Source organism: Rhizobium sp. P1_E6 (assembly GCF_056405875.1).
Window position 1 is genome coordinate 55,553 of sequence record NZ_JBFUBG010000010.1, and the last position, 54,963, is coordinate 110,515.

Sequence of the window (54,963 nt, forward strand, 5' to 3'; positions counted from 1 at the left end):
TGCGCCCGCATCCGTCAGCTTGTCGGCATGCGAGGGGTAGGTGTGCGAGCCGCCGGTAAAGCCGATGACCCGCATGCCGGCAGCACGGGCTGCATGAACGCCGTGGGTGGAATCTTCGACGACGACTGTCTTGGAAGGCGAAACGCCCATCTGGCTTGCGCCGTGCAGGAAGATATCCGGCTTCGGCTTGGCGCGGTCGGGGCCGAGATCCTTGGCGGAGAAGATGTTCGGCGCAAAGAGCTTCTTCAGGCCGACCTTGCCCAGCATCATGTCGAGCCGCTGGCTTGAGGAGTTCGAGCAGATGCAGCGCTGCATCGACAAGCGGCTGACGGCGAATTCGACGCCGGGAATGGCCTGGACTTCCTGCTCAAGCCGGATGTCCAGAAGCTTTTGCGACTTGTCGAGCAAGGATGCCGAGATCGGAATGCTGGCTTCCCGTTCGATCTGGAAGAGGATGTCTTGCCAGGTGAGACCTGCAAAGCGCTCGTTCATTTCCTCGACGCTGATCGGATAGCCTGCTTCCGTCAGCAGCTTGGATTCAACATCCGCTGCAATGATTTCGGAATCGACCAGAACGCCGTCGCAGTCGAAGATGATGAGGTCGAAGCCGTCCATATACTCATACCTTATTCGGGGATAAGGCGGCTTTACACGATGGCCGCCGAAAGCTCAACCGGTAGCGGGGCATGGCTGGAATGCGCGGTGCGGGCAGCTTTGCGGGGAATGGCTTTCGTGCCACCTCGACAAGCCCTGCAGGGCTCGTTACTTGATGACAATGAGCAGGGAACCCGAAGACACCATCGCCGCGCGTATTGCCCGCGTGCTTGCAGAGCGCATCGTGCATGGTGAACTCGCGCCCGGCGCCCGTCTCCGGCAGGACCATATTGCCGAGGAATTCGAGACCAGCCATGTGCCGGTGCGCGAGGCGTTTCGCCGGCTCGAAGCGCAAGGGCTGGCGATCAGTGAGCCGCGCCGTGGCGTGCGCGTCGCCTCCTTCGATCTCGCAGAGGTACGCGAAGTGGYGGAAATGCGCGCTGCCCTCGAAGTGCTCGCCCTGAAGCATGCCGTCCGCCATCTGACGCCCGCCATCCTCGATGCCGCGGAAGAGGCGACACGCGAGGGCGATGCCGCCGCCGATGTCCATGCCTGGGAAGAGGCGAACCGCCGCTTCCATCGCCTCATCCTCACCCCTTGCGCCATGCCGCGCCTGCTCGCCGCGATCGACGACCTGCATGCGGCAAGCGCCCGCTTCCTCTTCTCCGCCTGGCGTTCGGGCTGGGAAAAACGCACCGATCATGACCACCGCGCCATTCTTGCGGCACTTCGCCAGGGCAAGGCGGAGGAGGCCGCTGCCATTCTCCAGAAGCATGTGCAGTGGATCGGACGTGCTCCGCAGCCCGCCCAAAAGGCCGGTGAGCGGGAAGCTTTTGCCATAGTCGGCTGAATTTCAAGAAATTATAGATAATTTCAGAAGGCGTGAAATGTCCTGATTTTCAGGAATTTCGGCGTGTATTTATGTTGCTTATAATCCGATTGCATTCAAATTCCATGCATCCTCTCTTGCGTCGCGCAAAAATCTCCGCCATCAAATAGATGAGAATCAAAAATTATCTATAATTTTGAAAAGGAGAATTTCATGTCCGTCTCTGACCAGCCCCGTCACCTGGCATTCGATCCGCTGCGCCTCTCCGCACGGTCGCTAGCGGTCAAATATCTCTTCGTTCTGGCCGGCACGCTGGTGTTGGCGCTTGCCTCGCAGATAGCGGTGCCGATGGTGCCGGTGCCGATCACCATGCAGACATTCGCCGTCACCATGATCGGCGCGCTCTATGGCTGGCGCCTCGGCACGCTTACCGTTCTCGCTTGGCTCGGCGAAGCCATGCTTGGCGCACCGGTACTCGCAAACGGCTCAGGCGGCCTTGCGCCCTTTGCCGGCCCGACGGCCGGTTATCTCGTTGCCTTTCCGCTGATGGCGCTGATGGTCGGCTGGCTCGCCGAACGCGGCTGGACGGGCGACAAGATTATCAGAAGCTTCACCGCCCACTTTGCCGCAAACATCTTCTGCCTTGCGCTCGGTGGCCTCTATCTCGGTTCGCTGATCGGTGCCGAAAAAGGCTGGCTGCTCGGCGTCGCGCCCTTCATCCTCGGCGGCGTGCTGAAGTCTGCACTTGCTGCGGCGGTGCTCAAGGGCATCCGCATTTATGGCGGCCGGGCAGAGCTGCATTGACCGTCAGGCTGCGCGCCCATCATCTGCTCTGCATGCTGACATTTGTCGGTGAAGGCTACACTCCGGCCTTCACCGCCAACTACCGCCGCATCGCAGAGCGTCTCTCGGCCGGAGAGGAGATCGAAATCGTCTCCGGCCCCGATGATATCTGTGCTCCCTTGTTGTCCGGGGCTTCGGCGCATTGCTTGCTGCCCGGTCCGAAGACCAGGGACGAAGCTGCCGCCGAAGCTGTGGGCAGGCTGTTGGGCATGCGGGTAGATGAGGGCGCTCGCCTCATTCCCGATAAGGCCCTGCTGAAAAGACTACGCCGCGGTTTCGCTGCCGATACCATCCGCAATGCCTGCGAGGATTGCGAATGGAGCGAACTCTGCAGCACGGTCGCACATGGTCATTTCCGGAATGTGCTGGTAGCGCCTTGCTAGGTTTCCAGCGGAAACAATTTCAGAAACTGCCGCTCGCCTTCGGTGGAGAACATCACCGACCGGCTTTCCGGCATTCGCCGTGCCCAGCCCTTTTCCATGAAATTCGCGAGCAATGCCTTGCCGAGGCTGCCGGCGAGGTGGGCGCGGCGTTCGCTCCAGTCGAGGCAGGAGCGGCAGAGCGGCCGGCGCGAGGATTTGAGGCTGCCGACATCGATGCCGATACATTGCAGATCGCTCTCGCCCTTGGCCGTCACTGCGAGCCCGTCGCCGATGGCATCGATCGATCCCGTCGCAACCAGGCTGTCCAGCATGCGCACGCCAAAATCGCCGGCGAGGTGGTCGTAGCAGATGCGCGCCTTGCGCAACGCCGGGTCCTTCGGGCCGGGCTGGTGGCGCAGATGCCCTCGGCTAGCGGCAAGGCCCATCATGCTTTCGATCAGCCGGGCCACCGCCTCGTCGGCAAGGGTGAAATAGCGGTGGCGTCCCTGCTTGCGCTGGGCAAGCAGACCGCCGGATTCGAGCTTCGAGAGATGTGAGCTTGCCGTCTGCAGCGTGATGCCGCCGGCGGCCGCAAGCTCTGTTGCGGTCAGCGCGCGGCCACCGGTCAGGGCCGCCAGCATGTTGGCGCGGGCCGGATCACCGATGAGCGCACCGATCTGCGCAATGTCAGGTCCTTCCTTCATACTTCGATCGTAACCGAAGCATCTCCGTACCGCAATGTGCGAAAACGCCTCTCACACGAGAGGAGAAAACCGATGATCACCTGCTTCATCCGCTACGAGATCGATCCCTTCAGAAAAGACGCCTTTGCCGAATATGCCCGCAATTGGGGCCAGGCGATCCCGCGAAACGGTGCGGACCTGGTCGGCTATTTCGGCCCGCATGAGGGTTCGGCGACGACCGCCTATGGCGTCTACAACATTGAAAATCTGGCAGCCTACGAGGCCTATCGCGCACGGCTTGCCGCCGATCCGCTCGGCCGGGAGAACTACGAATTCGCCCGTCGCGAGCGCTTCATTCTGAAAGAGGACCGCATCTTCCTGAAGAATGTCTCGGCCCCGCATGCCAGCCTGGTGCTGGCATGATCGCCGTCATCTTCGAAGTCATCACCTATGTCGGTGAGCGCCACAGATATCTGGACCTTGCCGGCGAACTCAGATCCGAGCTTGAAAAGATCGATGGCTTCATTTCCATAGAGCGTTTCGAGAGCCTGACGATGCGTGGCAAGATCCTCTCGCTCTCCTTCTTCCGAGACGAAGAGGCGGTGCGCGAGTGGCGCAACCTAGAAGCCCATCGGGCAGCGCAAAAGGCTGGCCGCGGCGGCATTTTCGCCGATTATCGCCTGCGCATCGGCCATGTTGTCAGGGACTATGGCATGGTCGAGCGTGCCGAGGCCCCCGATGATAGCAGGCAGGTCCACATGCCCCATGCGGCGGAGTGAAATTGGGGTGGGCGCGGTCATGCGTCCGCCTCTCATTGATACGCCAAGCGGAATATTTTCCCGAAATCGGCCACCGCTTCAGGCTTTGGTAACCAACTTGCGTAACCATAACGGACAGTTAAGCGTAAAGCGTATGGGTGAGTATCTACATGGCGTCTGTTTATCCGCTTGCCGACCTCAAGACTTCCGTCAAGCCGGGCTCTTGGGTCGACACGATCATCAAGGGTGATTGCGTTGCAGCCCTTGAGGCTCTTCCGAGCCAGTCCGTTGACGTCATCTTTGCCGATCCGCCCTACAATCTCCAGCTCGGCGGCACGCTGCACCGGCCGGACCAGTCGTTGGTCGACGCCGTCGATGACGAGTGGGACCAGTTCGCCTCCTTCGAGGCCTATGACGCTTTCACCCGCGCCTGGCTCCTTGCCTGCCGCCGCGTGCTGAAGCCGACGGGCACGATCTGGGTCATCGGCTCCTATCACAACATCTTCCGCGTCGGTGCCACGCTGCAGGATCTGAACTTCTGGATCTTGAACGACATCGTCTGGCGCAAGACCAACCCGATGCCGAATTTCAAGGGCCGCCGTTTCCAGAACGCCCATGAGACGATGATCTGGGCAAGCCCGAACGCCAAGGCCAAGGGATACACCTTCAACTACGATGCCATGAAGGCCGCCAATGACGACGTGCAGATGCGCTCCGACTGGCTGTTCCCGATCTGCAGTGGCAACGAGCGCCTGAAGGGCGAGGATGGCAAGAAGGCCCATCCGACCCAGAAGCCGGAAGCGCTGCTTGCCCGCGTCATCATGGCTTCCTCCAAGCCCGGCGATATCATCCTCGATCCCTTCTTTGGTTCGGGAACGACCGGCGCCGTCGCCAAGCGCCTTGGCCGGCACTTCGTCGGCATCGAGCGCGAGCAGGACTATATCGATGCGGCCTCTGCCCGCATCGCCGCCGTCGAGCCGCTCGGCAAGGCGGAACTGACTGTCATGACCGGCAAGAAGGCCGAAGCCCGCGTCGCCTTCAACGTGCTGGTCGAAAGCGGCCTCATCAAGCCCGGCCAAGTGCTGACGGATGCCAAGCGGCGCTACAGTGCTGTGGTGCGCGCCGATGGCACTGTCGCCTCGGGCGGCGAAGCCGGCTCCATTCATCGCCTCGGCGCGAAAGTGCAGGGCCTTGATGCATGCAACGGATGGACCTTCTGGCACTTCGACGACGGGCAATCCCTGCGCCCGATCGACGAATTGCGGTCCGTCATCCGCAGTGATCTCGCAAAGGTGGGCTGAGCAGCACCTTGCAAGGTTGATACTAACCCTTCTTCCGGTTTGTACCTCCAGTTACGGAAGAAGAAAAAGAAGCCCGGAGTCGAAGGACCCCGGGCTTCTTGTTTCAGAACTGGAACTCTTCTTCAGAACTCCTGATAGTCAGTCACATCGACCCGCGTGACCTTGCCGTCTTCGTTGAAGGTGATTGTTTCCTCGCCCTCGCGGATCAGCGGCTTTCCGGTCTGGCTGTGCGTCGCCCGGACGGACCACACGGCACGGCCGGAGAGCGGCGTCAGCCTCTCGACCAGCGAATTTTCGGCTGTCTGATCCGGATAATCATCGAAGTAGCGGCGGAATGCGGCCATGATCTCGGCCCGGCCGGCAAGGCTGCCGACGCCGTTGGAGACATAGGTCGCATCCTCGGCGAACCAGTTTTCGATTTCAGGAAAATCGAGATCGTTGATCGCGGCGTGGAAGCGGTCGATGGCCGTTGCGGGGTCGAAGCTCATGGCTCATGCCTTCAGTCCGTAGGTGGCGAGATCGGCGCGCAATTTGTCGGCGCCGCTAAAGAGCACGGCATTCCAGCCGGCAGCCTTGGCACCTTCGATATTGGCAGGTGCATCATCGATGAAGATCGTCGCGGCCGGATCGAGGCCGAAGCTCTTCACATGCGTTTCGTAGATCGCGATATCCGGCTTGATGAGGCCGACATCCCCGGAAACGGTCACGCCACGGGGTTTCCTAAGGAAGGCGAAGCGCTCCTGCGCCTCGCGGAACGTATCAGAGGCGAAGTTCGTGAGCATCGTCACGTCCCGGCCTTCATCGATGAAGCCTTCCATGATCGCGACGCTGTCTTCATAGGCATGCGGCACCATCTCGTGCCAATGCTTGCGGAAGCCGCGGATATGCTCTTCGCGGGTCGGATGCTGCTCGATCAGCAATGCTTCGGCATCCGCCCAGGTGCGGCCGCGGTCCTGCTCGACGTTCCAGTCGTGGGTGCAGACATTGGCAAAAAACCAGTTGCGCTCGGCCTCATCGGGAATGAGGCGGCTGAAGGGAAGAAGCGGATCGTAATGAATAAGAACTTTGCCGATATCGAAAACGATATGCTTGATGTCGTTTGCCATAATCATCCCTTGGCTGTTTTGAACGCGAGAGGAATAGCCGCTGCGATCGCTTTTTTCATGATAGTCGGGAGCGCCTGAGCTTCAAGATTTGTAACCGGCTCCCACCATCCGTCATTGATTTGAACGCGGTCGGCAATCGCCGCGCGGAAGATCGAAAGCCTGAGTTCGAAATGGGTGAAGACGTGCGTCACGGTGCCCGAACTTTGCCAGTCAGCATTGAAAGGAGCCGCTTCCGTTGACGTCTCTCCGTCCTGCCGCGCAGTCCACGCCGTCGTCGGAATTTCCGTCATGCCGCCCAGCAGGCCGCTTTCGATGCGCCGTCGCAGCAGGATATCACCATCGGAAGTGACTGCGACGAAGGCCGCACCGCGTCGGACCGGTTTTTCCTTTTTGGCGGCCTTGACCGGAAACTGCTCGGGATCATGCAGCCGCAGAGCCTCGCACGATCCGTTGAAGGGACAGAGCGAGCAGGCCGGGCGCTTCGGCGTGCAGATCGTCGCGCCGAGATCCATCATCGCCTGGGCGAAATCGCCAGGCCGATCGGCCGGCGTCAGCAGCGCCACCTTCTGACGCATCAGCGGCTTGCCTGCCGGAAGCGGTGTGGCGATGGCATAGAGCCGTGAGATCACCCGTTCCACATTGCCGTCCATCACGGCCGCCTGCCGGTTGAAGGCGATTGCCGCGACCGCCGCCGCGGTATAATCGCCGATGCCGGGCAGGGCTTTCAGCCCCTCTTCGGTATCAGGAAAGATGCCGCCATGCTGGCTCACAACGGCCTCGGCGCATTTCTTCAGATTGCGCGCCCGCGCGTAGTAGCCAAGCCCCGCCCAGGCGGCCATCACCTCTTCACCAGGCGCTTTTGCGAGATCGGTCACTGTCGGCCACTTCATCAGGAAATTGGCAAAGTAGGGCTTTACCGCCTGCACTGTCGTCTGCTGCAGCATCACTTCGGACAGCCAGACGCGATAGGGATTCGCCTTGATGCCGCGTTTGGCCATGGGCGGCGAAACCCGCCACGGCAGGTCGCGATGATGGCGGTCATACCATTCGAKGAGAGAGGAGGCGGTCGGCGCGTCCAGTGTATGTATCGTCATTATTTGCCGCGATCGGGGGAAGTGCTCTATACTTGGCGAAGCAGTGCGGCGCGATCAAGCCGGTAGCCTCGAATGGCCGCCATTTACCAAGGTTTCGATGAGTTATCCACGCAAAGGTGAAAAGCAGATTTCCGAGCTGACGAACGGCATCATCGATCCCGTTCTCGCTCGTCGTGCCGGCATCAACAGCGCGCTTCTCGGCTCATGGGACGAAATCGCCGGCGAGGATTTCGCCGATTGTACCCGGCCGGAAAAGATCGCCTGGGCGCGCGGCGGTGATGACGGCAGCTTCCGACCCGGTGTGCTGACCGTTGCCTGCGAAGGCGCGCGCGCCCTTTTCCTCACCCACGCGCAAGGCGAACTCATCCAGCGCATCAATAGCTTCTTCGGCTTCGCCGCCGTCCAGCAGATCCGCATCGTCCAGAAGCCGGTCTACCAGCAGGTCAAACGCTCTCGCCCACCCCCGCCGCTGAAGGGCGAAGCCGCCCGCAAGCTGGAAGGCATGATGCAGGGCATAGAGGACGACAAACTGCGCCAGGCGATCGCCCGCCTCGGTACGGCGGTATTGGGCAAGCGCGGCAAATAGGTTTCGTGCCAGGAATCTGATCCTGCGCGTCGGCAATCGCTGCGATGTGTACCGATAACGCGAAATCTTGCACCCTTTTGACTGTTCGTCTTTCGCAGGTCACAATTCTTTGAAGAAAGTTGGCGAAGCGTGCCTTGTTCGCGGCTTCTGGCCGTTATATCGCACAAGCAGCTGCCACACTTGTTTATGGGGAAACCATGCGCATCTCTGAAATGCAACTGACGAAACGCCAGCTTCTGGGCGGTGTCGCCGCCGCAACCGCATCCATGGCGGTATACGGTACGGCGCAGGCGCAGGCAGCCCCAGAAATCCCGAAGCCGGATGGCGATGTGGACATGGCCAAGGTCATGACCCCGGGAACGCTGCCGGAAATGGCGCTCGGCAAGACCGATGCCCCGGTCAAGATCGTCGAATATATGTCGATGACCTGCCCGCACTGCGCCCACTTCCACAACACCACCTTCGATACCATCAAGCAGAAATACGTCGACACCGGCAAGGTGGAGTTCGTCCTGCGCGAATTCCCCTTCGATCCGCGCGCTGCTGCCGCCTTCATGCTCGCTCGCTGCAACCCGCAGAAGCCTGAAGAGCTCGCAACGCCGGAGCAGTATTTCCCGATGGTCGCCATGCTTTTCAAGCAGCAACAGGTCTGGGCTGCCGCCGATGACGGCCGCGGCGCATTGCTGCAAATGTCGAAGCTTGCCGGATTTACTGAGGATAGCTTCACGAAGTGCTTGACGAACCAGAAACTGCTGGATGAAGTGAACGCCACGCGGGAACGCGGTTCCAAGGACTTCGGCGTCAATGCCACGCCGACGTTCCTCATCAATGGCAAGCGCTACTCTGGAGACATGCCGGTTGACACCTTGTCGGCCCTCATCGACAGCCTCCTCTGATCCGTACCGTTTTGCGAAGGCGGGCGACGGCGAAAGCCGTGCGCCCGCTTTTTCGTCTGATGAGGCGGTGGCATGAAGTTCAACAAGCTTCGCCTTGTCGGCTTCAAATCCTTCGTCGAACCGACCGAATTCATCATCGAGCGCGGCCTGACGGGTGTCGTCGGGCCGAACGGCTGCGGCAAGTCCAATCTCGTCGAAGCCCTGCGTTGGGTCATGGGCGAGAATTCCTACAAGAATATGCGCGCGTCGGGCATGGACGACGTCATCTTCTCCGGCTCGGGAAACCGGCCGGCGCGCAACACAGCGGAAGTCGCGCTTTATCTCGATAACGGTGAGCGCACTGCGCCCGCTGCCTTCAACGACAGCGATGAAATCCAGGTCACACGTCGCATCGAGCGTGAGCAGGGGTCGATCTATCGCATCAACGGTAGGGAAAGCCGTGCCAAGGATGTGCAGCTTCTCTTCGCCGATGCCTCCACTGGCGCGCGCTCTCCCTCCATGGTCGGGCAAGGGCGTATCGGCGAGTTGATAGCCGCAAAGCCGCAGGCCCGCCGGCAGCTCTTGGAAGAGGCGGCCGGTATCTCCGGCCTGCATTCCCGCCGCCACGAGGCCGAGCTTCGCCTGCGCGCCGCCGAAAGCAATCTGGAGCGGCTGGATGACGTCACCTCGCAGCTCGAAAACCAGATCGAGAGCCTGAAGCGTCAGGCCCGTCAAGCAAACCGCTTCAAAACGCTCTCTGCCGATATCCGCGCCCGGGAGGCGATGCTGCTGCATATCCGCTGGGTGCAGGCGAAGGAGGCCGAAGGCGAAGCCGATAGCGCGCTCAACCAGGCAACCGTCGTCGTCGCCGAAAAGGCGCAGAACCAGATGGAAGCGGCGAAGAACCAGGGCATTGCCAGCCTGAAACTGCCCGAGCTGCGCGAGGGCGAGGCGCGGGCGGCCGCAGCGCTCCAACGCCTGCAGATCGCCCGAAGCCAGCTCGAGGAGGATGCCAATCGCATCCTGCGCCGCCGTGACGAGCTTACTCGCCGTCTGGCGCAGCTTTCCGAAGACATCAGGCGCGAGGAACGGCTCGTCGCCGACAATGCCGCCATCCTCGCGAGACTCGATGCCGAAGAGGCCGATATCGCTGACATCCTCGCCGATTCCGGCCGTCATGCCGAAGAGACACGGCAGGCTTTCGAAGAGGCGGCCGTAAAGCTTGCCGACAGCGAACGCGTCTTCACCAGCCTGACGGCAGAGCGCGCTGAAGCCGCTGCCGGCCGCAATCAGCTGGAGCGCGCCATCCGTGATCTTGCCGAGCGCAAGCTGCGACTTGAGCGCCAGATGGACGAAGCAAACCGCGAACTTGCCGGCGTCGAGCAGAAGATCGCCACATTGCCGGATCCGGACGAGAAGCGCGCTGTGGTCGAGGCGGGCGAGATTGCCGTCGCCGAAGCTGAGGCTACGATCCAGTCCGTCGAGCAGGCGCTCGCAACTGCGCGCCAGACGGAAGCGCTCTCCCGCGCGCCAGTCGAACAGGCACGCAGCAAGCTCAATGCGCTGGAAACGGAAGCCCGTACTATCCAGCGTATGCTGGCCGGCGCTGCAGCAGGCGAATTTCCGCCGGTTGCCGAGGAGCTGAAGGTCGATCGCGGTTTCGAGACGGCGCTCGGTGCCGCACTCGGAGATGATCTCGAATCCCCGCTCGATCCGAATGCGCCCGCCCACTGGTCGGAAAACGGCGATGGCTCCGATGATCCGGCTCTTCCTGCCGGCGCCGCGCCCCTGCTGAACCACGTCCGCGCCCCCGCTGCGCTGATCCGTCGGCTGCGCCAGATCGGTCTGGTCATCGACGCCGACGCGCAGCGTCTGGTGAAGGAACTCAAGGCCGGCCAGCGCTTGGTGACCAAGGAAGGCGCTGTCTATCGCTGGGATGGCCATATCGCAGGCGCAGATGCGCCGAGTGCCGCGGCTTTGCGCCTTGCCCAGAAGAATCGCCTTGCCGAGCTGGAGGGCGAGGCGGAGCTTGCCCGCGACGTTCTGAGCGAGGCCGAGGAGCGCCTTGCCGCCGCCACCGATACCATCCGCGAGGAGGAGCGCAGGCTGACGGAGGCCCGCGACATGAACCGTCTGTCCGCCCGTCATCTGGCCGAGGCGCGAGAGGCGCTCGCCGCCGCAGAACGTGCCTCGGGCGATCTGATTCGCCGCCGCGATGTCGTCGCCGAAGCCGTCAGCCAGTTACAGGCGCAGCTCGAGGACGTCGCCGTTCAGGACGAGAACGCCCGCATCGAGCTGGAGGATGCGCCTGACCTGACCGTGCTCGACGAGCGGCTGCGTTTCCAGCAGGCCGAGGTCGCGACGGATCGCGGCGCGCTTGCTGAAGCCCGTGCCCGTCACGAGAGCCTGAACCGGGAGAACGACGCCCGTCAGCGCCGCATCGTCGCCATCGCCCAGGAGCGCGAGACATGGCGTCAGCGGGCCGCCAGCGCCGAGGATCACATCGCAACGCTGCGCGAGCGCGAAGAGGAGGCCCGCGAGGAAGCCGCCGAACTCGAGATGGCGCCGGACGAATTCGACGACAAGCGCCGCGCTTTGCTGACGGAGTTGCAGAAGGCCGAGGAAGCTCGCCGCCATGCCGCCGATCTCTTGGCGCAGGCCGAACTTCTGCAGCGCGATGCCGACCACAAGGCAGCGACCGCGCTCTCCGAACTTGCCGAAAGCCGCGAGCGCCGCGGCCGCGCCGAGGAGCGCCTCGTCTCCGCCCGCGAGAGGCGGCAGGAAAGCGAGCAGCGTATCCGCGAGGCGCTGAACGTGGCCCCGCACGAGGCGCTGCGCCTTGCCGGCCGGCCGGGACTGCAGACCTTGCCCGATCCGCACGAGGTCGAGCGCGAGGTGGAGCGGCTGCGGATAGAGCGCGAGCGACTGGGTGCCGTGAACCTGCGGGCCGACGAGGAGCAGAAAGAACTCACCGAGAAGCTGGAGACACTCATCAAGGAGCGCGACGACGTCATCGATGCCATCCGCAAGCTGCGCGGCGCGATCCAGAGCCTCAACCGCGAGGGTCGCGAACGCCTGATCGCTGCCTTCGATGTCGTCAATGCGCAGTTCCAGCGCCTCTTCACGCACCTTTTCGGCGGCGGCACGGCGGAGCTGCAGCTGATCGAATCCGATGATCCGCTGGAAGCCGGCCTCGAAATTCTTGCCCGCCCGCCGGGCAAGAAGCCGCAGACCATGACGCTGCTGTCAGGCGGCGAACAGGCGCTGACGGCAATGGCGCTGATCTTTGCCGTCTTCCTCACCAATCCTGCCCCGATTTGTGTGCTGGACGAGGTGGACGCGCCGCTCGACGACCACAATGTCGAGCGTTACTGCAATCTGATGGACGAGATGGCGGCTTCCACCGAGACCCGATTCGTCATCATTACCCACAATCCCATCACCATGGCGCGCATGAATCGCCTCTTTGGTGTCACGATGGCTGAGCAGGGTGTTTCCCAGCTTGTCTCGGTCGATTTGCAGACTGCAGAGCGTCTCCGTGAGACGGCTTGAGGCGGCATTTTAATTAAAGACCAAAAAAGGTCACCTCCACATCGGCTGCGTACCCCATTTGGGTGATGCTCTTTTGCGCGCATTGCATTAGAAGTTGTTTTAGCGCAACCGCGTCATTGCGGATAAGTAGCAATCGATCGTTGCGCTCAGTGGAATTTGCAATGCTGCCTTCGGATTGGGGTGGGGGACCGAAGGCCTCAAGGCATTAAATGGACCCCCCGTCCGGTTTTCCTGGCCGGACGGAAACAAGGCTTTGCGGGACAGTTGTTGCAGTCCCGCAAAGCTTTTTTTTATGCGCCTTTTTGCGCCCCGCCATTTTCAATCGTTTGATTCTGCACCCTGTCAGGGGATTTATTGTGCGACGCAACATTTCGCCGCATTTGTCGATTTTCATTTCAACACCAAGGGATTAAGCTGGTCCCCGAAATGGTGTTGGGGGAAAGATGACCAAGTGGGTCTATACGTTCGGCAATGGACAGGCTGAGGGCCGGGCGCGAGACAAGGAGGTTCTTGGCGGCAAGGGCGCCAATCTCGCAGAAATGTGCAGCCTTGGTCTCCCGGTTCCTCCTGGCCTGACCATCGTCAGTGAAGCCTGCACCACCTATTACAAGAACGGCCGCAAGATCGATCCTGACCTGAAACAGCAGGTTCTCGCAGGCATTGCCGGCATCGAGGAGATCACCGGCCATCGTTTCGGCTCGGGCAAACGGCCCCTTCTACTTTCCGTGCGGTCGGGCGCGCGCGTTTCCATGCCGGGCATGATGGATACGGTGCTCAATCTCGGCCTGAACGATGAGACGGTGCAGGCGCTCGGCCACGATGCCGGCGACGCACGCTTCGCCTGGGATAGTTATCGCCGCTTTATCCAGATGTATGCCGACGTCGTCATGGGTCTCGGCAATGACCTCTTCGAGGAAATCCTCGAGGATGAGAAGGGTCGCCTGGGCCACGAGTTTGATACCGAACTCAACGCTTCCGAATGGCAGCATGTCGTTTCGCTCTACAAGGCGCTGATCGAGGAAGAGCTGGATGAGGCTTTCCCGCAGGATCCGGCGGTCCAGCTCTGGGGTGCCGTCGGCGCGGTGTTTTCGAGCTGGATGAGCGCACGCGCCGTTACCTACCGCCAGCTTCACAATATTCCGGAAGCCTGGGGCACGGCGGTCAATATCCAGGCCATGGTCTTCGGTAACCTCGGCAATGCATCGGCCACGGGTGTCGCCTTCACCCGCAATCCCTCGACCGGGCAGAAGCTGCTTTACGGCGAATTCCTCGTCAATGCACAGGGCGAGGACGTCGTCGCCGGCATCCGCACGCCGCAGAGCATCACCGAAGAAGGGCGCATCGCCTCAGGCTCCGAAAAGCCCTCGATGGAAAAGCTGATGCCGGAGGCCTTTGCCGAGTTCGGTCGTATCTGCGACGAGCTCGAAGCCCATTACCGCGATATGCAGGACATCGAATTCACCATCGAGCGCGGCAAGCTCTGGATGTTGCAGACACGCTCCGGCAAACGCTCGACACGCGCGGCAATGAAGATTGCCGTCGACATGGTCGACGAGCGCGTGATTACCGAGAAAGAGGCCGTGCTGCGCATCGAGCCATCGTCACTCGACCAGCTCCTGCATCCGACCATCGATCCGCGCGTCAGCCGCCAGGTGATCGGCACCGGTCTGCCTGCCTCGCCAGGGGCTGCCACCGGCGAGATCGTCTTCACGGCGGAAGAGGCGGTCGAGGCGGAAGCCGAGGGACGCAAGGTTATCCTGCTGCGCGTCGAGACCAGCCCGGAAGACATTCACGGCATGCATGCCGCCGAGGGCATCCTGACGACGCGCGGCGGCATGACCAGCCATGCAGCTGTCGTTGCCCGCGGCATGGGCATTCCTTGCGTCGTCGGCGCCGGCACCATGCGCATCGATGCCCGCAACGAGCGTCTGATCGGTATCGGCGTCACGTTGAAGAAGGGCGACGTCATCACCATCGATGGTTCGGCCGGCCAGGTGCTGAAGGGCGAGGTGCCGATGATCCAGCCGGAACTGTCAGGTGATTTCGGCCGCATCATGGGCTGGGCAGACCGCGCGCGGCGCATGACTGTGCGCACCAATGCCGACACGCCGGCCGATGCCCGCGCCGCCCGCTCCTTCGGCGCCGAGGGCATTGGGCTTTGCCGCACCGAGCACATGTTTTTCGAGGGCGAGCGCATCCATGCCATGCGCGAGATGATCCTTGCCGAAGACGAGAAGGGCAGGCGGGGAGCGCTCGACAAGCTGCTTCCCATGCAACGGAGCGATTTCACCGGCCTGTTCACCGTCATGCACGGCCTGCCGGTGACGATCCGCCTGCTCGATCCGCCGCTGCACGAATTCCTGCCGAAGACGGACGAGGAGATTGCCGAAGTCGCTTATGCCATGGGCATGGAGCCTGTAGCACTTCGCCAGCGCGTCGATGCGCTGCACGAGTTCAATCCCATGCTCGGCCATCGCGGTTGCCGCCTTGCCATCTCCTATCCTGAAATTGTCGAGATGCAGGCTCGCGCCATCTTCGAAGCGGCCGTCGCGGCAGCGCAGGAAACCGGCGCCGCCGTCGTTCCCGAAATCATGGTGCCGCTTGTCGGCCTGCGTTCCGAACTGGATTATGTGAAGGCGAAGATCGATGCCGTGGCGCAAGACGTCATGTTGGAGGCCAAAATGCGCATCGACTATCTGGTTGGCACGATGATCGAACTGCCGCGCGCAGCACTGCGCGCCCATGTCATTGCCGAAGTGGCCGAATTCTTTTCCTTCGGCACCAACGATTTGACGCAGACCACCTTCGGCATTTCACGCGACGATGCTTCGGCTTTCATCCCAACCTACCAGCGCAAGGGCATCATCGAGCATGATCCCTTCATATCCTTGGATTTCGACGGGGTTGGCGAGCTGATTCGTATCGCTGCCGAGCGCGGCCGGCGCACGCGCAATGACATGAAGCTCGGCATCTGCGGCGAGCATGGCGGCGATCCTGCCTCGATCCATTTCTGCGAGACGATCGGCCTCGACTATGTCTCCTGTTCGCCCTTCCGCGTGCCGATCGCCCGGCTCGCAGCAGCGCAGGCCGTCATCTCTGGCGCTCAGTGACGATAGCGATAATAGCGCGGGTAAACGTAGGGACCGTTCAGATTATAGGCCATGTCGGCCATCACCCAATCGCTGTCGTAGCGAGCCTGGGCGCGGCGGTCTAGATCGATGCGCTGCAGGCACGTGGCAAACCCGTCTGTCCCGCGCTTGAAGCCGTAGCCGAAGCAGGTCTGCTCGTCACGTGCCCGCCGCTCCTCGGGCGTTAGCGTCTGACAGGCGGCCAGAGCTGCGGCCAGAACAGCAAGAAGCGGCAGGACATATGGGCGCATCGGTCGATTCCTTGGAGCATGAACGTCCGGCCAAGAAAGTCCATCTGCCTGGCGTCGTCAACCTGACTATATCAGGCCGCGCCTGCCGGGTCGCCTATCGGCAGCAGCGCCGGATCCAGCGGCGGGTCCTGCGGGTTCTTGGTATCGCTCGGATCCTGTGCCGGCGTCAGCGGCGGCTTTTCCCGACTGCGGTCGGGAATGCCCGGCGTCGGTTGCGGGCCAAGTGGCGACTCTGCACCGGGAGTGGGAATGGGGTCTCTATTCGGCATGATTTGCCTCCTTCGTTAGAGAAGGAACGGCAGGAAGCATGCTTGGTTCCACTTTCGCCGCCATGCGTTCCTATGTAAGAGCAAAGACAGCAGCACTGGAAAGAGCACCATGGCGATACGCGATCGATTCTCGAAGAAACTTACCTGCCCGCAATGCGGCAACAGCGGCTTTGCCGAAGCCTCCGAGATCGACGACGCCAAGCGCAAAACCCCCGACTTCAAGGTGGATCAACTGCCGCGAGGCTTCTTCGTGCAGCGGCCTTCGGTCCATCCGGAAACATTCATGCTGAAATGCGAATGCGGCCGCAAGTTTCCCTTCCGCTCGCTGGCGGAGGCTGCAGCCGGCCGTGACTGACGCCTAGATTCGCTCCAGCACCTCGATGAAGGCATCGGCAAAACGCACCAGATGCTCCGTATCCGCGTCGGGCGCCTGCATGCGGATTTCCGCACCGTTCTGGTCGAGCAGGGCAAGAACCACGCGCATCTTATTGTCCGATGTCGGGATGCGCAGAACCGCGATGCGCCGGCAATCCTCGATGAGGCCCGCCGCCGGCAGGTCGAAGAGAAATTCGCCACGGGTTTCGGTCGCCGCCTTGCGCACCGCCTCGCAGAAGCCGGCTTCGCCGTCAGCATAGCCTTCCAGCGAAAGTTCGAGCTCGAGCAGTTCCAGCGGTAGCAGCGGCTCGGCGCGGTCGATGCCGCCAAGCGAGGAAGCCCGCGGCCTTTCCATCGTCTCGGATGAGATCATCTGTCTCTCCTGTTTCGTGGGAAATACATGAGACCCCGGCAGAATGGCCTTTTTACGGCATATCAGCAACGGCTTATGGAGATCGCGTGCTCTTTGATTTGGCCTTTGAAGTGGATTGCTTCGGCAATGCTCAGACAAGAGTTTCAATTTAGACGAATCTTGCACTAGAAAAGTCGATGGTGGCAGATGTGTTCAAAAGCTGCCGCCGACCAACCGGTAAATTTAATGGCCATCCGCTTCGATCGTCCCATTTCCAGCGCCGCCCGCTTCTCGCGGCACTTCGGGGCGTTTGCACTTGTACTGTCCGTGGCGGTGCTGATCGCCCATCGTTTCGGCGGACTGGCGACACCCTATCTCATCCTGGTGCTGCTGGTTTCCGTTGGATGCGCGATCCTTGCCACCCTGCTGGCTGCGATCGGCCTGCGCAGCCTCTGGATGACGGGTGCCGAAGGCGGGCTGAATGCGCTGGCTGCACTGATCTACGCCGCCTTTCCGCTGGGCATCGGCGCCTTCGCCGCCGAGCGCTATTTCACCCTGCCGGCGATCTATGACGTGACGACGGATACAACCGCCGCACCCGACTGGMTGTCGCTGCCGCAGGCCGACCAGATCTGGCTGCCGCGCGATCCCGTGATTACCCCCGGCGACCGCGAGAGGCAGCTTGCCGCCTATCCTGAACTCACCGGCCGCCGTTACGACGGTGCACTCGACCGCGTTCTCGAGGCGGTCAAGAAGGTTGCCAAGCAGAACGGCATCACCATCACCAAAAGCGAAGGCGATACGACGCCCGGCCGTGAACTGGAGGACAGACCCGTTCCCGCTCAGCCGGAAAGCGGTGTGGCCGACTCACCCGACGTCATCCCCGTGCCGACGCCGCGGCCCTATGAGGATAGTGTTGCAAAGCTGATCCGCGGCGCCAATGGCGTGATGCTGCAGGGCACGACCCGCACCCTCATCCTCGGCCTGCGTTTCGACTTCATCATCCGTCTGCGGGAAGAAGCTGAAACCACCTTCGTCGACGTCCGCGTCGCCTCGCGCTACGGCCAGCACGACCTTGGCTTCAGCGCCGAGGTGGCCGAGCAATATCTTGCCGCCCTCGATTCAGAACTATTGGGGATTGCGGGAGGGTGAGGCCCGGTGCTGCGGAGCAGCAGCAATCGATCCAGTGAATCGATTGCAGGGCCGAACGCCCTGAGCCATGCGAGGAGCGGGATACGGTGAGGCATATTAAAACGCCCTTGCCGCAGTCAATTGCGCTGGCACCTGATCCTTGATGAAGCGCCGTGTAAACCATCAGCCTACCCCAAAAACCGCTCCCGCACCTCAGCCGTCGGCACCATGCAACTCTCCCGCCGCCCTGCAATCCTCAACCGGTTCCGCGCAACCACTCCATAAGCCGTATCCACAATCCGCCGCGGCACGATCCGCAGCACTCCGGCCAGGGCCCACGGCATTGCGAGCCCCTCCAGCATGCGGAGCGTCGCATCTGATTTGTAATAGGCGCGGCCCGTGTCGATGAGCAGGTTAGTCTCGTAGTTCCGCGTCTCCAGCCCGTAATGCCGATAGAGCGCCTCGCCGAGCGGCGTCTGGGCGACGATGAAGCGATAGCGTTTCCCGGTATCCCGCTTCAGCAGGAACTGCACCCAGCCGGAGCAGAAGACGCATTCGCCATCGAAGAGAATAAGCGGCTTATCGTCCGCAAAAGCGGGCACGGACGGGTCGTCGCGATAGCTGTAATCCGCACGCGCCGCCACCGTCAGCCTCCCGCCAGTCGATAATGGGCAAAGAGGGAAGGTGGCCCGTCGGCGCTGACCTCGCCGCGCTCCATAAGGTCCTCGATATGCGCCAGCACCGAAAGTGCCGCAGCACCATGCAGCCGCCTATCGGTATCGCGGTACATCACCTTCACCATCTCTGGAATGATGCTGTCCCCCATTCGGATACGCTCGATGATGGAGCGCTCCCGCAGGCGTCTGTGGGTCTTTAGGCCGCGCAGGAAGGGCGCCGGCGACGTCACTGGCCCGCCATGGCCAGGCAGCAGCAGGCTATCGCCACGGGCGATCAACTTGTCGAGCGAGGCCATATAGTCCGCCATGGAGCCATCGGGGGGTGCAACGATCGTCGTTGCCCAGGCCATCACATGGTCGGCTGAAAACAGGATGCCACGGTCCTCAAGCGCAAACGCCGCATGATTGGCGGTGTGGCCCGGGGTCAGCACGCCCGTCAGCGCCCAGCCATCGCCGCAAATCGTCTCCCCGTCGCGGATGGCAATATCAGGCACGAAATCCATGTCTGAGCTTTCCGCAAAAGGATTGATCTCGCCGTCGCGCAGCGGCCGCGACGGGTGGTGCGGGCCTTCGCCGACCGTCAGCGCTCCCGTTTCCTCTTTCAGCCGCCTTGCGAGCGGCGAGTGGTCCCGATGGGTGTGACTGACGAAGATATGCGTCACCTGCCGGCCGGCAAGCGCTGCCATCAGGGCTTCGAAATGCGCCTCGTCCTCCGGTCCCGGATCGATGACGGCGACAGACGAATCCCCGACGATATAGCTGTTCGTGCCGCGGAAGGTAAAAGGGCTCGGATTATTCGCCGTCAGGCGCTGGATGCCGGTTTTGACCGGAACAGCCCGTCCGTAAGCCGGATCGAAGGAAAGATCGAAGTTCGCGCCGGACATGTCTATTTATATTCGATCTCGATGAAGGACATCGGCTGGTCGCCGGCATTGACGACATTGTGCTCGGTGCCCGCCTCGCGGCGATAGGCAGCGCCCTTGGCGATATCCACCCTGCGGCTTCCCTCGGCATCCTCGATGAGGAACTGGCAGTCGGTCATCGGCACGACGACGTAATCAAGCCCGTGCGTATGAACGCCGGTATCGGCTCCCGGCTCGAAATCCCACTGGGTGATGCGCACGGCGGCATCGTCGAGGATGAGTGTCGCGAGCGCTGGCGGACGGGCGCGATATTGGCTCAACGGTAGCTCCATTGGCTGTGTCGATCCCCAAAGTCCTACCATGCCGGGCATGGCCGCGCATACAAATATGACGTCGCAGTAAACTTAGTGATTGTGAGGCAGACAGACCTTTGCTAATCAGGCGACGTTTTGGCGAAGCGACATTCGCTTCAGCTCTGGTGGGGCGTAGCCAAGCGGTAAGGCAGCGGTTTTTGGTACCGCCATCCCCTGGTTCGAATCCAGGCGCCCCAGCCAATCTATATTTCTACAATGATTTCATATGGTTAGTGTATGTTAGAACTTTCTAACCGTAACAATAATCCGATCCATGAAAGCGTATCACCGAGGGGTTGAATGAGAATTGTGCTTCTTGCTCTGGGCATCATGGCTTCAATATCTTCGATGGCGCACACCGCCGAGCCGGATCACTGGCAGAAAATGTATCTGAGCTGCCTCTCGGCAGATGTGGTTGTTAACGCTCATCGCTCGTGTATTCCGCCCGGTGATTTGTTTGTCGCCGCTGAGAGTGAGTGCAAAGGTAGTTTGCGTCTTGCTGATCAAGAGATCGAAATGCGACACGCCTTGGACGCTGCTAAAGGACGGGCAGCGCTACAAGCTTGGAAGTCCGAAGTGGAGGAACATCGGAAGGGAGTCATCGCGATGGCGGTTGAAGTCCAGATTAACAAGCGCCATTGCCCTTGAAGCAGAACGGGGGCGGGGCTCAATCCGGTTTAGAATTGCCAGAAATATCGTGAAGAAAAAGGTCGGAGTGGATAGATCCGGGATTGAACCCTTCATTGATAAAGGAGACAATTTCCACTTTTTGTAACACGGTGACGGTCGACGTTCTGTCGGGTTGAGCTTTCATCCCGAAGCTTCGCGTAGCGCAACCGCGAACCTGCAGAAATGAATTTTCTGCTACTCTTCAATCACATGATTCGGAGTTGCAGATGAAGATTGAAGCATTTCAAGGACTGGTGGTCTCTCGGGCGCTTTTCGATCAAGTCGACGTGCTTGTGTATGCGGACAACAAATACTCGTCGTCCGCGGCTCTGGTGATCCTACAAGATGCATTCKAACTGATACTTAAATGTGCGCTCATAGAGTTGGGGCATGATGAGAAAAAAAATATTGAAAATGCATCGTTCGACGAGCTCATCGCCGACTTGAAAAAGGCTGGCGTCGAAGTTCCTAAAACTGGAACCTTGAAGGCGATGAATAAGGAGCGAGTGAGCGTTAAACATTACGGACAGATTGCTGAACATGACACCGTGAAGAATTTCGTGTCGGCGACGATATTGGCGACTGAGAAAATCATGTCATCAGTATTTAAAACTGAGCTCTCTCAGGTTTTTCCAGGGGGCCAGCTAGTCAACGAGGAAATACGCGAGTTCATAGCAGAAGCGCTTAAGTATATTTCTGAAAAAGATGGATTCAATGCTTTGATTGCGATTCGGAAGGCAATATTCGTCGCTATCGAAGAAGATTATGACATTAGTGCATTTGCGGATCCAAAACAGGATCCAAATGATTGGAACATTTTGCTTAAGAGTCGCGGCAGCAGCGCGCCTTGGCACGCACGAAACTTTGGTTTTGTTGAAAAGAACGTTCGTGAACCTTTCGATTACATCCAATTGAACTACGAAAAGCTTCGAATGGACTTGATGGAGTGGGGAGTGAATACGCAGGACTTCTGGAATGTCTGGCGACTTACGCCGAGGGTCTACCGGAAAGAAGGCGAAAAATTTTTCCTCTATGAGACGCTGCGGACTGATGAGCCTGAACTGAATTTGCGCAACGCAAAATTTTGCTTAGACCGCGCGATTAGCATTCTGCAAAAAAAGCAGATGCATAGGCAGAATAGCCGCATGCTGCCTTATTCCGGTTACTTCGAGATTGAGGTCGGGACAGAAGCTGTGTGCTACGGAAAGGCCGATCAAAACTCGGAAAACGTCGGCAAGATTTTGGCCGGCTCGAAAGTGCAGTTTGAGAAATATTTGTTGGGATTCGACGGTGAGGCTTATGTAAAGCTCGCGCCCGACTTTAAGTCGAAGGACTTTATGCCGTCATACATTCTCGCAAGCGCAATAAAAAAAGCTTCGTGATGCATACAGCAAAAAAGATTTCATGAGGCGTTGGCGGCTTTAAGTTTCCATCTCGAAATCATTGCATTTATCTTAGGCTGCACGCGACGGCGGGCTTCGTCGCGATCCACACCGGCGAGAAGCATCTGGTCGTAGTCGGTCATCGAATGACGAAGCACATTCTGCATGGTGATGCCGACCGCTTTACCGATCGATGCGCCTTTCCAATCCTTCTTACAGATCTCGGCAATGAAGAACGCGACCGCGAAATCAGGGCAACCGGGATGCTTGCGGCGAAGATGCTTCTCGATTGTGTCGGGTGAGAATTTTGCCATTGAGATTTCCGAAATGAAAAAGGCCCACCGTGAAGCGGGCCTTGATCGCTCTTAGATGTCTTCACTCAAATTCTTGCGCAAATGGTCTGAGATTTCATTCAAAGCCATTCGCCGCTGTTTCGGCTTCCTCGCAATCACCTTCATAGCTTGGCTCTGGCCGGAGAGGTCGTGGTTGATGCTGCGGAGAGCCAAAGCATCTTCGGGCGTTGGATCTGCCGCGATTTCATCAAGCGTTCGACCACCTGCAAGCGACGAGTCGCCCACATCAAGAACGTTCCCGCTGGTCGTCTGAATCGGCAGCCGCTCAAAGCGTTCTTCCTCGTCATCAGTTTCCGCGAGACGGTGGAGCGTCATCCAGCGGAAATCGTCGCTCACCCGTCTCAGCAATCTCGCGTAGTTCTCAATATCCTGCACCATAGCGTCGAGACGTTCCAAAGGGCTTTCGCTTTCCGCAAGGCGATCAGCGAGGTCATTGGCGAACTCTTCCATTTGGTATTCCAAGCCAGGATCACGCAACCAGTCATCCGGTTTGTAAGTTGTTGAGAACTCGCCGAACATAGAGGCGTGCTCAACGACGTTCATATGCAAGAACTCGGCAAAAAGCTCCTTCTCACTGAGCGTTGCGGCGGGTGATGCGGGTGTGTTATTTTCCAAAACGGAACTCCTTATTTGAGAGATTGGGTGTTTCAATTCGCTGGCCGGACAGTTGGCGCTGTCCGGCAGCACTCTTCTGGGCGATCACTCGCCTTTGACCTTCCATTGCGGAAGCGTCCACCGAACCTGCTTTGAAAGCTGGTCGCGGTATTTCGTGAGCCTGACGATATCCGCCAAGGCCTGTTTCCGTGCCTCCGGGCCGCTGAGGTCTGCGGCCTCTAGTTCGGCGATCCGGGACTTGAACTGTTCAGATTTGTAGGTGTTGATCAGGCTGGCTAGTTCGACCGCAGCATCTAGCAGCACATCGACCGCACGTTCCGCGCAACCAATCGCGCCCCTATTCGGCCCTTCATTCCATTCTTCCCGCCAAAACGGGTCAGTATCCCCCTGTCCGGGGAATGAACCATGATTATCGAGACCGACAAGATCGAGATCGTGGGTGACGCGGTTATGCCAATTCTCACCCATCCACTCGTCAAAGGGCTTCGAAAAGAAAGCATCAGCTTTATAGGCTAATTGCTTCGCCCTTGCTTCGTCCCGTTCAAGCTGTTCGCGTTTACGTTCAAGCACCGACTTTGCCATATCCAGCTCCTTTTCGTGAATGTGAATACCAAATTCACGTTCACGATTTCAATAGCAAAGTTACGCGGCCTGCATAATTTCTTCGAGGCAATCGGCGGGGCGGGAATGCGCGGGCCAAATGCCGGTGACTTCGCCCATACGTGCGACCAGTTCGTCTCGCCCGCCGAGCAGCGGAATGACTTCGACAAGGCGATTGACGACTTCCTCATAAAGATCATCCGGCAGATAAATTTCATCCATGTCAGTCTGCATTTTCTGGTGTCCTAATGTTTGGATTAACGTGACTGGTATTTCTGATTTCACGCCAGATGTAAAGTCTGAAAATCATAAATATCTAATCATATCAAATAGTTAGTCAGTAAATATTGACTTACCGCCGGCCTTTCCGGGCAATCTTCTGCCGCGCCAAGCCCGCTTCATACTCCTCACGAGCGCCGGCACGAGTGGCATTGCACTGGTAAAAAACCTTGTCAGTGCCGAGCGCTTCAGCCGTCAGGGCGAAATCTTTGGCTATGTAGCTCGCCCACCCGGTAGCGCTCCAAAGCTTGCGGGTGTCGGCCTGCCGGCCAGCGCCGGAACCTTCGACCTTGCCGCCTGCACTTTTGAGGGCTTGGCGAAACACCTTCCATTCGCCGCGCTCAAGGGTGGCGATACCATGAGCGTGAAGACGGCCCGTTGGTGTCACCTCTAATGCAAGCGAGATCGGCACGGCGCGACCTAGAAGGCGTTTGGAAGCGCGGTTGATCGCATCGGCGAGCATCTTCGCCGGACGATCTGACTGCCTAAGCCTAGCCGCCTGTTTCGCTGTGAGGTTCAGCGTCCAGGCAACGGACTCACATTGGAAAGCATATTCGAGAACACGGCGCTGGCGGTCGTCCGATGGCAGGCGTTCCCAACCCTTGGTCTTCTTGTGGGCCGCGCGGGTCGCCTTGATGGAGTGCTTGGCGTTCCGGCCTCGGGGCTTGTGTGCTTCCTGATGAGCCTCATACTTCTGAAGCTCATTGGCTACGAGGGTGAGATGGTGAGGTCGAGAGGTGGTTAGGTGATTGTTTGCATATACTAGACCTTCATCCMCAAGAGCAGCGGAAACGCCTTGCGCTGTAGGGGTTTCAGCCTGATTTTCAGGTGCCGCAAATGTTGCAAAATCCACGTTTTCGCAGAAGGCCATCTAGCGGGCCTCGCAAAGAAAAAACGTATAAGATTCTTGACCTTCGCGTGCGCGATGGTAATATAGATCCATTCCAAACCTTCGAGGGTCCGGTCATCAGTCGAAAAGCTGACCGGCCCTTTTCTTTTGTGGGTAATGACCATTCTATCAAGGTTGGAATTACTGCTCAATACGGCTTGGTTGTCTAAGAATCATTTAAAGATGGTCGTTAGACAGCGATTCTATACTTAATTATGTTGACGACGCCGGTTGCGGATGCGAGAATCATATTGATCAAAAGCGGCGGCGCTGGGCCGCCGTAGTTGGTTGAGATTGATTGCGAGCGCCGGAAGCTAACTCCCTTCCGGCGTTTTGCGTTATCTGCCCTTGCCGGCAGACAAAAGATTTCCGGGCCGCATTTGCGTCTGCAATTCTCGAATCACAATGCCTCGCATGGTCGCTTCCATTTCGGCGCCAATCTGCTTAGCAAGGTCGGCGTTCTGCTCTGGCGATCCCGAGCTACCTGTCACTGTCACCGGTGCGGAAATGCTGATCTGCTGGACAGGCGCGCTATTGCTGTTTGCCGGCTGTAGATCCGGCCTGCGGAGTGCCGGTGCGTCACCAACGTAGCCGCCGTCTGCGAACCCGCCGCGAAGCGCGCCACGATGCATAGCCTCCAAATTACCGACGCCAATCCGTCGCGTGGCTTCCTTGCTCACGACGAATTCGCCACGATGCACGACGCCTGCGGGCTCATACTTTCCACCACGTCCGGTAAAGCCGCCTTCCGCAAAACCAAACAATCCGCCGAGCAGTGATCCGAACAGGCCGCCGAAACCAACGCCACCACCCTCTTTCTGCTTATCCGTCTTCGGCGCGGTGCCGAACAGATTGGCAAGAGGTCCTTCGCCCATGAGCAAGGCTTGCAGGCTGGCTTGAAGCAAGGTCTTGAGGAACTGTTGCAACGCCTCTTGCGCTGTCATGGTGCCATCAATGATGCCGGTAAGCGCGTCGGTCATGGATTGGCCGAAGAAATGGGCCGTCTCCTGCGCCTGCTCCTGCTTCTGCCGGAAGTCGTCAACGCTGGTTTCTGCCGCTGCCATGCCCTGTGCAAGACTGGCAATTTCCTGCTTCTGCTGTGGCGTGAGCGCAATTCCGGCGCGCTGGGCTTCATTGAGCATTTCTTGCTCGTAGCGCAGCGCTGCCGCCTGTCGCGCGGTCATGCCAAGTGCCTGCTGTTCGGTCCCCTGCTGGGCCGTATACTCGCGGGCGCCAGCGGTAATTTGACCATATGCATCGGCTTGTTTTTGCGCAGCCTGCGTTAATCGCTCGATTTCGTCGGCGGTTTGCTTCCCGCGCGCGTCGGCATCTTCGATATGCCAGTTCTCATTGGAAAGTGGGAAGGATAGGCCGAAATTGCCGGCGTTCGAGTGGACCCAATCACGGGCGCGGTCATTCGAATAGCCAAGGTCGGCAGCGTTCCCCTTGTTGTGCTGGCTATTGCCGGGACGCGCCACCCACTTGCGCGCTTCTTCCGGCGAGCCATACTTCTTTAGGGCTTCTAGCCAAAGCTGTTGCTGTCGGGCGATATCGCGGAAGCCGGAATTGACCGTGACCATACCCTTGAGATCGTCGGGCATGGAAGCAATCATCTTCGCCAGCTTCTCGCGAAACGCCGTTTGCATTCCGGTTAGGCTGTCCTTGCCCTTACCGTTCGCGAGGATCGCCGAAAGGTAGGTCGTCGGGTCGTCCGTCGCGCTCTTGAGATTGAGCGAGGAAAGCGCCTTGCCGCGCATCTCGTTAGCCAGGGCGATTTCGCGCTGGCCGCTCGCCTGCGAAATAGCCTTCTGATAGATCGCGTCAATCTTGCTCTTGGCATCGAGATCGGCGAGCGACTTCGCCAAATCCGGCACCTCTTCCTTCAGGGCGCGGATGGCGTCGGAATAGCTCTTGATGCCAGCGACGGCCTTTGCTGCGGCACTACCGCTGCCGGATAGGGCATTGTTGAGGTTGTTCACAGGAGGCGTTGCGCCCTTGGCATCCTCGCCGGCCTTGTAAACGAAATTCTCGCCATAGCCGTTGCGCCGGTCGAGGACGTCGCGAAGCTTCATGGCCTCGCCGGTCAACTCTTCGACAAGCTGCTTCTGGCGTTCGATGTTGAGATCAATAGTCGGATCGCCGGGAAACGCGCCCTTCTCTTCGTTGAGTTCAGCAAGGCGGGTCTTAGCCGTTTCGAGCTTCTGATAAGCGGACACAAGAGCAGTTTGCACATTGCGGGTCGTCTGCTCATCAATCTTATTAAAGCGGTTGAGGAAATCATCGGCGAGGAAGGCTAGGCTAAGAAAGGCCTCCTTCCAATAGGTGCCGAACGAGTTTGCAGCTTTCGACCATTCGCGGTCAAATTCGTCCGCGCGCTGGATAAGCTGCTCATCCATAATGATTCCGAGATCATTGGCTTGCTTGATCGTCGCGCGAATGCTGTCGGTGCCGCGATCGATAAGCTGCACGAACTTTTCGCCGCCCTGTCCACCGAACACCTCATCGAAAACGCGGATGCGGGCTGCGCTGTCGAGTTGCTGCATACGGTCAATGATATCCAGCAAGAGTTCTTTCGGATCTTGAAGCTTCCGGGCAAGCTCTTCGGCACTATAGCCCATGCGTCGGAATGATTCCGCGCCGCTGCCGCTGCCTGACTGGATCCATTCATCGGCGCGAAGGGAAAGCTCCTTCATGGCGTCTGTGAGTGCATCGATCGGGATGCGGTTTTGTTCGGCAACGAAACCGAGTTCCTGAAAGGATTTGGAGGAAAGGCCGGCCATTTTGGCGTTATCGCCGACTTCAGCAACACCCTTCGCGAGCTCGCCGACGCGTCCAATGATTTCGTCCAGGCCACCCACGGCAAGCCCGCCCGCGATACCGCCGAGCAAGCCCTTGCCGAAGCTGCCGAGCGTTCCAAGCGCGCCGTTCATGGCTTTCTCGATACCAGCGCCTGCGTTTTCCGCCTCCTTCTGGATCGCGCGGAAATTGGTGCGGCTCTTGCCCTTAGAGCGCTCAAGGTCGCGCTCATACTTGTTCAGACGGGCTTCAAAAGTCACCAAAAGGCGCTGTTCGTCACTCATGCTACTATTCCTTATGCTGCTTCAGCTTCATCGTGAAGCTGGTCGAATTCATCGGGGTCACGGTCGAAAATTGAGCGCTGGTTGTCGTTCGCCGCTGCCCGGAAAACGGAAAGCGCGGACGCGATAGCGCCGTCGATATGATTGCTGTGGCGGGTGCCCTTATGCATCGTGGTCAACTCGCCGGCATTGGTGGCGCGCTTCACGACGACGCTTTCGAAGTGATTGCGAAGGATCGGGTGCGCGCCGTGCCGGATACGGCGACCATTCACGATGCGCTCAAGGTCGCAAATCGGGCCGTGCATGTGCTTCGCAGTCTGCGGAAGCTGAAGCACTGTGATGCCGTGATCCATGAGCTTCGACATGAGCGGGCCGGCAAGCGAAGGGTCAAAGACGACTTCGCGCACGTCATAGGTGCCGCAAAGGTCGATAATTTTGTCGGCGATCACGTCCGGTTCGATCACCGGGCCATCGATCACGGTCAAAAGGCCATCATCGCGCCATCGGGGATAAGGAACCTGCTCAAGCTTGGCCTTGTCCTCCAAACCTTCGGACGGCAGGAAGAACCACGGGTGAACCGAAATCCGGCCATCGTCATGCCGGAAGGCGGCAACGATTGCAGTCAAGTCACCAGAGCGTGACAAATCCACGCCAAGCCAGCATCGAAGTCCCTCAAGGTCGGCGAGATCGAAATTCGGATCACGGCCCGCATCATAGACGGCCATATCAAAGAGCGGATCGCGGGAAGCGGCCTGCCAGATATTAAGGTTCAACTGCTGGAACTGGTAACGCGCGGGCGGGCTGTTTTCCGCTTCCTTTAGCTTGTTCCGCAAGCCGATAATGTTGGGGAAGCCATAGGGAAGACCGGGATTAGCCTTCGTCCACATCGCTTCGTCGCGCCAATCATCGCAGGATTCAAGCTGAAATAGGATTGGCAATACGGTCGGGTCGTCAATCTCGCCAGTCGCGACCTTATAAGCATAGTCATACTGTTCGAAGCCGAGATTATCCTGTCCACGGCCCGCCGTCGTGCAGATGATGGTGAGCGGGTCGGCCACCTTAGTCGTGCCTGAGTCCAGGGCTTCCCAGAGTTCGCGGGTCGGCCACTGGTGGATTTCGTCAACTAGGATGAAGTTCGGCGTGGTCCCGTGCTGCGCCTTCCCATCGCTGGAAATGGCCTTCAGGGTTGCGCCGTTCCGCCGGTTCAAAATCTGCTTCGCCGAATTAAAGGCGTCATTGATCTTCGTCGCGTCAACAAGCCGGCGATCCATACGGACGATGTTCGCGGCCTCGCGAAAGCCGATGCCAGCCTGTTCGCGATCACATGCCGCAAAGATCACCTGTCCGGCCGGGACAGCTTCAGGGCCGAGCAAGTGCAAGAGCGACCATGCGGCGGCATGGCTGGTCTTGCGATTGCCACGGCCGAGCATCAAGAACACCTTCTTCACGACGCGGGTGCCATCGGGATTGCGCGGCCCATAGATGCGCTGCGTCATCCGTTCGAAAGGCGTGTAAAGCTGGAAACCATGCTTCGGTGCAGTGCTGGCCGGGTGGCGCAAAGCCCGAAGAAAACGCACGGCACGGTCGCCGTGGCCGAGCGGATCATCAATCAAGCTGTTATCGAAAACCCATGCCGGAAAGGCGCTCTTGCTCATCAGCGCACCATGAGCGGGTTGTCGCTGTCGTCATCATCCGTCGCGGCGCTACCGACACGGGCGCGGCTGGTCGGCGACAAGCCATATTCGGCTGCAAGCTGCCGGGCCGTCTGCAAGGCGCGGTTCTGCATCCCAAACAGGACCTTATCCATCGGGGCGGCGCGACGGGCGTCCTCAACCTCACGGGCGAAGCCGCGCGCCATGCACAAATCTTCGATGCCTCCGAGATCGCCACGGGTGATGATACCGCGTTCGATCAGGCCGGGCATGATCCGCTTCCATTCGGCGCGCGCATAGGCGGAAAGCTGTTTTGGTGCTGCCGGTGCCTTCACCAGTGCGTTGCTGTCGCGTTCGATGGTCGGCTTCACACCGCGAAGGTGCGTCACTTCAGGGCCTCGCCGCGAAGTTCCAGCGCGTCACGCCTGCCGAGTTCCTTGATTTCCGTGAGGCCATAGGACGTGCCGTTACAATTCACGCGGTCGGCAGTCGTGATGCCAGGGCGATACCGGACACGAAAAATCACGGTGCCCGTCTCTGCTTCGCCGTAGCCGGTGAAGAATTCGCTCGCCGACTGCTGAAGGACTTCCGCCCACACCGTTGCAACTGAAGTCCACGACTTCACGACGCCACCGGACGGCTTCACCGTTTCCGATTCACGCTCGATAGTAATGCGGCGATCCATGTTTCCGATATTCAGCACGTCAGACGAACCACCGGATAAGAGCCTCGACGGACAAGACGCCATGACCATATGACGGGTCGGGATCGCGCGGGAACCGGGATGCGGTAACGCGGAAGTGGTCACAATAGCCGCCTTCGACCGCAACACTTCGCTTGTCGAGGGCTGCCATAGCCGCGCCAGCAATCTCCTTTGCCGCATCCGGTCCAGCGTCCAGCGTCCAAATATGAAGGTCGAGATAAACCCACGCGACGCGCTGGCTAGTGTAGTCGTGGCCGTGCAAAGAGGTGTTGCCGTCATTCATAATAACGCAAGGCGTTTTGTCGGGGCGGGTCGAGCCGGAACGGATATGATCAGCCGGAACAAGGTCGGTCACGGCTGGCGAGTCCACGAGCGCTGCGCGGATTGCGGTCTGTAGGGCGAGCGTCGGTTCAAACATTCTTTCCATTCCATGCATCTCGCACGGCCTTTCTGCCGGCGCGGTCAATTCGTTGCTGAAGACGTTTGCGGAGAAGTCGAAGGGCCGGCCAAAAGAACGGCTGGGCTTCCGTCGTGCTGGTGCCGTATTCGACAAGGTGCGCATAACGAACGTCGGTGTTACCGGCTGTCACGATGACTTCTGTTGCGCCGGCCACGCGAGAGCCGCCCGGTTGGCTATATGCCGGGGTGGCCTCGCCGGGACCGGTCACGGTGATGCTGTTCGCAAGGGCGTGCGTATCTTTCGGCGCAAGGTGCTTCTGTGCATCCGCAAGTTCGCTTGCCGATGCCTCTAGAGCCCTAGCGATCTGTTGACGTGGTGCCTTCTTCACGCGGTCAAACGCGCTCATGAGGCCGTCGAGGCCGTCGTTACTCGCCATCGGTGAACCACTTTTCGCGGTAGCTATCGAGGATCGAGGTCACGCCATGCGGCGCAAGTTGCATCGATAGGCCGAAAGTCGCGATGTTTCTGCACTCGAAATAGAAGGAAACGAGCCGCAAAATCGCGATTTTCACGTCTGCCGGAACGGGTTCGAGATCGGCAACAGGTTTGCCGATGTAGTTCCCGCACCACGTCTCTGCGGCCTCAAGATACAGGGAAATAAGCTCATCTTCGGCGGTTCCATCCACCTTCATGTGAGCCTTGGCGAGGTCGATCGTCACCGCGCTCATGCGTCGCTCCCCGAAAAAGTTATATTCGACGACTCTTGCGCGGTGCTCCCCGCGCCGGTCCCCTTTGAGGTCGGAAAGTCTTCGACCACCCCCCGCCCACGCCGGCTGTTGATTGTGGTGGCTTTTGCGGTAAGCGCGCGTTCGAGCGGCCAGCCGGCCGCGATCCGGGTCCGCAATGTTGCAGACTGGATACCGGTATGCCGTGCCCATTGGGCGATATTCATAGTGTGATTATCGAATGTGTAGAGGGCGCGCGGCTTGAGCTTCCTAAGCTTCGGAAGCCGTTGCTTTCGATGAAAAATGGGCAGCTGCTGACCGCTGTGCGTAACGGTCATAGGTGTCGTGATCGCGTCGGCTACTGTCTCGCCACGCTCAAGCCGCGCGATGATAATGGCGGGTGTAATGCCGTAGTCCAAAGCCCATTCGGTAATAGGCTGTTCAATGCTGGCGTGCGCGAGGATCGTCTTTGGTGTCATTAGAGCACCACGACATCAACCGGCTGATCATCATCCGGCATAAGGTAGACGTTAGCCTCATTGGAGGAGAGGCCCCACTGCTTCAAATCGATAACCTGCGGATCGTAGCCTTGCGACTTGAAGTAAGGTGCGTCCAGGTCGGGTTTGACTCTGATAGCGTGCCCATCAATAGTCTGCGTGGGTTCCCCTATCGTAAGCCGAATGGCTTTGGCGCTGGTAACTTGGATGCTATCGAAAACTATGGCGAGCGTCCACACGCCGGGTTCGAGGGTAATCTTTTCCATCATACTCATGGGATCGGCCTTTCAAGTCGCTGCTTCACGCAGTCGTGGCAGGGTTTGCAGAGGGGTTGCCAATTGGCGCGGTGCCAAAACAGGTTCTTGTCGCCACGGTGCGGAATGACGTGATCCACGACGGATGCGAGGCGGGTAACGCCTAGTTTGCTGCACTCACGGCAATGGGGGTGCATGGCAAGATATTCGAGGCGAGCTTTTCGCCATTCGTGATCATAGCCACGGGCGCGGGCGGAAGGTCGGCGAGCATCATGGCGACGGTTGCGCCCGCGCGTTTCCTGCCGGCGACATTCACAGATTTCTTTGTGTGGCACGATGCGGCCACATGAGCAGATGCGGGACGGCTTGCTCATCGGCCAGTCCTCAAAATGCTGCCTCTCAAGGCTTCGACGCCAGCTCGGTTAAATTCGGGGTCGCGGCCTTGGGCGACATCGCGCGCGGCTTGCTCGGGGTCGGGCGCGGCTCTTGTCCGCTTGTCTTCGCCAGCACCAAATCTGCCAATTAGAGCTTCGTCTATCTCGGTGGGTGTGGCATTCCATGTGGCCTCTGGCGTCCAGCCGAGCCCGCCAGTCGCGGCCCGATAGAGACCACGATAGAACTCAGACCATGGAATGCCGCTGCCGGTTGAGGGTTTGGCCTTCGGATCGGGTGCCGGCGTCAGCATTGAAACGAGTTGCGCGAGCGGCTGGCGAACGGCGATGAGGAACGGGAAAAGCGGCCTTCCCAAGATCGGGAGGAGGAAGGCCGCTGCATCCTCGCGCCGGGAACAAGCAGCAAGGATGATTTCGGAAATGATCGTAAGGTTGAGATCGTCCAGCGCCCGGAACAGCGATGGGAAGCCGTAACGGGCTTCAAGAGTCACAGCCGCCCGCAATGATGGGCGAAGCGTCACGGTGCTGCCACCGTGCGCAATCATCACCTGTTCATATGCGGGCCGCTGGTAGTTCATGGATTACGACGTCGCCATCTTCAGCTTGCGGAACGCGGCCGGGCGAACAACGCCCGCACCAACGCGACGGCGAGCATGAAAGCGAACGAGACCTTCAGTCTTAAGAAGCCACGGATTTGCTTCCACGCCGAAGTTCACACGGTCGTAGATGCGATAACMGGCTTTGAAGTCGCCGAAGATGATTGGGAAAGCATTTGCGGCGACGTCCGGCATGTCGACAAGCTCGACAACCGGGCGACCGAGGATCGTTTCCGGCTGGCCTGCCTGATACGAGGGTTGCCAAAGGTAGTTGCCGGCTCCGTCTTTCAAGGTCCGGATGACGGCAAGCGTGGTGCCGTTCATAGCCCACGTTCCCCGGTTGCGATAAACGGCCGGAAGCGAATACATCAGTTTGATAAGCGCATCGGCTGACAGGTTGGTTGCGTGGCCGTTCAGGGCGTTCGCGACTGCAGCTTCGTTCATGAAGCCAGATGGCGCGGCAGCGTCTGACACGCCGACGAAAGCCTTACTCTCCTTCTGGCCGAAATCTTCGGCGAGGGCGAGATTGACTTCGCCGACAACGTCGGCGCTGGCGTCTTCGATCATCCAGCGACTGAGATCGACATGGGTCGTCAGTTCCTTGACGCTGATTTCCATGTCGCCGAAGCTCGGCTCGGATGCTTCAGATGCGGTAGCTTCGCCCTTCCACTTCGCGTTCGTGACCGACAGACGCTTCGGCAGAATGACGGTATGTGAGGAGGCCGGCTTCACGTCCACGAGCCCGCGAACAGGCGAAAATTCGATGAGGTTGCGGATAAATTCGTTGCTTGTTTCTTCCGGCGCGAGAATGTAGCCGGTCAGTTCATCAGCGCCGACAGTCAGAGCTTTCTTGTCGATTTCGCCGGTGCGGAGGTAGTCGGCGAACGCCTTCTTCTCAAGGTCGTTGTCGTTTTCCGCTGCCGGATGATTGTTGTTTGCTGCGGTCGGGCGATTGAGCTTCGCCTTGATCGTGGCGATATCGGCCTTGAGTGCCTTCAGGTCTTCCGGCGAGATCACCGGATCATTCTTAGTTTCGAGTTCTTCGTTTTCCAACTTGGGTTCCTTGTTTCCTGCCGCGCCATCGGCGGCCTTTAGTGACGTGATTTGCGCGCCGGGATGGCTGGGAACGGCGACAACTGAGATTTCGTGAAGGTCGAGGGCTGTAATCGTCCGCCCGCGCTGGCGGGGCTTGGCAGCCTTCGTGCGAAAACCGATTGAGAGGCCGGACACGGCCTTGTTACGGATCATGGCGCGGACTTCGCGGGCGCGCTCAACGTCATCCACGAGCAAGCGACCTTTCACCGTGAGGCCGTCAGGCGTTTCGCTGATTTCATCCCAAACGCCGATCACCTGCGCTTGATCGTGAGCGAACAGCATCGGCAGGACTTCCGGGGAAGCGATGGCTCCCTTTTCGATCACGTCGCCGACGCGATCCGGGGAGCCGAAGGGCCATGCAATGCCGGTGATGGTGCCGGCATCGTCAACGGTTAGCGCGGCTTTGATTTCGAGGCGGTCGGTCATTCGGCCACCTGTCCGTCTTCCCCCTGGGCGTCATCATTGCCGAAGAACAGCGAGGAAATGACGCCATCGGCTACGGAAAAGATTTCCCCGAGCGGACGCCCGACGCCATAGACGGTCACAAGCTGATCAGCTTCGACCGGAGAGATACCGCCCCCGATGAGCCCGAGCCGGATAACTTGAAGCACGTCGGACAACGAGTAATCGGAAGTGCGAAAGCGCCGAAAAAGAGCGCCGACACCCACGCCGGTCTTGCGCTCAAGTTCCTCGATAAGTTCGCGATTTGGAAAAGCGAAGACCTTTTGGCCGTCACCAAAGAACGCGGTGTGCTGTGTCATGCTGCATCCTTCACCGACACCGTGGCCGGCGCGGCATTGCTGGTGGTGTGCGGATTGGTAAGTTCATCGCCACCGGGAAGCGGCGGCATGTTGAGGATCGCCCGGACTTCGTTCGGGGTCATGATGCGGTTTGTCACGAGCGCGGTCATGTTCGCGGTGCGGCTTGCTGCATCGGCGCGCATCAGGTCGTCAGTGACAAACTCAAAATAATGGTCGTCTTGTTCGTCCTCGCTGAGAAGGACTGTCGTCATGGCGTCCGTCCAACGGTCCAGCCACGGGCGAAGGCAAAGCTGTAGGAACTGTGCGCCCATCTGTTCGGTGTTCGACCACGTTCCCCGTGTCAGTTCGAAAAGCATGGTCGGCGGCACGCCGAAGATGCGGGCGATTTCGCGGACCTGTTCAAGCCGATGCTCAAGGAACTGCGCATCGGTCGAGGTCATGGCTGGCTGATCATACTTCCAGCCGGCATCAAGAATGAGCGGATCGCCAGAACCACCCTTCTGCCACTCGCGGAAGGACTTGCGGATGTTGCCGACCGCCTGCGCGCCAGCTTCGCCGCCCTGCGGCTTGTCGTTCGAAATGATACCGGTCGGGCGGGCGCCGGAACCGAAGAACTGCGCGCCGTGGCGCTCAAGGATCGACGCAAGGCCGATAGCTTCCTTGCCGAGCGAGATTGGCGAGACGCCGAGAAAGGAGGGAACGTGCAGGATTTCGGTGTGCGGGTAGTCGCGAGTGCCACCTTCTTCGGAAACACGATAGACCGGCGCGCCGGTAAGCGGTGCCTCAAGCACTGTCGTCTTGCCGGGCTTCAGGCGATGTAGCTCGAAAGGCCGCCCATCTTCGAAGCGCACGACGCGGGCATAGCCGTTACCGTGGATAAGGGCGTCGGCGGTTAGAACGGTGCGAAGCTCGCCCGCGCCGGTCCATTCATTGGCACGCTTGTGAACGATGCGATAAGCGGAATGATCTTTAGCCGGGAGTTTGCCGGTAGCGGTTTCCTGATAGACCTTGCAAGGAAGAGAACCGATGGTTTCGGAGATTAAACGGACAGCTTGAAGAACAGCGGGGACATATAGCGCCGATCGCCCGGCAATGTTGACGCCGGAATAAATCGGACGGAAGCCAATCAGGTCAGCGAATTCGGGACTATTAAGCGAATACGCCTTTTGTTCTTGGCGGAAGCCAAAAGCATTTGAGATAGCAGAGGCGATACTCATTCAAGGTTCCCAATTCGATCTGGGAACTATTGTCTCACGCTCCGAACCTAATGTGAATCCTTAATAGGAGCAAATTCCTATAATAGGAAATAAATCTTTCATTCGCACGTGTGCTCAGCAACCGAATCTCGTTATAAACGCCTAGGGCAAATTCACCGGCAGATGGCGGCGTAATGACTAATGACGCGAACAATGAACGTCCGATCAAGGGTGCGACTGGCAAGCTTTTGATTTGCGGGGGTGCAACGGCGCTTTGGTTGATCGCCGCTGCGTGGATTGGATATTTTGCTCATCCACCCATGGACGATCTGAGTTGCAAAGGAACATTTGCCTGTTTAACTGCGAGTGAATGGGGCGACTACTTAGCGGGCGTATTTGCGCCCATAGCATTTGTTTGGCTGGTAGTCACAGTATGGATTCAGTCAGACGAATTGCGGGAGCAACGAGTTGAGCTTGCATTGACAAGAAAGGAATTCGAGCTCAACCGCGCGGTTATGGAGGAACAAGCTAAAGAGGCGAGACGTCAAGCCGAATACGTGGCGATGCAGACCTCACTTTTAGACGACGAGGCCAATGCGCGAAAAGCAGACGCTCATCTAGCCTCGTTTATGACATTGATGTCTCGCTATGTTGAGCATTCGCGTGAATCTCGCGAAAGCGTGTTTTATCAGCGAGATCTTCTTCCCGGATACCTATTTTGCGAAGTTAAGCTAGGCAGCAACGAACGCTATGTCTACACGCAGTGGGAGCACACCAATTCAATACTTGCTGGAAAGGCGGTAGGACTGAAACTCGTGGGTGATGAAATATTCGAGGAAGTCTTCATATTCATTTACAGTGCAGAAGAACTAGTTGATTCAATTCCATACCACAGCCGAGTATCCTGGAAGAGAAGTAAGCTAACTCCGCTGCTGGATAACTACTGCCGAATGATTGTAGGCAGCAACAGGATGTCCCACCTGCAGGGGCATGTCGAAGCGCGTGACAGACGCCTGGGACGTAGCGCCGTTAACATCTAAGGTTCAAGGTGGCTTAGCTTGAGCCCGGAGTAGGCTATGGTGTTAACGAGTTCCACGCGCTGCTCAAGCATACCTTGTGCAAGAACCCCGTAACCGCGCGTCACTTTGTTTCCGCTAACGTGGCCGAAGATGAAATTGAATTGCTCATCCAAATAGCCGGCACGGCGCACCGCGTCGAAAGCGCCATGCCGGAAAGAATAGAGGGATAGGCCGCGCCCGTTCTTGATGCCAATTCGGGTAAGGTAGCGGCCAAACTCGCGACTGTAATCAGCGATCATTTGGCCGCGCGAGTTCCGTTCGGCAAGCGGGAATAGGCGAGATTGTCCTGCTTCTTGCATGTCGGCACGGTATTCGAGGAAACCAAATTTGATGAGCTCGGAATGAATAGGAACGACGCGCCTTGAACCTTCGGTTTTCACGCTCTTGCCGCTGTCCACGTCATCATCGTCGCTGGTTTCGGTGATATCCATTATCCAATGCCCGTGCTCCTGCCGGACGTCTGAAATGGCAAGCTGCGCGATCTCTGCCGGACGTGCGCCGGAATAGAGCATTACCAGCGGAACCCAATAGCGGTGATCGCGAATAAGAACGTTGCCGGGCTTGTGCCAGAAGCGAGGCGCTTCGTCGCTCTGGCATCCCGTGAACAAGGGAGACTTGAACAGCACGTTCATTTGGTCGGTCGTGAAAGGGAAGACCTTTTTCTTCTTGTCCTTCGCCAGGGACATCCCTTCAGTCGGATTGTTCTCAAGGTAGCCGTGCGACACAAGCCAGTTGCAGAACGCGCCGAGACTGGAAAGGTAGCGGTTGACGGTGCGCGGCGTCAAAACCGGCTTCCMTACGATTTCATTGTGCTTCACAATCTGCACAATCTTCATACCGGCGAAAGCCTTCGTCTCCGTCGCTTTGACCGGATATCTCATCAACAACGCTTTCCACTCGCGAATTACCTTCTTGTCGATCCGATGGACGGGGTAGGTGCTCCCGGCATAATCAACGAAAGTTCCAATGTCGCGGCGGGCCTGTGCAAGCGTATCTGCTGTAATGCTCTTCGGATTTTCGCGGGCGTAATTCCCGAACAGTTCCAGAATGCCTTCGCCGGCTGCCGCTGTCTCGCGCACTTTCCCGACGGCAGGCTTCACGATGGGATCAGCAGGGACGCCCGAATAGTTACCCTGGTCGCGTTCAAGCGTGCGCTCGATCCCCTCGATTTCGGCGCGCATCAACAGAGCGCATAGCTCATAATAATCGTCGGATGGTTTATCGATTAAGAGGCGGTTCTTGGCGATGAAGCTGTCTACCGCAAGCTCTATGAGCCTCGTTTCACCGGAGACTATATCCCGCTTCAATGCGGCTAACCGGCGAGTTCTGTAGTTAGCATCGTCGCCGCGAGCTCTAAGCATGATTTCAAGATCGGCATGCGCATTGATCATGCCTATGAAATCAGCGGAGTATATTTCTCTGCGTTCGATCTTACGCCAAACCTTGTCTTCTTCCGCCTGAATATCGGCATGCGAGGGCATAGAGCGACGCTTTTCGTCGTCGCGCTGAAGCGTCGCCTCGTAGTGCTGCCAAACCGCAACAGCCTTGTCGTCGTCGGTGATCTCGCGCCGAGAATTTATATCGTCGAATTCTGCGCGCCATGCCTCAATCACCGGCCATAGGCGTCTCTYTGCCTCGTTCTCATCCTTCGTGCGGAGAGACTTCTTCCGCACTTCGCTGCCGATATGCGCGACCAAATCGGCCGGAATATCAATACGGGCGTAATAGGTGCCGTTGCGTCGTTCAAGGTAGGTTAGGCGTGCCATTTCAGGGGTTCCGTAACAGTGCTCCGTAACACCATTCCGTAACAGTCCTAAAAAAATACGTCAATAAAAACAAATAAGTAAATGAAATTAAGGCGCTAAATAAACTTGGATTTTGTTCCAGGCGCCCCAGCCACATCTTCCGGACAATCCGTGAGTCATCTCCTCGAAGCTGCACCCGCGGCAATAGTCTGCACAAGCTCGTCCACCTCCCGTGCAAGGCGCTCGGGCGGCAAGCCGACGAAGCGGCCTTCGAGGCTGATGCTGACAACACCGTGAACGGCACCGAACAGGGTGCGGGCGCGGATGGCCCTGTCTTCCGCAGGCATATCGGGTTGCAGTTCGGCAAGCGGTTCGGCAATCACATTCATCAAAAAGAGATGCTCGTCGAGATGCCATTGCGGCGTCGGGCTGGTTTCGGGCGGAAAGTGGTCGAACAGCGCCTTCCAGAGATTTCGGTTTTCGACCGCGAAACTTAAATATCCCTGCGCCAGCTTACGCAGCCGGTCTGTCGGCGTCGTGTCTCTGGTTTCGGGTAGCGTCAGCCTTGCCTCCAGCGCCTTTAGCGTTGTGGAGTTCACGTGGATGACGAGTTCGGAGAGATCGGCGAAGACCGTATAGAGCCCACCGAGCGCACACCCGGCATCCTGTGTGATGTCGCGCGCCCTGAGATTGGCGAGCCCCTCCTCGGCAATCCGGTTTCGCGCCGCATCGATCAGCCGTGTCTTCAGATCCTCGCGTTTTTCTTCTCTTTTGCCGGCCATTAACCATCTCGCTTCGATTCCATGAACGGTGTTCAAAATTATTCTTGAACACCGTTCATGATTCTGCCATAATTCAACTCGTGAACAACGTTCATAAACCGGAGGAAGGAAATGTTCAAACTGATTTCGACATTGCTGCGGGGCAGGGCCCATGATGCCGAACAGGCCTTTGCTGACCGCAACGCCGTACCTCTTCTCGCTCAGCAGATTCGCGATGCAGCGCAATCGATCCAGTCGGCCCGTCGCAGCGTAGCGATCGCCATTGCCCAGAACGAGCAGGAGCGGATCCAGCATGCAATGATTGTCTCCCGGATCGACGATCTCGAAACCCGCGCTTCCGCGGCGCTCGCCAAGGGCAATGAAGCACTGGCCCGGGAGGCGGCCGAAGCGATCGCCTATCTCGAGGCCGAGCGCGATCAATCCGAAAAGGCCCAGGCTCAGTTTACGACCGCAATCGACAAACTGAAGGGAATTGTCCGCGTCTCGGAAACGCGGCTGCAGGAACTGCAGCGTGGCGAGCGCCTGGCCCGCGCCACCGAAGAGGCGCAGAAGCTTGATGTCACCGTGGCCGGTCCAGGTTTTGCGACGCTTGACGATGCGGAGGAGACCCTTGCGCGCCTTCGCATCCGCCAGAAGCAGAATGAACTGACAGCCTCGGCCATGAAGGAGATGGAGACCTCCACACGTCCCGCTGGGATCATCGAGAAGCTTGCCAATGCCGGATGCGGCGCGCCTTTGYGCTCCTCCGCCGATGATGTGCTCGCCCGTCTGCGCAGCCGCATCAATCCCGCCGCTTAAAGTCAACGCCATCAAACCTGAGGGAATCACGACAATGAACGACAGTTTCCAGAAACATTCCGCCAGTTGGGTCAGCTTCTCCTACATCTCTTTCGGTGCAGCAGCCTTCATGCTGGCCCTCGGCCTCTATATGATGCCGCTCGATCTCTGGGGAAAAGGCTATCTGGCCATGGGCATTCTGATGCTGATGCAGACGACGGTGAACATCACCAAGACACTGCGCGACAATGCCGAATCCGAGAAGCTGATCCGCAAGGTCGAAGACGCTCGCACGGAGAAGCTGCTCGTCAAGTTCAATCGTAACGGTGAAGATTGATCTTCGTTAACTACACCATAGAGTTGTTATCGTGCTCAACTTTTACACAACAACTCTATGGCCTTGTCTGTGGATCTCACAAGGAGCCAGCCGATGCAACGCAGCCTGATGACTTCGAGGAAATTCGCGCCGTTGTTCTGGACGCAATTCCTGACCGCCTTCAACGACAACTTTCTCAAGAACACCCTGGTGTTCCTGATCCTGTTCCAGATGTCGGCCAATGAAGGTGCCGCGCTCGTCACGCTCGCCGGCGTCATCCTCATCGTGCCGTTTCTGCTGCTTTCGGCCATCGGCGGCGAACTCGCAGACAAGCACGACAAGGCAAGGATCGCCGAACTTCTGAAACGATGCGAGATCGCGGTCGCCGCCCTTGCCGTCGTCGGTCTTGCATTCTCGTCCATCTGGATACTGATGGCGGCGCTGTTTGGCTTTGGCGTCGTCTCTGCACTTTTCGGACCGATCAAATATGGCATCCTGCCCGACCATCTGGAGCGCCGCGACCTGCCGAAGGCCAATGCCTGGATCGAGGGCGGCACGTTCATTGCCATCCTTGCCGGCACGATTGTTGCTGCATTTGCCTTTTCCGGCGGCGACAATGTTCTCGTCTTCGGCACGATGATGATGGGGCTTTCGGTGATCTGCTGGCTTGCCAGCCGGATGATCCCGGCAACCGGCTCCAAGGCTCCTGATCTCAGGATCGACACCAACGTCATCCGCTCCAGCTACAATCTCGTCATGGAAATCCGCAGCGACAAGCGTCTCTGGCGTTCGGCGCTGATGAACTGCTGGTTCTGGCTGGTTGGCGCCTTCGTCCTGTCCATCCTGCCGACCATGGTCACGGAATTGCTTGGTGGTTCGGAAATCGTCGTGCCGGCCTATCTGACGGTCTTTGCCGTCGCTGTCGCGATCGGTTCGGCAATCGCTGCCTGGATGTCGTCGGGTCGCATCGTTTTGCTGCCGGCGCCGATCGGCACGGCGCTGCTTGCCATCTTCAGCCTCGACCTCGCCTGGAACCTCTGGGGTCTGCAATCGACCAGCCACGCGACGACCATCCTCACCTTCTTCGCCGGCCAGAACACCATCCGCGTCGCAATCGACCTCGCCGGGATGGCGATCTCAGGCGCCTTCATTGCGGTACCGACATTCGCTGCATTGCAGACCTGGGCACATGAGGACCGCCGCGCCCGCGTCATCGGCGCTGCCAATGTCCTGTCGGCCCTCTTCATCACGGTCGGCCTTGGTACTGTTGCCGTCGTCCAGGCCCTGGGCGCCTCCATTCCGCAGATCCTGATCGGCCTCGGCATCATCAATTTCGCCGTTGCCTGGCTGATGCTGAAGACGTTGCCAACCAATCCTTTCCGCGATTTCGTCTCGATCCTGTTTCGTGCGTTCATGCGGCTGGAAGTAGAAGGCCTCGAAAACATCAAGAAGGCAGGTCGCGCACCGATCATCGCGCTCAATCATGTCAGCTTGCTCGACGGTGCGCTGGCACTCGCCATCACCGAGGAAGAACCGGTCTTTGCGGTCGACTACAAGATCGCCCAGGCGTGGTGGGTCAGACCCTTCCTGAAGATGTGCAAATTCCTGCCGCTCGATCCGACCAAGCCGATGGCGACACGTTCGCTGATCAAGGTGGTGCAGGACGGCAGCCCGATCGGCATCTTTCCCGAGGGACGCCTGACGGTGACCGGCACATTGATGAAGGTCTATGACGGCGCCGCCATGGTTGCGGACAAGACCGGATCGATGGTGGTGCCGGTGCGGATCGACGGCCTGGAGAAGAGCTATCTCTCCTATCTTGATAACGGCAAGATCCGCCGCCGGCTGTTTCCCAAGGTCAAGGTCACCATTCTCGAGCCGGTGAAGCTGGAAGTTCCGCCTGAACTCAAGGGTCGCAAGCGCCGCACGGCGGCGGGCGCTGCCCTCTATCAGGTCATGTCGAACCTGATGTTTAGGACCGCCGATACGTCCTCGACCGTCATTGATCGCATCATTGAGGCGAGCCACGAATACGGCATGAGCAAGCTCGCCGTCGAAGATCCGGTCACCGGCAAGCTCACCTACGGCAAGCTGCTGACGGGTGCCGCGGTGCTCGGCGCCAAGTTCCGCACCATGTTCCCGGAAAACAACCTCGGCGTCATGCTGCCGAATGCCAATGGCGCTGCCGCAACCCTTCTCGGCGTCATGACAGCGGGCAAGGTACCGGCCATGCTGAATTTTACTGCCGGTGCGGCCAACATCCTTTCCGCCTGCAAGGCCGCAGAGGTGAAGCACGTCCTTACGTCTCGCGCTTTCGTCAAGCAGGCCAAGCTGGGGCCTGTTATCGAGGAGATGGAGAAGCAGGTGAAGATCGTCTGGCTTGACGATCTGCGTGCCGAAATTGGTTCCGTGAGCAAGATCAGAGGCTATCTGCACAAGGCAAGGCCGCTGGTGAAACGCCGGCCGGATGATCCGGCAGTGATTCTCTTCACCTCGGGTTCCGAAGGTACACCGAAGGGCGTGGTCCTGACCCATCGCAACATCCTGTCGAACGCCGCTCAGGCAGCCGCCCGCATCGATTTCCACAGCGGCGACAAGGTGTTCAACATCTTGCCCGTTTTCCATTCCTTCGGGCTGACGGCAGGCACCGTGCTGCCTCTGATCTCGGGCGTGCCGGTCTACTTCTATCCTTCGCCGCTGCATTACCGCATCGTCCCGGAACTGATTTACGTCTCGAACGCCACGATCATCTTTGGCACCGACACCTTCCTCAACGGCTACAGCAGGACAGCGCATCCTTATGACTTCCGCTCTATCCGCTATATTTTCTCCGGCGCGGAGCCGGTGAAGGCCTCGACCCGCGCGACCTATATGGAGAAATTCGGCCTGCGCATTCTGGAAGGTTATGGCGTCACCGAAACCGCACCGGTCATTTCGATCAACACGCCGATGTACAACAAGTCGGGCACAGTCGGCAAAATCCTGCCGGGCATGGAATGGAAGCTCGAGTCGGTACCCGGTATCGATGAGGGTGGCCGGCTCGTCGTTCGCGGCGACAACGTCATGGCGGGTTATCTGCGCGCCGAAAATCCCGGTGTCCTTGAGCCGCTCGTCGACGGCTGGCACGATACCGGCGACATCGTCACCATCGACGAGGATGGTTTCGTCAAGATCCGTGGCCGCGCCAAGCGCTTCGCCAAGATCGGCGGCGAGATGATATCGCTTGCGGCCGTCGAGACGCTTGCCGCAGAACTCTGGCCGGGCGCTCTCTCGGTCGTGTCTTCAATACCGGACGCAAAGAAGGGTGAGCGGCTGGTTCTCTTGACCGATGCGCCGACTGCCACCCGCGGCGAGTTCCTCGCTTTTGCCAAATCAAAGGGCGCCATGGATATGATGGTGCCGGCCGAGATCAATATCGGCACGGTGCCGGTGCTTGGCTCGGGAAAGGTGGATTTTGTCGCGGCGCGCAAAATGGCCGAAAGCGCAGCACAGCCGGAGCAGGCGGCATAAGCCTGGCTTCATCCTGCGCAGCCCGGCTCATGTTTTTCAATCGCTGCCTGTCGAACTGCAGCGATGTCCGTTAAAACGAAAACAGGCGGCATGGCCGCCTGTTTTGATGTCTCGGACAAACCGTCCGTTACTTCTGTTCTGGCGCCAGGAATTCGGCACAGTAGGAAGAACCGCTCACACCCGGGATATCATTGACGGTGCGGATGTCACGGATCGTGTAGTCGGAGTTGGTGGTGATTTCGGCTTGGCAGCGCAGATAGAGCGTGCGGGCTGCCGCAATCTGCTTGCCGCGCTTGCCATCGGCGCCTTCGGCATATTTCGCGGGAACGCGCACCGTCTTGTAACCGCCTTTCCAGCTGTAGATCGTCGAAGAGCCTTCGTCGCGATCGCTGAGCGGCGGGCCGTAGGCGGCAAAGAACTTGCCGGCCGACTGGCCGACCCAGCGGGCTTCGATCGGATCGCCGGGAGTGGGTATGGTGGTGCATCCGGCAAGCGCAATTGCAAGCGCGGCGGCCCCGGTCATGGTGCGGAGTTTCATCGTGTCGTCCCTGATATTTAGCCAGTGGCTGCGAAGCCGCCTTTGCGGCGGTTTCGCCTGTCCCGCCAAGCCCTTTAGCGTGTAACCCGGCAAAAGAAAATTGCCACTTGGCCGCTTCTGAAGAATTTGCCGGGGGTGTGGCTTTTTGCTGCACGGCCTGGCGAAAGGCCCTGTCACGAGCCTGTCAAAAATTCCCGCGCCTTTTTGAATTTTGGTGCTTGCGCAACATTATAGGCCGGTCTATAGAGGCGCCGCTGGTCACGGAGTGTAGCGCAGTCTGGTAGCGCACCACGTTCGGGACGTGGGGGTCGAGTGTTCGAATCACTCCACTCCGACCAGCTCTAATCTCTTGTATTCCCGATACAAAATTATCTCCCGAAATTACGGGTTAATTTTTCCGCTATCGTTACCACAAGTGTCGCCCACCGGCGAGTTTTGGGTTCCGTATATTCGGATAAGCTCACTGCCGTCGGACTGATTTACTTTAGTAATTTGTTGTTAACCATGAATTGCTACCAAAATTCATCTCCTGGATGCATGACGCATTCGATTCCCTTCTATGGCCGCTACCGTCGCCATTTTCCAAGGATCGTTGATGTCATCAATCATCACCAACAATTCTGCCATAGCTGCGCTCCAGACTTTGCGAGGAACCGGCCGTTCCTTGCAGCGGACGCAGGAGCATGTGTCGACGGGTCTCCGAGTTGAAAAGGCTGCGGACAACGCGGCGTATTGGTCGATTTCGACCACGATGAGGTCGGATGCGAAAGCCATATCAGCAGTTCAGGATGCGCTGGGTCTAGCCGCGAATACCGTCGACACCGCATATGTTGGTATGTCCAACGCAATCGACGTGATGAGCGCATTCAAAGCAAAGCTGGTTGCGGCCCATGAATCTGGCGTTGACAAAACAAAGATAAATGAGGAGCTGAGCCAGCTCAAACAGCAGCTGAAATCGATTGCAGCTTCGGCTTCCTTCAACGGCCAAAATTGGCTTTGGATGACTGATCCCACAGACCCGCAACAAAATGGTGTCAAGCAGTTGCCGGGGGCATTTGTCCGTGACGCTTTTGGGAACGTCTCGGTACAACCTATAAGCTTCGACATGACCGCGAGCTTCGATACAGATCAAGTCTACTACTTGATTTCGGACGGCGGCTGCGACGGGATTATAACGAATTCCGGTTTCGCTAACATTCTCGGGTACACCAGAGAATGGGTGGTCTTTAATGGTGACAACCATCAGATACACCCCGAGATGATCCTAACGCCGCAGACGACAAACGAAGAACTGGACGAGATGACAGGTATTACGGAGCTTATGCTTCAGCGAATGGTTGACGTCGGTTCCATGTTCGGCTCGCTCACAAAACGCATCTCCATGCAGACCGAATTCGCATCGACACTCCAAGACTCTATTGCGTCAGGTATCGGCCGTCTCGTGGACGCCGACATGGAAGAGGAATCATCCCGGTTGGCTGCCTTCCAAACCCAGCAGCAGCTCGCGATTCAATCTTTATCGATTGCAAATCGAGCCCCGCAAAACATGCTCTCGCTTATCCAATCGTAAACAGGCCACGCCGAAAATTCGGATTGTCGCTGGCTGCTGCCGTTGCGATCTTATGTATTAATCCTGACATCGAAGCCGCGATGGTACTGGCTGCCAGAACCTCTTTGAAAACACGCTTGCGACAGCAATTGGCAGTGTGGTTTCTGGCTGCATCTCCGCCGATGACGTCGTCGCGCGGTGAGTTGCTGCCGGTGTAGGCAGAACGAAGTTGGGATGATGGTTTCTCCTTCAGCCCGCCGATTTGAAACAGCCAAAATTCAGAATTTTAGATTTTGCTAACGAACAAATAGGCGCTAAGCTGGCTTCCTTCGGAGGAGGAAGCGTCAATGAAGAAGATGAACAATCGACAAGTTCGGATTCCAGGCCCGAAAGATCAGGATATCACCGAGCATTGCCGAAAATTCGGGATAGGCCCGGCCGAGGAGAAGAAGCTGAAGAAGCTCCTGGGTCATAGGGCGCCGCTCCATGAGATTCAGGCGAACGCTTCCAAGCCTCAGCCGAAGTGGCGTTAGAGCGGAACCTTTCTTCACCTCAAGCTATGAACGCGATGTTGGTGGCCCACTCTGACGCGGGTGCAGGACTTTCCCATTCCCGGATGCTTGAAATAAAAAGCCCCGCCGGTGGCTTTCGGCGGGGTAGATGGGGAAAGCTCTCCGAAAGGTGGCAGGAGAGCTCGGGCATTTCAGCAAGTCTGAAAGAATGAGGCGAGGGCACTTTTGCCGGATTCGGTACAGTTCGCTTAAAAACCCGTAATTTTTAGTGGGAAAACTCGCAATTTCGGCTTGGCACCGTTTTTTGGCGAGGAGAGCACGCCGTCGCAGCGACGTGCCCGCCTTCGATCATATCAGCTGGCCGCCTGCAGCTTGTCCTGCGTCTTCGTATCGAAGTCGCTGGCGTCATGGCGTTCATGGAGTTGGCTGGAGGACTCGCCGCTGACGCGGTTGACCATCCGGCCGCGCTTGACGGCAGGGCGTTCGCCAATCAGGTCGGCCCAGCGCTTCATGTTCTTGTACTCCTGCACCTGCAGGAATTCGGCGGAATCATTGTACATCCAGCCCTTCACGAGGCCGCCATACCAGGGCCAGATCGCCATGTCGGCGATGGTGAAGTCGTCGCCGGCGATATATTCGCTTTCAGCCAGACGCCGGTCGAGCACGTCGAGCTGGCGCTTGGTTTCCATGGCGAAACGGTTGATCGCATATTCGATCTTCGTCGGCGCATAGGCATAGAAATGGCCGAAGCCGCCGCCGAGATAGGGCGCGCTTCCGACTTGCCAGAACAGCCAGGAGAAGCATTCGGCGCGCTTGGCCGGATCGGTCGGCAGGAAGGCGCCGAATTTTTCTGCGAGATAGGTGAGGATCGCGCCGGATTCGAAGATGCGCACCGGCTTTTCGCCGCTTCGGTCCATCAGCGCCGGGATCTTGGAATTCGGGTTGATCTCGACGAAGCCGCTGCCGAACTGATCGCCATCGCCGATCCTGATCAGCCAGGCATCATATTCCGCGCCGCGATGGCCAAGCGCCAGCAGTTCCTCCAGCATGATCGTCACTTTCACGCCATTTGGCGTTCCAAGCGAATAAAGCTGCAGCGGATGGCGGCCGACCGGCAACTCTTTTTCACGGGTCGGTCCGGCAATCGGGCGATTGATGCTGGCGAATTGGYCGCCGTTTTCCTTGTCCCAGGTCCAGATCTTAGGGGGCGTATAGTCGGACGAACTGGTCATGTGAGCTCCTGACAGAATAACTTCGTGTTTTGCATGAAAGGCCCAATCCTTAACCTCAATTGGGACCCATGAACATATTGGTAGCAATGAAGTTATTGTCATCAGGGCGGCGGCTTTTTAAATTGCCGCCGCAGAGCCGCGTTAGAAGCTGAGCTTGCTTTTTTGCTGGCCGTCGGCATCGAAGTTTTCGGGCACCAGCCACGCCTCGTAGCCGGCCTTCAGTTTCGGCCAGTCGCCATCGGTCATTGCAAACCAGGCGGTATCGCGGTTGCGGCCCTTCTGCACCATGTGCTGACGGAAGATGCCTTCAAAGGCGAAGCCGAAGCGTTGTGCCGCGCGCTTGGACGGTTCGTTGAGATTGTTGCACTTCCATTCGAAGCGCCGGTAGCCGAGCGTGTCGAAGACATAAGCGGCGCAGAGATAGAGCGCTTCTGTCGCAACCCGCTTGCGGGCGATCTCTGGTCCCCAGAGAATATTGCCGATCTCGATGACACCGTTGGCTGCATCGATGCGCATCAGTCCCTGCCTGCCCTCGGCGCGTCCCGTCGCCTTGTCGATGACGGCAAAGAACAGCGGGTCTTCGCTTGCGACGGACCTTTCCAGCCAGGGCGTGAAGGCTGCCATATCGGCAGGTGCTGCTTCGAAGAGATAGCGGAAGCGATCCTCCGCGCCCGGCTGCTGCGCGGAGCGGAGCAGGTCGGCGCCGTGTTTTGTGGCGTCCAGCGGTTCCAGGCGGGTGTAGCGGCCTTCAATCGGGGCGCGGGCGGGGCGGGCAACACCCTTCCAGTCGGCAAGATCTTTTGTCATATCCGTCATTCCATTGAACTTATGCATTGAACTCCGACTGCTCTTGCCTTGCAAATGGACTGGAGTAAAAGTCCAGTTCTGAACTTTCTGGCAGACCAGTTGACGCATGACATCGGCACCCATATGGCTGAGCCTCGATCGAAACGGCGGTGACCTGAGCGGGCAGATCTATCGAAGCCTGCGCGACCGTATCCTGCTCGGCCAGCTTCCGGCTGGCCATAAGCTGCTATCGACGCGTGCCCTTGCGGCTTCGCTCGGTGTTGCACGCTCCACGGCGGTAGAGGCCTATGACCGACTGAGATCCGAAGGGTATATCGAGGCGTCTGCTGGTGTTGCGACGCGGGTTGCAGCGCTTGAGCGTATGCGGCCCGAACACCAAAGGGACGACCGTGCTCCCGTTGAGGGCAAGAAATCGGACCAGCCTTCCTATCGTGGCCTGTTCCGGCCCGGTGTACCCGATGTATCTGATTTCCCGCATGCCGCCTGGAGCCGTCATCTTGCCGCACGCAGCCGCTCGCTGCGCATTCATCACCTCGGCTACGAGAACCCAACTGGTATCCGCGAGCTGCGCGAAGCCATCCTTGAGCATATTTCTATGACGCGCGGCGTGATCGCCGAGCCGGAGCAGGTCATGATCATGCCCTCCACGCGCGCGGCGATCGATATGCTGGCGAGAGCCATGCTGAGAAGGAGCGGACGCAAGACCGCATGGATGGAAGATCCTGGCTACGCTGCTGCGCGCTTGCTGCTCGGCGATGCCGGCGCCGAGATCGTGGCGGTTCCCTGCGATGGGCAGGGCATCGACGTATCGAAGGCGGAAGGCCCGCAGCCGGCGCTGATCTATGTGACGCCATCCCATCAATATCCGACCGGCGCCACGCTCAGCCTGCCGCGCCGGCTGGCGCTGCTGGAGGCGGCGCGCCGTCACGAGAGCCTTATCGTCGAGGATGATTACGACAGCGATTTTCAATATGGCTCGCGGCCGATCGCCGCCTTGCAGGGCATCGACAGGGCGGAGGTCGTGGCCTATGTCGGCACCTTCTCGAAGGTGCTGGCACCTGGCCTGCGTGTCGCCTATGCCGTCGTGCCGCGTTGGCTGGTATCAGAGGCTTCGGAGGCGCTGCATCGCAGGGGCGTCGCCGTCTCCACCCATATCCAGGCGGCACTTGCCGATTTCATCAACGAGGGCCGTCTGCGCGCCTATTTGAGGCGCATGAGCCAGCAATATGCCGAGCGGATGGCCCGGACGATCGGAATGCTGGAGAGCCATTTTGGCGGAAGACTTGTCATTTCGGGCGGCAATGGCGGACTGCAGCTTGCGGCCTGGTTTCGCGATGAGATGGTGGATGACCGGGCGGTCGTCGCGAAGGTGAATGCATCAGGATATGGTCTGATGCCGATGTCGGGTTTCTTTATCGGCAAATCTGCTCCCGGCATTCTCTTCGGTATCTCGCAAGCGGAAGCGGCAGCCGTTCAAAGACTGGCAGCCGATCTGAAGTTGATGCTTGGCTAGAAGCAACTGCGCCCGGAACTGGTCCGGGCGCAGCGCTCACGTGGGTGCCCTTCAAGCGGCGGCGAAGGGCACGGCCACGAAGGTCTTGTTACCGCCGCGTTCGATCAGGAGCAGCACCGACTTGCGACCGGACTTGCCGGCATCGGCAACGGCGGTCTTGACGTCGCGGGCATCATGTACCGGCTTGTCGTTGACCGAGACGATCACGTCGCCGGGCTGGATGCCGGCAGCAGCGGCCGACTTGTCCGGGTTGACGTTGGCAACGACTGCGCCGGCAACGCTGTGGGGCAGGTTGAGCTGCTGGCGAACATCAGGCGTCAGGTCGGCAAGGCCGATGCCAAGGCTCGGCTGGCCAGCGGCCTGGCCCTGGTCATCGCTGCTTTCGGCAGCAGCCTGCTTCTGCGTGTCTTCGTTGCCGCCGACGGTGACGTTCAGATCGACCGTCTTGCCGTCACGCCAGACGGTCAGGGTTTCCTTCGCACCTGGCGACAGGTCGGCAACGAGGCGCGACAGGTCCTTTGGCGTCTTGACGCTTTCGCTGCCGACGGCCGTCACGATGTCGCCGGTCTTCACGCCGGCATGCGCGGCAGGCGCTTCGTTGGAAACAGTAGCAACCAGCGCGCCTTCAGCCTTGGAGAGGCCGACGGCATCGGCGACATCCTGGGTGACCGGCTGGATCTGTACGCCGAGATAGCCGTGATCGATCGAACCGTTCTTCTGCAGCTTGGCAACGATCGCCTTTGCTTCAGATGAAGGAATGGCGAAGCCGACGCCGACGCTGCCGCCGTTCGGGGAGTAGATAGCAGTATTGATGCCGACGACATTGCCGTCACGATCGACCAGCGGGCCGCCGGAATTGCCGTGGTTGATCGGCGCGTCGATCTGGATGAAGTCGTCATAGGGGCCGCTATGCAAGTCGCGGCCGCGAGCCGAGACGATGCCGGCCGTCACCGTCGTGCCAATGCCAAACGGATTGCCAATGGCAAGGATCTGGTCGCCGAGCTTCAGCTTGTCGGAATCGCCCCAGGCGATGGTCGCAAGCGGATGTGGAGCCTGAACCTTCAGAACGGCGAGGTCGGACTTGGCGTCGGCGCCAAGCAGCTTGGCCGGCAGTTCGGTGCCGTCGTCGAGTGTGACCTTGATGTCGATGGCGTTGTCGATGACGTGGTTGTTGGTGACGATCACGCCGTCGGGGCTGATGACGAAACCGGAACCGAGCGCCATGGCATGCTGCGATTGCTGCTGCTGCTGCTGTGGAGCCTGGTGCGGCAGGGGAATACCCTGCTGTTCGAAGAACTGGCGGAACTGCTCGTCCATCGGTGAACTGTCGGCACTGGCGTTAGTTGCCTTCATCGTGGTGGTAATGGTCACCACGGCTGGCTTGTCGGCATCGACGATGGAAGCAAACGAGCCGTTGGAGGCAAGAATGCCGCCGGTCTCAGCCGGAGCGGCAAGAGCTGCCGAGGTAGAGGAGATGGCGAAGGGCAGGGAGGCCGCGCCGAGAACGATGGCCGCTCCGACAAGTGCTGCGGCCCGATGCTTGCGAAGAATGTTTGACATGCTGGATTCCCTTGCGAGAGCGTTGGCATTGAATGGCGTCTTGGTTCCATGCCATGGACCTTGGCGTCAGTGAGTATTGCTGCCAGGTTTTACCGTTTATTACTTATATTTCGCCTGTATTATACGACGAATACTGTATTCGGGAAGAACTGGCGCTTGATACCTATATGACCCGTTCTGTGGGATTTACAAATTAAACATTGATCATGTTTGTATTACAGGATCGTAAGACATTACTGTAATTTAATCTTGGCCGACCAAGTATCGCCGCAATTCTCCCGGCTCCCGCAGTTGCCCGCGCCGCGTGGTGCCAGAATAGTAAAATATATCCCACTTTCGTGTGATCCGCCGGCCTGCCGCTGCGTAATGACCTGAACCATTCACGACGTTTGTTCATGTTTTTTCGTGCTTCGGTTGAGCTGGAACATTGAAATGTTAGTAGACTCTAAATTAATTTTTCTTCAGAAAGAGCAAACCGCGAATTGGCACGGAGCGAGGCTCGCAGCGGCATGCGGGAAGCGATGAGGGATTCAGTGAAGCCGGGGCGGGAAAAGAAGCGCAGTTCCCATGTGAAGTTGAGTGATGTTGCAAAGAGGGTAGGGGTCAGCCCGATCACTATCTCGCGCGCGCTTCGCAACCCTGAAATCGTCTCCGAAGAGCTGCGCGAGGTCATCCTGCGCACCGTCGACCAGATGGGCTACATCCCCAATCTTGCTGCCCGCGCGCTTGCCGGCCGCCACAGCGGCATCGTCGGTGTCATCACTCCGTCGCTTCATCATCCCTGCTTCACCGGTGTGATGATGGGCATCGAGGAGCGGTTGCGGGCTACGGATCTGCGGGTGCAATATGCCAATACGCTCAACGACGTCGATCAGGAGATCAGCCAGTTCAAATCCTTCCTGGCGCAGAAGCCGGCCGGGATCATCCTCGTCAACGCGGAACATTACGACGGCCTTGCGATGCTGATGGACGCGGCTGCCTTTCCGGTCGCCCATGTTGCCGATCTCAGCCAGCCGCCGGAAACGCTGCTAGTCGGCATGTCGCATCATGTTGCGACGGCCGCCGCCACCCGTTTCCTTCTGTCGAAAGGATACAAGCGGATTGGTTTCATTGGCGGGCTCAGCGATATCCGCTCGCGCCGCAGTCGTGCGGGATATGACGAGGCCATGCGCCAGGCCGGTCTCGACAATCCGTCGCTGACCCACGGCGAAGACGGTTCCACCAGCATCGGTCTCGGACGGCGCCTGTTCAGCGAGCTGCTGGAGAGGGTGCCGGATCTCGATGCCATCCTCACGCAGAACGACGATCTGGCCCTGGGGGCCCTGATCGAATGCAACGAACGCGGCATCAACGTGCCAGAGGATTTTGGCATCTGCGGCTTCAACGATCTGGAATTTGCGCAGTTCACCTCGCCGTCTCTGACGACGGTGCATGTTCCGCGTTACGACCTTGGCCGCCGCGTCGCCGACATGCTGCTGCGCGCCATTCGCGAAGAGCGGCCGGAAGAGCAAAGGGTCGATCTCGGTTTTTCGATCATCGAGCGCGGCTCGACGCGGCCGGAACCGAAGCAGTGAAACGGAAATGAAAAAGGGGCCAATCGGCCCCTTTCTTTAGATATCGCTTGCCGCGCTCGACCAGAGCTCGGCCGCTTCCGACGCCGTCATGCGGCGCACTTCCGCTTCGTGACGACGGTTGGCGAAAAGCTCGCTCGCCATGATCTGCTCGGCGAGATCGGCCGGAAGCGAGAGGATGACGCGGGCATCACTACCATACAGGCCACTGACATCGGTGCGTTTGCCGGTCACCATGCCGCCGGCGATGGTGTTGTTGGTCTCCGGGTCGATCAGGATGAAAGAGCCGGTGGCACGGTTCTGCTCATAGGGATCGAAGATCGCCGCTTCGTCGAAAACGAGCCGCACTTTGCCGATTGCATTCATGTAGAGCCGCTGGGCGGAATTCCAGGCGCCGGTCTTCAGCTCGAGCTGGCTGACGGGTTCGACCTGAACGCGCTGGCGGCGCGAACCGCTCTTCAGCCAGTAGCGCTTGCCGGCCTCGATACCCTCAGGCTGCAGGGCGACGACCTGCGCATCGAAGGTCAGGCCTGTTTGCGGTTGGCTGTCAATCGAAACGATCATGTCGCCGCGCGCCACGTCCACCTGACGGTCGAGCACGAGCGTGATCGCGTCACCGGCGACAGCCGCATTGCGCACCAGGTCGAAGGTGACGATCTTGGTGACATTGGCGACCATGCCCGAGGGCAGGATCATGACGCTGTCGCCCGGCTTCACAGAGCCGCCGGCAACCGTGCCCTGATAGCCGCGGAAGCTTTCGCCGGGGCGGGAGACGCGCTGCACGGAAAAGCGGAAGCCTGTCGTCTGGCCGGAGCGGACGGTTGCATGCTCCAGCGTCTCGACCAGCGTCGGACCATTATACCAGGGCATCGCGGCCTGGCCGGAATAGACGACGTTTTCGCCCTTCAGCGCCGACATCGGAATTGCGGTGATCTGCTTGACGCCGAGTGACAGGGCAAATTCCTTAAACTCGTGAGTGATCTTGTCGAAGCCGGCACGGTCGTAATTCGTCAGGTCGATCTTGTTGACGGCAAGCACGAACTGCTTGATGCCGAGCAGCGAGGCGATCGTCGCGTGACGGCGCGTCTGTTCGAGAATGCCGGCGCGGGCATCGACCAGCAATATGGCGAGATCGGCAGTGGATGCCCCGGTCGCCATGTTGCGGGTGTACTGCTCGTGACCGGGCGTGTCGGCGACGATGAAGGAGCGCTTGTCGGTCGAGAAATAGCGATAGGCGACATCGATGGTGATGCCCTGTTCGCGCTCGGCCTGCAGGCCATCGAGCAGCAGTGCGAAATCGGGCAGGCCGAGATCGTTCTGCTTGCCGGTGGAATCGCGACGAAGCGTTGCCGCCT

Annotated in this window: 59 protein-coding genes and 2 tRNA genes (2 of these 61 only partly in view); 24 read left to right on the top strand and 37 right to left on the bottom strand. The window is 59.0% G+C overall.

What is annotated here, in order from left to right; all coding sequences use genetic code 11:
- On the bottom strand, positions 1–615 hold the 5' portion of the coding sequence (locus tag AC1D35_RS08050) for an HAD-IA family hydrolase (protein ID WP_113297176.1). 75 nt of this gene lie to the left of the window's left edge; only the first 615 of its 690 coding nucleotides appear in the window; the start codon lies at positions 613–615; its stop codon lies beyond the left edge, outside the window.
- 160 nt (positions 616–775) lie between these two features.
- Between AC1D35_RS08050 and AC1D35_RS08055 the strand changes: the two genes are divergently transcribed.
- The 3 genes from AC1D35_RS08055 to AC1D35_RS08065 all read left to right on the top strand — a co-directional run bounded on the left by AC1D35_RS08055 (position 776) and on the right by AC1D35_RS08065 (position 2,649).
- A complete protein-coding gene (locus AC1D35_RS08055; RefSeq protein ID WP_477938510.1) occupies positions 776–1,444 on the top strand; it encodes a GntR family transcriptional regulator in 669 nt (222 codons plus the stop codon).
- 192 nt (positions 1,445–1,636) lie between these two features.
- On the top strand, positions 1,637–2,227 hold the full coding sequence (locus AC1D35_RS08060) for a biotin transporter BioY (RefSeq protein WP_113297174.1): 591 nt from the start codon (positions 1,637–1,639) through the stop codon (positions 2,225–2,227).
- On the top strand, positions 2,224–2,649 hold the full coding sequence (locus AC1D35_RS08065; protein WP_113309886.1) for a DUF1284 domain-containing protein: 426 nt from the start codon (positions 2,224–2,226) through the stop codon (positions 2,647–2,649). Before AC1D35_RS08060 ends, AC1D35_RS08065 begins: the two co-directional genes overlap by 4 nt.
- On the opposite strand, the gene AC1D35_RS08070 is transcribed toward AC1D35_RS08065, so the two are convergent.
- A complete protein-coding gene (locus tag AC1D35_RS08070; protein WP_113297172.1) occupies positions 2,646–3,332 on the bottom strand; it encodes an ArsR/SmtB family transcription factor in 687 nt (228 codons plus the stop codon). The genes AC1D35_RS08065 and AC1D35_RS08070 overlap by 4 nt on opposite strands.
- 72 nt (positions 3,333–3,404) lie before the next feature.
- On the opposite strand from AC1D35_RS08070, the gene AC1D35_RS08075 reads away from it, so the two are divergent.
- The 3 genes from AC1D35_RS08075 to AC1D35_RS08085 all read left to right on the top strand — a co-directional run bounded on the left by AC1D35_RS08075 (position 3,405) and on the right by AC1D35_RS08085 (position 5,370).
- Positions 3,405–3,734: an NIPSNAP family protein gene (locus tag AC1D35_RS08075; protein ID WP_113309887.1), complete on the top strand. Its 330-nt coding sequence runs from the start codon at positions 3,405–3,407 to the stop codon at positions 3,732–3,734.
- Positions 3,731–4,090 carry an antibiotic biosynthesis monooxygenase family protein gene (locus tag AC1D35_RS08080; protein ID WP_113309888.1) on the top strand — a complete coding sequence of 120 codons (360 nt, stop codon included), beginning with the start codon at positions 3,731–3,733 and terminating at the stop codon, positions 4,088–4,090. The genes AC1D35_RS08075 and AC1D35_RS08080 overlap by 4 nt, the downstream gene beginning before the upstream one ends.
- Positions 4,091–4,239: 149 nt before the next feature.
- Entirely contained in the window at positions 4,240–5,370 is a 1,131-nt protein-coding gene (locus AC1D35_RS08085) for a site-specific DNA-methyltransferase (RefSeq protein ID WP_113309889.1), read from the top strand.
- A gap of 122 nt (positions 5,371–5,492) precedes the next feature.
- On the opposite strand, the gene AC1D35_RS08090 is transcribed toward AC1D35_RS08085, so the two are convergent.
- The 3 genes from AC1D35_RS08090 to mutY are packed head-to-tail and all read right to left on the bottom strand — an operon-like array spanning position 5,493 to position 7,570.
- Positions 5,493–5,858, bottom strand: a complete 366-nt coding sequence (locus tag AC1D35_RS08090; RefSeq protein ID WP_113309890.1) for a nuclear transport factor 2 family protein — start codon at positions 5,856–5,858, stop codon at positions 5,493–5,495.
- A 3-nt stretch (positions 5,859–5,861) separates the two neighbouring features.
- Positions 5,862–6,476, bottom strand: coding sequence for an HAD family hydrolase (locus AC1D35_RS08095; RefSeq protein ID WP_113309891.1), 615 nt, complete (start codon positions 6,474–6,476; stop codon positions 5,862–5,864).
- 2 nt (positions 6,477–6,478) lie between these two features.
- On the bottom strand, positions 6,479–7,570 hold the full coding sequence (mutY, locus tag AC1D35_RS08100; protein ID WP_477938480.1) for an A/G-specific adenine glycosylase: 1,092 nt from the start codon (positions 7,568–7,570) through the stop codon (positions 6,479–6,481).
- A 97-nt stretch (positions 7,571–7,667) separates the two neighbouring features.
- On the opposite strand from mutY, the gene AC1D35_RS08105 reads away from it, so the two are divergent.
- The 4 genes from AC1D35_RS08105 (at position 7,668) to ppdK (ending at position 15,693) form a co-directional block, all read left to right on the top strand.
- Positions 7,668–8,156, top strand: coding sequence for a DUF721 domain-containing protein (locus AC1D35_RS08105; RefSeq protein WP_113309926.1), 489 nt, complete (start codon positions 7,668–7,670; stop codon positions 8,154–8,156).
- Positions 8,157–8,353: 197 nt separating this feature from the next.
- Positions 8,354–9,052 carry a DsbA family protein gene (locus tag AC1D35_RS08110; protein WP_113297256.1) on the top strand — a complete coding sequence of 233 codons (699 nt, stop codon included), beginning with the start codon at positions 8,354–8,356 and terminating at the stop codon, positions 9,050–9,052.
- A 72-nt stretch (positions 9,053–9,124) separates the two neighbouring features.
- On the top strand, positions 9,125–12,583 hold the full coding sequence (locus tag AC1D35_RS08115; RefSeq protein WP_477938481.1) for a chromosome segregation SMC family protein: 3,459 nt from the start codon (positions 9,125–9,127) through the stop codon (positions 12,581–12,583).
- Between the two features lie 443 nt (positions 12,584–13,026).
- Positions 13,027–15,693 (top strand): pyruvate, phosphate dikinase, encoded by a 2,667-nt coding sequence (gene ppdK / locus AC1D35_RS08120; RefSeq protein ID WP_113309894.1) that lies wholly within the window; start codon positions 13,027–13,029, stop codon positions 15,691–15,693.
- Here the strand turns inward: ppdK and AC1D35_RS08125 are convergent.
- Together AC1D35_RS08125 and AC1D35_RS08130 are read right to left on the bottom strand one after the other, a co-directional pair.
- The gene (locus tag AC1D35_RS08125) at positions 15,687–15,962 is read right to left on the bottom strand and encodes a hypothetical protein (RefSeq protein WP_113297163.1); all 276 of its coding nucleotides are present in this window, start codon (positions 15,960–15,962) and stop codon (positions 15,687–15,689) included. The two genes, ppdK and AC1D35_RS08125, sit on opposite strands and share 7 nt — an antisense overlap.
- 71 nt (positions 15,963–16,033) lie before the next feature.
- The gene (locus AC1D35_RS08130) at positions 16,034–16,231 is read right to left on the bottom strand and encodes a hypothetical protein (RefSeq protein ID WP_113297162.1); all 198 of its coding nucleotides are present in this window, start codon (positions 16,229–16,231) and stop codon (positions 16,034–16,036) included.
- Positions 16,232–16,340: 109 nt separating this feature from the next.
- Here AC1D35_RS08130 and AC1D35_RS08135 point away from each other — a divergent pair, with 109 nt between their 5' ends.
- Positions 16,341–16,586 (top strand): hypothetical protein, encoded by a 246-nt coding sequence (locus AC1D35_RS08135; RefSeq protein WP_113297161.1) that lies wholly within the window; start codon positions 16,341–16,343, stop codon positions 16,584–16,586.
- 3 nt (positions 16,587–16,589) lie between these two features.
- On the opposite strand, the gene AC1D35_RS08140 is transcribed toward AC1D35_RS08135, so the two are convergent.
- On the bottom strand, positions 16,590–16,979 hold the full coding sequence (locus AC1D35_RS08140; protein WP_113297160.1) for a hypothetical protein: 390 nt from the start codon (positions 16,977–16,979) through the stop codon (positions 16,590–16,592).
- A 225-nt stretch (positions 16,980–17,204) separates the two neighbouring features.
- On the opposite strand from AC1D35_RS08140, the gene AC1D35_RS08145 reads away from it, so the two are divergent.
- Entirely contained in the window at positions 17,205–18,110 is a 906-nt protein-coding gene (locus AC1D35_RS08145; RefSeq protein WP_477938482.1) for a DUF1499 domain-containing protein, read from the top strand.
- Between the two features lie 167 nt (positions 18,111–18,277).
- Here the strand turns inward: AC1D35_RS08145 and AC1D35_RS08150 are convergent, their stop codons facing one another.
- The 3 genes from AC1D35_RS08150 to AC1D35_RS08160 are packed head-to-tail and all read right to left on the bottom strand — an operon-like array spanning position 18,278 to position 19,949.
- A complete protein-coding gene (locus AC1D35_RS08150) occupies positions 18,278–18,733 on the bottom strand; it encodes a DCC1-like thiol-disulfide oxidoreductase family protein (RefSeq protein WP_113309896.1) in 456 nt (151 codons plus the stop codon).
- A gap of 2 nt (positions 18,734–18,735) precedes the next feature.
- A complete protein-coding gene (locus tag AC1D35_RS08155; RefSeq protein WP_113309897.1) occupies positions 18,736–19,650 on the bottom strand; it encodes an MBL fold metallo-hydrolase in 915 nt (304 codons plus the stop codon).
- Positions 19,651–19,652: 2 nt separating this feature from the next.
- Positions 19,653–19,949 (bottom strand): cupin domain-containing protein, encoded by a 297-nt coding sequence (locus AC1D35_RS08160; RefSeq protein ID WP_113297156.1) that lies wholly within the window; start codon positions 19,947–19,949, stop codon positions 19,653–19,655.
- Positions 19,950–20,108: 159 nt separating this feature from the next.
- Here AC1D35_RS08160 and AC1D35_RS08165 point away from each other — a divergent pair.
- The 3 genes from AC1D35_RS08165 (at position 20,109) to AC1D35_RS08175 (ending at position 22,033) form a co-directional block, all read left to right on the top strand.
- A tRNA-Gln gene (locus tag AC1D35_RS08165) sits at positions 20,109–20,183 on the top strand.
- Between the two features lie 99 nt (positions 20,184–20,282).
- Positions 20,283–20,630, top strand: a complete 348-nt coding sequence (locus AC1D35_RS08170; protein WP_477938483.1) for a hypothetical protein — start codon at positions 20,283–20,285, stop codon at positions 20,628–20,630.
- A 248-nt stretch (positions 20,631–20,878) separates the two neighbouring features.
- A complete protein-coding gene (locus AC1D35_RS08175; RefSeq protein ID WP_477938484.1) occupies positions 20,879–22,033 on the top strand; it encodes a hypothetical protein in 1,155 nt (384 codons plus the stop codon).
- A gap of 20 nt (positions 22,034–22,053) precedes the next feature.
- Here AC1D35_RS08175 and AC1D35_RS08180 read toward each other — a convergent pair whose 3' ends face one another.
- The 19 genes from AC1D35_RS08180 to AC1D35_RS08270 form a co-directional block, all read right to left on the bottom strand.
- Positions 22,054–22,347, bottom strand: coding sequence for a DUF2293 domain-containing protein (locus AC1D35_RS08180; RefSeq protein ID WP_477938485.1), 294 nt, complete (start codon positions 22,345–22,347; stop codon positions 22,054–22,056).
- A 51-nt stretch (positions 22,348–22,398) separates the two neighbouring features.
- Positions 22,399–23,001 carry a hypothetical protein gene (locus tag AC1D35_RS08185; protein ID WP_477938486.1) on the bottom strand — a complete coding sequence of 201 codons (603 nt, stop codon included), beginning with the start codon at positions 22,999–23,001 and terminating at the stop codon, positions 22,399–22,401.
- A gap of 84 nt (positions 23,002–23,085) precedes the next feature.
- The gene (locus AC1D35_RS08190; RefSeq protein WP_477938487.1) at positions 23,086–23,583 is read right to left on the bottom strand and encodes a hypothetical protein; all 498 of its coding nucleotides are present in this window, start codon (positions 23,581–23,583) and stop codon (positions 23,086–23,088) included.
- A gap of 60 nt (positions 23,584–23,643) precedes the next feature.
- Positions 23,644–23,823 (bottom strand): hypothetical protein, encoded by a 180-nt coding sequence (locus AC1D35_RS08195; RefSeq protein ID WP_477938488.1) that lies wholly within the window; start codon positions 23,821–23,823, stop codon positions 23,644–23,646.
- A gap of 130 nt (positions 23,824–23,953) precedes the next feature.
- The gene (locus AC1D35_RS08200) at positions 23,954–24,751 is read right to left on the bottom strand and encodes a hypothetical protein (RefSeq protein WP_477938489.1); all 798 of its coding nucleotides are present in this window, start codon (positions 24,749–24,751) and stop codon (positions 23,954–23,956) included.
- 356 nt (positions 24,752–25,107) lie between these two features.
- Positions 25,108–27,849, bottom strand: a complete 2,742-nt coding sequence (locus AC1D35_RS08205) for a D-alanyl-D-alanine carboxypeptidase family protein (RefSeq protein ID WP_477938490.1) — start codon at positions 27,847–27,849, stop codon at positions 25,108–25,110.
- Positions 27,850–27,860: 11 nt separating this feature from the next.
- A complete protein-coding gene (locus AC1D35_RS08210; RefSeq protein WP_477938491.1) occupies positions 27,861–29,501 on the bottom strand; it encodes a terminase large subunit in 1,641 nt (546 codons plus the stop codon).
- Positions 29,501–29,887, bottom strand: a complete 387-nt coding sequence (locus AC1D35_RS08215) for a P27 family phage terminase small subunit (protein WP_477938492.1) — start codon at positions 29,885–29,887, stop codon at positions 29,501–29,503. The genes AC1D35_RS08210 and AC1D35_RS08215 overlap by 1 nt, the downstream gene beginning before the upstream one ends.
- A complete protein-coding gene (locus AC1D35_RS08220; protein ID WP_477938493.1) occupies positions 29,884–30,201 on the bottom strand; it encodes a phage head closure protein in 318 nt (105 codons plus the stop codon). The genes AC1D35_RS08215 and AC1D35_RS08220 overlap by 4 nt, the downstream gene beginning before the upstream one ends.
- 1 nt (position 30,202) lies before the next feature.
- On the bottom strand, positions 30,203–30,619 hold the full coding sequence (locus tag AC1D35_RS08225; protein WP_477938494.1) for a DUF3168 domain-containing protein: 417 nt from the start codon (positions 30,617–30,619) through the stop codon (positions 30,203–30,205).
- Complete coding sequence (locus tag AC1D35_RS08230) at positions 30,612–31,037, bottom strand: HK97-gp10 family putative phage morphogenesis protein (protein ID WP_477938495.1); 426 nt, start codon at positions 31,035–31,037, stop codon at positions 30,612–30,614. The genes AC1D35_RS08225 and AC1D35_RS08230 overlap by 8 nt, the downstream gene beginning before the upstream one ends.
- Complete coding sequence (locus AC1D35_RS08235) at positions 31,027–31,329, bottom strand: head-tail connector protein (RefSeq protein ID WP_477938496.1); 303 nt, start codon at positions 31,327–31,329, stop codon at positions 31,027–31,029. The genes AC1D35_RS08230 and AC1D35_RS08235 overlap by 11 nt, the downstream gene beginning before the upstream one ends.
- The gene (locus tag AC1D35_RS08240; RefSeq protein ID WP_477938497.1) at positions 31,326–31,805 is read right to left on the bottom strand and encodes a hypothetical protein; all 480 of its coding nucleotides are present in this window, start codon (positions 31,803–31,805) and stop codon (positions 31,326–31,328) included. Before AC1D35_RS08240 ends, AC1D35_RS08235 begins: the two co-directional genes overlap by 4 nt.
- Complete coding sequence (locus AC1D35_RS08245) at positions 31,805–32,098, bottom strand: hypothetical protein (RefSeq protein WP_477938498.1); 294 nt, start codon at positions 32,096–32,098, stop codon at positions 31,805–31,807. The genes AC1D35_RS08240 and AC1D35_RS08245 overlap by 1 nt, the downstream gene beginning before the upstream one ends.
- A complete protein-coding gene (locus tag AC1D35_RS08250; RefSeq protein WP_477938499.1) occupies positions 32,095–32,451 on the bottom strand; it encodes an HNH endonuclease in 357 nt (118 codons plus the stop codon). The genes AC1D35_RS08245 and AC1D35_RS08250 overlap by 4 nt, the downstream gene beginning before the upstream one ends.
- Positions 32,448–33,047 (bottom strand): phage tail assembly chaperone, encoded by a 600-nt coding sequence (locus tag AC1D35_RS08255; protein ID WP_477938500.1) that lies wholly within the window; start codon positions 33,045–33,047, stop codon positions 32,448–32,450. Before AC1D35_RS08255 ends, AC1D35_RS08250 begins: the two co-directional genes overlap by 4 nt.
- A 3-nt stretch (positions 33,048–33,050) precedes the next feature.
- Positions 33,051–34,586, bottom strand: a complete 1,536-nt coding sequence (locus AC1D35_RS08260) for a phage major capsid protein (RefSeq protein WP_477938501.1) — start codon at positions 34,584–34,586, stop codon at positions 33,051–33,053.
- Positions 34,583–34,921, bottom strand: a complete 339-nt coding sequence (locus tag AC1D35_RS08265; protein ID WP_477938502.1) for a gene transfer agent family protein — start codon at positions 34,919–34,921, stop codon at positions 34,583–34,585. The genes AC1D35_RS08260 and AC1D35_RS08265 overlap by 4 nt, the downstream gene beginning before the upstream one ends.
- The gene (locus tag AC1D35_RS08270; RefSeq protein ID WP_477938503.1) at positions 34,918–36,138 is read right to left on the bottom strand and encodes a phage portal protein; all 1,221 of its coding nucleotides are present in this window, start codon (positions 36,136–36,138) and stop codon (positions 34,918–34,920) included. Before AC1D35_RS08270 ends, AC1D35_RS08265 begins: the two co-directional genes overlap by 4 nt.
- Before the next feature lie 173 nt (positions 36,139–36,311).
- Here AC1D35_RS08270 and AC1D35_RS08275 point away from each other — a divergent pair, with 173 nt between their 5' ends.
- Entirely contained in the window at positions 36,312–37,157 is an 846-nt protein-coding gene (locus tag AC1D35_RS08275; RefSeq protein WP_477938504.1) for a hypothetical protein, read from the top strand.
- On the opposite strand, the gene AC1D35_RS08280 is transcribed toward AC1D35_RS08275, so the two are convergent.
- Complete coding sequence (locus tag AC1D35_RS08280) at positions 37,154–38,962, bottom strand: DUF6538 domain-containing protein (RefSeq protein WP_477938505.1); 1,809 nt, start codon at positions 38,960–38,962, stop codon at positions 37,154–37,156. The genes AC1D35_RS08275 and AC1D35_RS08280 overlap by 4 nt on opposite strands.
- Positions 38,963–39,117: 155 nt before the next feature.
- Positions 39,118–39,723, bottom strand: a complete 606-nt coding sequence (locus AC1D35_RS08285) for a TetR/AcrR family transcriptional regulator (protein WP_113309898.1) — start codon at positions 39,721–39,723, stop codon at positions 39,118–39,120.
- 111 nt (positions 39,724–39,834) lie between these two features.
- On the opposite strand from AC1D35_RS08285, the gene AC1D35_RS08290 reads away from it, so the two are divergent.
- From AC1D35_RS08290 to AC1D35_RS08300, 3 genes are all read left to right on the top strand, one after another.
- Positions 39,835–40,521 (top strand): PspA/IM30 family protein, encoded by a 687-nt coding sequence (locus tag AC1D35_RS08290; RefSeq protein WP_477938506.1) that lies wholly within the window; start codon positions 39,835–39,837, stop codon positions 40,519–40,521.
- A 34-nt stretch (positions 40,522–40,555) separates the two neighbouring features.
- Complete coding sequence (locus AC1D35_RS08295; protein WP_113309900.1) at positions 40,556–40,837, top strand: YiaA/YiaB family inner membrane protein; 282 nt, start codon at positions 40,556–40,558, stop codon at positions 40,835–40,837.
- Positions 40,838–40,930: 93 nt separating this feature from the next.
- Positions 40,931–44,326, top strand: coding sequence for an acyl-[ACP]--phospholipid O-acyltransferase (locus tag AC1D35_RS08300; RefSeq protein WP_113309901.1), 3,396 nt, complete (start codon positions 40,931–40,933; stop codon positions 44,324–44,326).
- Between the two features lie 127 nt (positions 44,327–44,453).
- Here the strand turns inward: AC1D35_RS08300 and AC1D35_RS08305 are convergent, their stop codons facing one another.
- On the bottom strand, positions 44,454–44,864 hold the full coding sequence (locus AC1D35_RS08305) for a hypothetical protein (RefSeq protein WP_113297152.1): 411 nt from the start codon (positions 44,862–44,864) through the stop codon (positions 44,454–44,456).
- Between the two features lie 261 nt (positions 44,865–45,125).
- Here AC1D35_RS08305 and AC1D35_RS08310 point away from each other — a divergent pair.
- The 3 genes from AC1D35_RS08310 to AC1D35_RS08320 all read left to right on the top strand — a co-directional run bounded on the left by AC1D35_RS08310 (position 45,126) and on the right by AC1D35_RS08320 (position 46,946).
- A tRNA-Pro gene (locus AC1D35_RS08310) sits at positions 45,126–45,202 on the top strand.
- Between the two features lie 257 nt (positions 45,203–45,459).
- Positions 45,460–46,434, top strand: coding sequence for a flagellin N-terminal helical domain-containing protein (locus AC1D35_RS08315; RefSeq protein WP_113309927.1), 975 nt, complete (start codon positions 45,460–45,462; stop codon positions 46,432–46,434).
- A gap of 326 nt (positions 46,435–46,760) precedes the next feature.
- Positions 46,761–46,946: a hypothetical protein gene (locus AC1D35_RS08320; protein WP_113297151.1), complete on the top strand. Its 186-nt coding sequence runs from the start codon at positions 46,761–46,763 to the stop codon at positions 46,944–46,946.
- A 332-nt stretch (positions 46,947–47,278) separates the two neighbouring features.
- Here AC1D35_RS08320 and yghU read toward each other — a convergent pair whose 3' ends face one another.
- Both yghU and AC1D35_RS08330 read right to left on the bottom strand, forming a co-directional pair.
- Positions 47,279–48,157 carry a glutathione-dependent disulfide-bond oxidoreductase gene (yghU, locus tag AC1D35_RS08325; RefSeq protein WP_477938507.1) on the bottom strand — a complete coding sequence of 293 codons (879 nt, stop codon included), beginning with the start codon at positions 48,155–48,157 and terminating at the stop codon, positions 47,279–47,281.
- Between the two features lie 141 nt (positions 48,158–48,298).
- A complete protein-coding gene (locus AC1D35_RS08330; protein ID WP_113309928.1) occupies positions 48,299–48,964 on the bottom strand; it encodes a GNAT family N-acetyltransferase in 666 nt (221 codons plus the stop codon).
- Positions 48,965–49,070: 106 nt separating this feature from the next.
- On the opposite strand from AC1D35_RS08330, the gene pdxR reads away from it, so the two are divergent.
- Positions 49,071–50,477: a MocR-like pyridoxine biosynthesis transcription factor PdxR gene (gene pdxR / locus AC1D35_RS08335; RefSeq protein WP_113309903.1), complete on the top strand. Its 1,407-nt coding sequence runs from the start codon at positions 49,071–49,073 to the stop codon at positions 50,475–50,477.
- Between the two features lie 51 nt (positions 50,478–50,528).
- Here pdxR and AC1D35_RS08340 read toward each other — a convergent pair whose 3' ends face one another.
- A complete protein-coding gene (locus AC1D35_RS08340; RefSeq protein ID WP_477938508.1) occupies positions 50,529–52,037 on the bottom strand; it encodes a DegQ family serine endoprotease in 1,509 nt (502 codons plus the stop codon).
- A 521-nt stretch (positions 52,038–52,558) separates the two neighbouring features.
- Between AC1D35_RS08340 and AC1D35_RS08345 the strand changes: the two genes are divergently transcribed.
- The gene (locus tag AC1D35_RS08345; protein WP_477853935.1) at positions 52,559–53,611 is read left to right on the top strand and encodes a LacI family DNA-binding transcriptional regulator; all 1,053 of its coding nucleotides are present in this window, start codon (positions 52,559–52,561) and stop codon (positions 53,609–53,611) included.
- A 36-nt stretch (positions 53,612–53,647) separates the two neighbouring features.
- On the opposite strand, the gene cysN is transcribed toward AC1D35_RS08345, so the two are convergent.
- Positions 53,648–54,963 carry the 3' portion of a sulfate adenylyltransferase subunit CysN gene (gene cysN, locus AC1D35_RS08350; RefSeq protein WP_113297147.1) on the bottom strand. 169 nt of this gene lie beyond the right edge of the window, so 1,316 of the gene's 1,485 nt are visible here — the last part of the coding sequence; the start codon falls outside the window, past its right edge — the gene reads right to left on this strand; the stop codon is at positions 53,648–53,650.

Excerpts from the sequence above, each read along its gene's own strand:
- pdxR (WP_113309903.1), top strand. The coding sequence starts at position 49,071 with ATGACATCGGCACCCATATGGCTGAGCCTCGATCGAAACGGCGGTGAC.
- AC1D35_RS08255 (WP_477938500.1), bottom strand. The coding sequence starts at position 33,047 with ATGAACTACCAGCGGCCCGCATATGAACAGGTGATGATTGCGCACGGT.
- AC1D35_RS08115 (WP_477938481.1), top strand. The coding sequence starts at position 9,125 with ATGAAGTTCAACAAGCTTCGCCTTGTCGGCTTCAAATCCTTCGTCGAA.
- AC1D35_RS08210 (WP_477938491.1), bottom strand. The coding sequence starts at position 29,501 with ATGAGCAAGAGCGCCTTTCCGGCATGGGTTTTCGATAACAGCTTGATT.
- AC1D35_RS08085 (WP_113309889.1), top strand. The coding sequence starts at position 4,240 with ATGGCGTCTGTTTATCCGCTTGCCGACCTCAAGACTTCCGTCAAGCCG.
- AC1D35_RS08300 (WP_113309901.1), top strand. The coding sequence starts at position 40,931 with ATGCAACGCAGCCTGATGACTTCGAGGAAATTCGCGCCGTTGTTCTGG.
- AC1D35_RS08195 (WP_477938488.1), bottom strand. The coding sequence starts at position 23,823 with ATGGATGAAATTTATCTGCCGGATGATCTTTATGAGGAAGTCGTCAAT.
- AC1D35_RS08105 (WP_113309926.1), top strand. The coding sequence starts at position 7,668 with ATGAGTTATCCACGCAAAGGTGAAAAGCAGATTTCCGAGCTGACGAAC.
- AC1D35_RS08135 (WP_113297161.1), top strand. The coding sequence starts at position 16,341 with ATGGCGATACGCGATCGATTCTCGAAGAAACTTACCTGCCCGCAATGC.
- AC1D35_RS08130 (WP_113297162.1), bottom strand. The coding sequence starts at position 16,231 with ATGCCGAATAGAGACCCCATTCCCACTCCCGGTGCAGAGTCGCCACTT.
- AC1D35_RS08155 (WP_113309897.1), bottom strand. The coding sequence starts at position 19,650 with ATGTCCGGCGCGAACTTCGATCTTTCCTTCGATCCGGCTTACGGACGG.
- AC1D35_RS08305 (WP_113297152.1), bottom strand. The coding sequence starts at position 44,864 with ATGAAACTCCGCACCATGACCGGGGCCGCCGCGCTTGCAATTGCGCTT.
- AC1D35_RS08285 (WP_113309898.1), bottom strand. The coding sequence starts at position 39,723 with ATGGCCGGCAAAAGAGAAGAAAAACGCGAGGATCTGAAGACACGGCTG.
- AC1D35_RS08330 (WP_113309928.1), bottom strand. The coding sequence starts at position 48,964 with ATGACAAAAGATCTTGCCGACTGGAAGGGTGTTGCCCGCCCCGCCCGC.
- ppdK (WP_113309894.1), top strand. The coding sequence starts at position 13,027 with ATGACCAAGTGGGTCTATACGTTCGGCAATGGACAGGCTGAGGGCCGG.
- AC1D35_RS08265 (WP_477938502.1), bottom strand. The coding sequence starts at position 34,921 with ATGACACAGCACACCGCGTTCTTTGGTGACGGCCAAAAGGTCTTCGCT.
- AC1D35_RS08110 (WP_113297256.1), top strand. The coding sequence starts at position 8,354 with ATGCGCATCTCTGAAATGCAACTGACGAAACGCCAGCTTCTGGGCGGT.
- AC1D35_RS08245 (WP_477938498.1), bottom strand. The coding sequence starts at position 32,098 with ATGAGTATGATGGAAAAGATTACCCTCGAACCCGGCGTGTGGACGCTC.
- AC1D35_RS08240 (WP_477938497.1), bottom strand. The coding sequence starts at position 31,805 with ATGACACCAAAGACGATCCTCGCGCACGCCAGCATTGAACAGCCTATT.
- AC1D35_RS08320 (WP_113297151.1), top strand. The coding sequence starts at position 46,761 with ATGAAGAAGATGAACAATCGACAAGTTCGGATTCCAGGCCCGAAAGAT.
- AC1D35_RS08140 (WP_113297160.1), bottom strand. The coding sequence starts at position 16,979 with ATGATCTCATCCGAGACGATGGAAAGGCCGCGGGCTTCCTCGCTTGGC.
- AC1D35_RS08340 (WP_477938508.1), bottom strand. The coding sequence starts at position 52,037 with ATGTCAAACATTCTTCGCAAGCATCGGGCCGCAGCACTTGTCGGAGCG.
- AC1D35_RS08090 (WP_113309890.1), bottom strand. The coding sequence starts at position 5,858 with ATGAGCTTCGACCCCGCAACGGCCATCGACCGCTTCCACGCCGCGATC.
- AC1D35_RS08315 (WP_113309927.1), top strand. The coding sequence starts at position 45,460 with ATGTCATCAATCATCACCAACAATTCTGCCATAGCTGCGCTCCAGACT.
- AC1D35_RS08205 (WP_477938490.1), bottom strand. The coding sequence starts at position 27,849 with ATGAGTGACGAACAGCGCCTTTTGGTGACTTTTGAAGCCCGTCTGAAC.
- AC1D35_RS08060 (WP_113297174.1), top strand. The coding sequence starts at position 1,637 with ATGTCCGTCTCTGACCAGCCCCGTCACCTGGCATTCGATCCGCTGCGC.
- AC1D35_RS08345 (WP_477853935.1), top strand. The coding sequence starts at position 52,559 with ATGAGGGATTCAGTGAAGCCGGGGCGGGAAAAGAAGCGCAGTTCCCAT.
- AC1D35_RS08125 (WP_113297163.1), bottom strand. The coding sequence starts at position 15,962 with ATGCGCCCATATGTCCTGCCGCTTCTTGCTGTTCTGGCCGCAGCTCTG.
- AC1D35_RS08070 (WP_113297172.1), bottom strand. The coding sequence starts at position 3,332 with ATGAAGGAAGGACCTGACATTGCGCAGATCGGTGCGCTCATCGGTGAT.
- AC1D35_RS08095 (WP_113309891.1), bottom strand. The coding sequence starts at position 6,476 with ATGGCAAACGACATCAAGCATATCGTTTTCGATATCGGCAAAGTTCTT.
- AC1D35_RS08230 (WP_477938495.1), bottom strand. The coding sequence starts at position 31,037 with ATGGCGAGTAACGACGGCCTCGACGGCCTCATGAGCGCGTTTGACCGC.
- AC1D35_RS08270 (WP_477938503.1), bottom strand. The coding sequence starts at position 36,138 with ATGAGTATCGCCTCTGCTATCTCAAATGCTTTTGGCTTCCGCCAAGAA.
- AC1D35_RS08180 (WP_477938485.1), bottom strand. The coding sequence starts at position 22,347 with ATGGCAAAATTCTCACCCGACACAATCGAGAAGCATCTTCGCCGCAAG.
- AC1D35_RS08075 (WP_113309887.1), top strand. The coding sequence starts at position 3,405 with ATGATCACCTGCTTCATCCGCTACGAGATCGATCCCTTCAGAAAAGAC.
- AC1D35_RS08190 (WP_477938487.1), bottom strand. The coding sequence starts at position 23,583 with ATGGCAAAGTCGGTGCTTGAACGTAAACGCGAACAGCTTGAACGGGAC.
- AC1D35_RS08170 (WP_477938483.1), top strand. The coding sequence starts at position 20,283 with ATGAGAATTGTGCTTCTTGCTCTGGGCATCATGGCTTCAATATCTTCG.
- AC1D35_RS08235 (WP_477938496.1), bottom strand. The coding sequence starts at position 31,329 with ATGAGCGCGGTGACGATCGACCTCGCCAAGGCTCACATGAAGGTGGAT.
- AC1D35_RS08080 (WP_113309888.1), top strand. The coding sequence starts at position 3,731 with ATGATCGCCGTCATCTTCGAAGTCATCACCTATGTCGGTGAGCGCCAC.
- AC1D35_RS08250 (WP_477938499.1), bottom strand. The coding sequence starts at position 32,451 with ATGAGCAAGCCGTCCCGCATCTGCTCATGTGGCCGCATCGTGCCACAC.
- AC1D35_RS08275 (WP_477938504.1), top strand. The coding sequence starts at position 36,312 with ATGACTAATGACGCGAACAATGAACGTCCGATCAAGGGTGCGACTGGC.
- AC1D35_RS08295 (WP_113309900.1), top strand. The coding sequence starts at position 40,556 with ATGAACGACAGTTTCCAGAAACATTCCGCCAGTTGGGTCAGCTTCTCC.
- AC1D35_RS08225 (WP_477938494.1), bottom strand. The coding sequence starts at position 30,619 with ATGTTTGAACCGACGCTCGCCCTACAGACCGCAATCCGCGCAGCGCTC.